This is a genomic window from Streptomyces sp. NPDC042364, from assembly GCF_056437585.1.
The window spans coordinates 576,716-632,801 of sequence record NZ_JBWKAJ010000001.1; the positions used below are offsets into that span (position 1 = coordinate 576,716).

Here is a 56,086-nt window from a genome sequence, read left to right on the forward strand (position 1 = left end):
TCGTCCTCCAGCAGCTGGACGACCTCGTCGTACGAGATCCCGAGCTTCTCGACCGCGTCCAGCTCGGCACGGGACTGCTCGTACGTCCCGGCGACCGCGTCGCCGCGGATCTCGCCGCTCTCGGCGGTGGCCTCCAACGTGGCCTCCGGCATGGTGTTCACCGTGTTCGGCGCCACCAGCTCGTCGACGTACAGGGTGGGCTTGTACGCCGGGTCCTTGACACCGGTCGAGGCCCACAGCGGACGCTGCTTGTTCGCGCCCGCGCTCTCCAGGGCCGCCCAGCGCTCGCTCCCGAAGACCTCCTCGTACGCCTCGTAGGCGAGGCGCGCGTTGGCGACACCGGCCTTGCCGCGCGCGGCCTTGGCCTCGGGCGTGCCCAGCGCGTCCAGGCGCTTGTCGATCTCGGTGTCCACCCGGGACACGAAGAACGACGCCACCGAGTGGATCTTCGACAGGTCGAGGCCGCGCTCCCTGGCCTTCTCCAGACCGGCCAGGTAGGCGTCCATCACCTGGCGGTAGCGCTCCAGCGAGAAGATCAGCGTGACGTTGACGCTGATGCCGAGGCCGATGACCTCGGTGATGGCCGGCAGGCCGCCCATCGTCGCCGGGATCTTGATCAGGGTGTTGGGGCGGTCCACCAGCCAGGCGAGCTGCTTGGCCTCGGCGACCGTCGCCTTGGTGTTGTGCGCCAGCCGCGGGTCGACCTCGATGGAGACCCGGCCGTCCTGGCCGCCCGTCGCGTCGAAGACCGGGCGCAGGATGTCGGCGGCGTCACGGACGTCCGCCGTCGTGATCATGCGGATGGCCTCCTCGACGGTCACCTTGCGGGCCGCGAGGTCCGACAGCTGCTGGTCGTAGCCGTCACCCTGGGAGATCGCCTTCTGGAAGATCGAAGGGTTGGTGGTGACGCCCACGACGTGCTGCTGATCGATCAGCTCGGCGAGGTTGCCGGACGTGATGCGCTTGCGCGACAGGTCGTCCAGCCAGATCGCCACGCCTTCCTCGGAGAGGCGCTTGAGTGCGTCTGTCATGGAATTACATCTCCTACGTGTCGTATGTGAGCGTCAGCGCTGGGCGGCCGCGATCGATTCCTGCGCGGCGGCGGCCACGTTCTCCGCGGTGAAGCCGAACTCCTTGAAGAGCACCTTGCCGTCGGCCGAAGCGCCGAAGTGCTCCAGCGAGACGATGCGGCCGGCGTCCCCGACGTACTTGTGCCAGGTCAGACCGATACCGGCCTCGACCGCGACACGCGCCTTGACGGACGGCGGCAGGACGCTGTCCCGGTACCCCTGGTCCTGCTCCTCGAACCACTCGACGGAGGGCATCGACACCACACGGGTGGGCACGCCCTGCGCCTGCAGCCGCTCACGGGCCTCGACGGCGATGTGCACCTCGGAGCCGGTGGCGATCAGGATCACCTGGGCGTCACCACCCTCGGCCTCGAACAGGACGTAACCGCCCTTGGCCACACCCTCGTTGGGCTCGTACGTCGGCACGCCCTGGCGGGTCAGCGCGAGGCCGTGCGGGGCGCCCTTGCCCCATTCCTTGGTCCAGCGCTTGAGGATCTCGCGCCAGGCGATCGCCGTCTCGTTGGCGTCGGCCGGCCGCACGATGTTCAGACCGGGGATGGCGCGCAGCGAGGCGAGGTGCTCGACCGGCTGGTGCGTCGGGCCGTCCTCACCGAGACCGATGGAGTCGTGCGTCCACACGTACGTCACCGGCAGGTGCATGAGGGCCGACAGCCGCACCGCGTTGCGCATGTAGTCGGAGAACACCAGGAAGGTGCCGCCGAAGATGCGCGTGTTGCCGTGCAGCGCGATGCCGTTCATCTCCGCGGCCATGGCGTGCTCACGGATGCCGAAGTGGATCGTCCGGCCGTACGGGTTCGCCTCGGGCAGCGGGTTGTCCCCGGGCAGGAACGACGACGTCTTGTCGATCGTGGTGTTGTTCGAACCGGCGAGGTCGGCGGAGCCGCCCCACAGCTCGGGGACCACCGCGCCGAGTGCCTGGAGGACCTTGCCGGACGCGGCACGGGTGGCCACCCCCTTGCCCGCCTCGAACACCGGCAGGTGGGACTCCCAGCCCTCGGGCAGCTCGCCGGCCGCGACGCGCTCGTACTCGGCGGCGCGGTCGGGGTTGTTGTCCCGCCACTGCTGGAAGGACTTCTCCCACACGGCACGGGCCGCCTGGCCACGCTCGCCCAGGGCACGCGTGTGCGCGATGACCTCGTCGGAGACCTCGAAGTCCTTCTCCGGGTCGAAGCCGAGCACCCGCTTGGTGGCCGCGACCTCGTCCGCGCCGAGCGCCGAGCCGTGCGCGGCCTCGGTGTTCTGCGCGTTCGGGGCGGGCCAGGCGATGATGGAGCGCATCGCGATGAACGACGGCTTGTCGGTGACGGCCTTGGCGGCCTCGATCGCCTCGAACAGCGCGGCCGGGTCGAGGTCGCCGTTCTCCTTGGGCTCCACCCGCTGCACATGCCAGCCGTACGCCTCGTACCGCTTGACCGTGTCCTCGGAGACGGCCGTCTCGGTGTCGCCCTCGATCGAGATGTGGTTGTCGTCCCACAGCATGATCAGGTTGCCGAGCTTCTGGTGGCCGGCCAGCGACGACGCCTCGGCGGAGATGCCCTCCTGAAGGCACCCGTCACCGGCGATCACGAAGATGTGGTGGTCGAACGGCGACTCGCCGACGGCGGCCTCAGGGTCGAACAGACCGCGCTCGTAGCGGGCGGCCATGGCCATGCCGACGGCGTTGGCGACACCCTGGCCGAGCGGCCCGGTCGTCGTCTCCACACCCTTGGTGTGCCCGTACTCGGGGTGGCCCGGCGTCTTCGAGCCCCAGGTGCGGAAGGACTCCAGGTCCTCCAGCTCCAGACCGAAGCCGCCCAGGTACAGCTGGATGTACAGCGTCAGGGAGGAGTGGCCGGCGGACAGGACGAACCGGTCACGGCCCACCCAGTCGGGGTCGGCGGGGTCGTGGCGCATCACCTTCTGGAAGAGGGTGTACGCGGCGGGCGCGAGGCTCATCGCCGTACCCGGATGGCCGTTGCCGACCTTCTGTACGGCGTCGGCGGCCAGGACGCGTGCGGTGTCGACGGCCCGCTGGTCCAACTCGGTCCACGCGAGGTCTGTAGTGGTCGGCTTGGTGCTCACCCTGGGTCAGGGCTCCTCTCACATGTCCGGTGCCGGCGTTCTCGGGGCGCCGGCCGCAGTCGAGCCTACCCCCGTAACAACGCGCATTTTTTCGAGTCATTCCAGACTGCCGGGACCGTCCCGGATCCGCCTCCCGACCTGTCGTTCCGCATGATGAGACCAGCAGGTTCGGTCGGTCGACATCTGAATACGCAGCCGCTCATCCGACTGCTCAACCGAAGTGTGTTCGGGTCTCCCGGACGCGCCGTCCAACACGACCCGACCCCGTTGAAAGGCTGGCTCTGGGCAACGTCTACAGTGGCGTGGTACGCGCGAGCCGTTACGGGGAGTTCACATCCGTGGTGCTCGCTGGGAGTCTCTGTCAGGGGTGTGCGTGACGGCCGTCGAATCCCGTCCACCGGGAGTGCTTGGCGCGAGCAGCGCGAGCAGCAGCCGGGGCCAGCGGCCGATCGGGGCCCGCGTCAAAGCGTTCGTGGCCCTCACCAAGCCGAGGATCATCGAGCTTCTGCTGATCACCACCGTGCCGGTGATGTTCCTCGCGGAACAGGGTGTGCCGGACCTGTGGCTGGTGCTCGCCACCTGTATCGGCGGCTACCTCTCGGCGGGCGGCGCCAACGCGCTCAACATGTACATCGACCGCGACATCGACGCCCTCATGGAGCGCACCTCGCAGCGCCCCCTCGTGACCGGCATGGTCACGCCGCGTGAGGGCCTGGTCTTCGGCCTCACCCTCGCCGTGGTCTCCACCCTCTGGTTCGGCGTCCTCGTCAACTGGCTGTCCGCCTGGCTGTCGCTCGGAGCGCTCCTCTTCTACGTCGTCGTCTACACGATGATCCTCAAACGGCGTACGGCGCAGAACATCGTGTGGGGCGGCATCGCCGGCTGTATGCCGGTCCTCATCGGCTGGTCCGCCGTGACGAACTCGATGTCCTGGGCCGCGGTGATCCTCTTCCTGGTGATCTTCTTCTGGACGCCGCCGCACTACTGGCCGCTGTCCATGAAGGTGAAGGACGACTACGCCCGGGTCGGCGTTCCGATGCTCCCGGTCATCGCCTCGAACAAGGTCGTCGCCCGCCAGATCGTCCTCTACAGCTGGGTGATGGTCGCCGTCTCCCTGCTCCTGACCCCCCTCGGCTACACCGGCTGGTTCTACACGACGGTCGCCCTGGTGACCGGCGGCTGGTGGCTCTGGGAGGCCCACGCCCTCCAGAACAGGGCGAAGAGCGGTGTCACCGGCGCCAAGCTCAAGGAAATGCGCCTGTTCCACTGGTCGATCACCTATGTCTCCCTGCTCTTCGTGGCCGTGGCGGTGGACCCCTTCCTCCGCTGAGGCCCGGGCTGCAGGGGTTGTGAGGGGCGCGGGGCCGTATCGATCCGCGGCTCCGCCACGCGGGCAACCGCGGACAAGCAGCACGCGCCCACTCGCCTCGACGCACAACGGCGAGTGGCCAACCCCACTGCCCCCACCGTCGCAGGACCGACCTACCCATCGGTAGCATCCAGCCATGGCAGACACGAAGCAGCTCGACGAGGCCAAGGACACCAAGGCCGCAGCCAAGGCGGAGCGCCAGGCGGACAGGATCGCCAAGCAGATCGGCGCCTTCGCGAAGGCGCACGGAGGCGCCGAGGCCCAGGTCGCCTACATCGGCGAGCGCGGCTCCCGCATCGTCCTCGTGGGCGAGGACGGCGGCTGGGGCGACCTCGTCGCCCCCACCCACGCCATCGCCCGGGAAGCCGTGCGCAAGGCCGGCGTCACGGTGCACGAGGACTTCGACGGCGAGTTCGCGGCCAAGGTGCGCACCGGCCCGTACGAGTGGTCGCGGATGGCCGGAATCCAGGTCGGGGGACCGGCCAACCGCAACACCTGACCCCGCCTCACCCGTTAGGACCTGTGGGAGCACACACGTCCAGCGACGGGGAGTCCGGATGATCGAAACGCCGTCCCTCGTGGACCAGTACTGCCACGGCGTACTGAGAACGGAGCTGGGCCTCGGCACCTTCGAGGCCCACCTCGCCCGCGGCGAGGGACCACCGGCGCCCGGCACCACCTTCTTCGACACCCAGACCGGCTTCGCCGTGCGCCGCTGGTGCCCGCCCCTGCTGGGCCTGGAACCGCACTGCACACCGGCCGGCTATCTCGCCCGCCGCCGTGAACTGGGCGTCCTCGAGACGGGCCGCCGACTGCTGCGGGGCAGCGGCATCACCACCTACCTCGTCGACACGGGGCTGCCCGGTGACCTCACGGGGCCGGGCGAGATGGCCTCCACGGGCGACGCGGACGCCCACGAGATCGTGCGCCTCGAACTCCTGGCCGAACAGGTCGCCGACACCTCGGGCACCGTGGAGTCGTTCCTCGCCAATCTCGCCGAGTCGGTGCACGTGGCCGCCGCGCACGCCGTGGCCTTCGTGTCGGTGGCGGGCATACGGCACGGTCTGGCGCTGGCACCCGAGCCGCCCGGCCCCGGCGAGGTGCGCGGGGCCGCCGGACGCTGGCTCGCGCAGCGGCCCGTCGGCGGCACCCTCACCGACCAGGTGCTCCTGCGCCATCTGCTGTGGATCGCCATCGCCTCCGGCCGCCCCCTCCAGCTCCACGCCGGCCTGGGGGCGGCGGGCCCGCGCATCGACCGCACGGACCCCGCCCTGCTCACCGACTTCGCCCGCGCCACGGCCGGCCTCGGCACCGACCTGGTCCTGCTGCACGGCTACCCGTACCACCGCCACGCCGCCCACCTCGCCGGTGTCTTCCCGCACGTCTACGCCGACCTGGGCGCCGAACTGGTCCGCACCGGCACGCGTGCGGCCGCCGTGCTCGCGGAGGTCCTCGAACTCGCCCCGTTCGGCAAGCTCCTGTTCTCCAGCGGCGCCCACGGCCTGCCCGAGCTGCATGTCGTCGGGGCCTGCCTCTTCCGTGAGGCGCTGGCCCGGGTGCTGGGGACCTGGGTGGCGGAGGGCGCCTGGTCGCCGACGGACGCCCAGCGGGTGGCGGCACTGATCGCGGCGGGCAACGCGCGACGTGTGTACGGGCTGGAGTGAGCCGGACAGACTGAGCCGCATGACACGCGGCACCCCGGCCCCCACCGGCACCGGCACCGGCACCGACGCCTCGCCGGACACCTCCGCCTTACCGGACACCGCCATGGCGGCCGGTGCCGCCGTACCGGCCGGCCCCACCGGCGCGACCGCCGCCCTCGTCCGCCGCCTCGTCGACGGGCTGCGGGGCGGCCCGGAGCCGCTCGCCGTCTGGGCCCACGGCTCCCTCGGCGGGGGCGACTACCAGGAGGGCCGTAGCGATCTGGACCTGATCGCCGTCCTGGACGGTCCGATCACGGCCGGGACGGTCTGGCGGGTGGCCCGGCTGCACGCCGGGCTGCGCCACCATCCCCTCGCCGCCCTGCTCCACTGCACCTATCTGACCCCCGGCACGGCGGACGACACCGCGCGCAGGCACCTCACCTGGGCACATGGGCAGCTGTTCCGGCGGACGGTCACCCCGGTCACCCGCCGTGAACTGCACACCTTCGGTGTGGTCCTCCACGGCGTACCGCCCCAGGACCTGCTGCCGCCGGTCTCCGACGTCGAGCTGGGCGCCTTCGTCGTACGCGACCAGCGGGACTTCTGGCGCCCGGCGGTCGACAAGGCCCACCTGTGGGACCGGGACGTCTGGGTCGACCTCGGTCTGCTCACCCACGCCCGGGCCGCCGCCACCCTGCGGGACGGCCGGCTGATCTCCAAGCGGGAGGCGCTGGAGCTGCTGCCGGGGCTGGGCGCGCCCGTACAGGTGGTCGAGGACATCCGGCGGCGCCGATACCGGGAGCCGACCCTTGAGGTGCCGCGCAGGGGCGAGCTGACCAGGGCGTTCCTCGGACCCGCCATCGACGGCCTCGTGCAGACGTACGACCGGCTCAGCCGCGGGCGGTGACCGGCCGCTCCACCTCCGCCGGGCGCGGGACGTCCGCCCCGTCCGCCGGCCGCTCCCGCAGGGACAGCAGGACCCGCAGGGTGGCGATCCACACCAGGCAGGAGCCGAGCATATGGGCGCCGACCAGGACCTCCGGGAGATCGGTGAAGTACTGGACGTAGCCGATGACGCCCTGCGCCAGGAGGACCAGGAACAGCTCCCGGGTACGGCGCAGCGGGTCGCGGGGCGCGTCGACCGCCTTGAGGACGAACCACAGGGCGAAGGTCAGCGTCACCACGATCCAGGCGAGCACGGCGTGCAGCTTGGTGACGGTCTCCCAGTCCAGCGGGATGCGCTCTACCTCGCTGGAGTCACCCGCGTGCGGACCCGCGCCGGTGACGACGGTGCCGACCGCGATCAGCAGCACCGTGACGCCCACCAGGATCCACACCAGCTGCTGCACCGCCTTGCCGGCCGGCGGACGCGGGGCTGCGTCGCCCTCACCGGTGCGGTGCCACATCACGGCCGCGACGGCGATGAGCGCGGTCGACAGCAGGAAGTGCGCGGCCACGGTGTACGGGTTGAGGCCGACCAGCACGACGATGCCGCCGAGGACGGCATTGCCCATGACCACCCAGAACTGCGTCCAGCCCAGCCGGGTCAGGTCGCGCCGGTACGGCTTCCGGGAGCGCGCGGCGATGATCGCCCAGCCGACCGCCGCGCACAGCACGTAGGTCAGCATGCGGTTGCCGAACTCGATGACACCGTGGACGCCCATCTCGCGCGTCGCGGTGAGCGAGTCGTCGGTGCACTTGGGCCAGGTCGGGCAGCCGAGGCCCGAACCGGTGAGTCGCACGGCACCGCCGGTCACCACGATGACCACCGCCATGACGAGGGCGGCCAGGGCCGCGCGCCGGACCGTCCGGGGATCGGGGGTCCAGCGTTCGGCGATGAAGGCGAGCGGGTTGCGCGCAGCGGAGACGAGGTCGTCGCGGGTCACTTTCGGCACGCGCACCATGGTAGGCCGCCGCTTGTGCACGCGTTCACGAGGGGTCGAGCCCTCCTGGTCCACCGCTGTGACCTGCCGTTACTCCCAGCGGAAGAACCGGGCGGCCGCGCCGAGGCCGAGCACCGCCCACACCGCGAGGATCCCGAGGTCCGCCCACGGCATCCCCGCGCCGTGCTGGAGGACGTCGCGCAGCCCGTCCGAGAGCGCCGCGATCGGCAGCAGCCCGAGCACGCTCTGCGCCGCGTCCGGGAACTTGTCGAGCGGCACCACCACACCGCCGCCCACGAGCAGCAGCAGGAAGACCAGGTTCGCCGCGGCGAGCGTCGCCTCCGCCTTCAGCGTGCCCGCCATCAGCAGGCCGAGGCCCGAGAAGGCCGCGGTGCCGAGGACCAGGAGCAGTAGGACGGCGAACGGGTTGCCGTGCGGGGACCAGCCCATAGCGAAGGCGATCACCGTGAGCAGGACGACCTGGAGGGCCTCCGTGACCAGCACGGACAGCGTCTTCGCGGTCATCAGGCCCCAGCGGGGGAGCGGGGAGGCCGCGAGCCGCTTCAGGACGCCGTAGCGGCGCTCGAACCCGGTGGCGATGGCCTGTCCGGTGAACGCCGTCGACATCACGGCGAGAGCCAGGACACCGGGTGCCAGGAAGTCGACGGCCTCGCCCTCGCCGGTGTCGACGATGTCCACCGACCCGAACAGAACCAGCAGCAGGGCGGGGATCACGACCGTCAGGAGCAACTGCTCGCCGTTGCGCAGCAGCATCTTCGTCTCCAGCACCGCCTGCGCCGCGATCATGCGCGGGAGCGGTGCGGCGCCGGGCCTCGGGGCGTAGGTACCGGTGGTGGTCACGAACGCAGCTCCTTGCCGGTCAGTTCCAGGAAGACGTCTTCGAGGGTGTGCCGCTCCACCGAGATCCGGTCCGGCATCACTCCGTGCTGGGCGCACCAGGAGGTGACGGTCGCGAGGAGCTGCGGGTCGACCTTGCCGGTCACCCGGTAGACCCCCGGGGACAGTTCGGCGGCGGTGGAGTCGGCGGGCAGCGCCTTCAGCAGCGAGCCGACGTCGAGACCGGGGCGGCCGGTGAAGCGGAGGGTGTTCTCGGCGCCGCCGCGGCACAGCTCCTCGGGGGTGCCCTGGGCGATGACCCGGCCGGCGTCGATGATCGCGACATCGTCGGCGAGCTGCTCGGCCTCGTCCATGTAGTGCGTGGTCAGGATGACCGAGACCCCGTCGGCGCGCAGATCCCGTACCAGGTCCCAGGTGGCCCGGCGGGCCTGCGGGTCCAGGCCGGCGGTCGGCTCGTCGAGGAAGACCAGCTCGGGGCGGCCGACCACGGCCATCGCGAGGGCGAGCCGCTGCTGCTGCCCGCCGGACAACCGCCGGTAGGCGGTGCGGCCGCAGCTGCCCAGTCCGAGTCGCTCGATGAGGGCGTCCACGTCGAGCGGGTGCGCGTGCAGCCTGGCCACGTGCCGCAGCATCTCGTCGGCGCGCGCCCCCGAATAGACGCCGCCGGACTGCAGCATGACGCCGATCCGCGGCCGCAGCTCGGACGACTGACCGACCGGGTCGAGGCCGAGGACGCGGACCGTGCCGGAGTCCGGCCTCCGGTATCCCTCGCAGGTCTCGACCGTGGTCGTCTTGCCGGCCCCGTTCGGGCCGAGCACGGCGGTCACGCCCTCCCGGGCCACCAGGTCGAGGCCGTCCACCGCGGTCTTCGGGCCGTACCGCTTCACCAGGGCCTGGATCCGGACCACGGGCTCACTTCGCATGGCCCCGAGTCTAGGGAGGCGCTCACGGCCCGGGACCGGCGGGTGGGCGCACTCCTGGTCCGCCCCGCTTCGGGGGCGCGCCCGCTCATGGCGGCAGGGCCGCCGGGACCAGGTGTCTCCGTGGCCGTCGCCCGGCAGGGCGAGAACCGCCGTCTCGGAGGTTCTGGGCTGTTCGGGTGAAGCGGACTTGTCTCGCACATGCCGATCTTCTGACGGTGCTTCACTTGCCGTGGTCTGCCCCGGGCGACAAGTGGACCCCTTCTCCCTTCCCCTGAAAGGCAGTTGACGCATGATCGAATGCTCCTCGCTCACCCGGCTCAGAGCCGGGGCCGCACTCGTCGCCTGGGGCCTGCTGTGCGCGGCCCTGGTGGTGCTGCCCGCCCCGCGAGCGGAGGCCCAGCCCGTGGTCGGACCGCAGTTCTTCGACGACCTGGTCTACAGCACCCACCTCGATCCGCTCCTCGCCCAGCGGGGGTGGACCCTCAGGTCCGGCCAGGGCGGGCCGGGTGTGCCCGGCGCCACCTGGCGGCCGCAGAACATCACCTTCGCCACCGAGTCCGGCGCCTCCGTGATGACGATGCGCTCCGGCACCAACGGCACGGCGGCCGGCACCGAGCACACCGAGATCTACCAGCAGCGCAAGTTCCAGACCGGGACCTACGCGGCACGGGTGCGCTTCAGCGACGTACCGGTCTTCGGACCGGACGGCGACCGCATGGTGCAGACGTTCTTCACCATCTCGCCGCTGAACTACCCGATGGACCCGGCCTACAGCGAACTCGACTTCGAGTACCTGCCCAACGGCGGATGGGGCATCCCCGGCAGCGCGCTGCTCGCCTCCTCCTGGGAGACGTACGCGGAGGACCCGCCCCAGGAGGAGCATGTCACCACCGAGGAGCGGGCGAGCTTCTCCGGCTGGCACGACCTCGTCATCACGGTCGACGGCACGGCCGTCACCTATTACATCGACGGCCGGCTCTTCGCCACGCACACGGAGCCCTACCTGCCCGAGTCGATGATGAGCATCCGCTTCAACCACTGGCTGATCAACCTGACGGGGATCAACAGCAGGAAGACACGGGCGTACGAGGAGAAGGTCGACTACGTGTACTTCGCCCAGGACCAGGTGCTGAGCCCGTCGGAGGTGGCGGCCGTCGTCGACGACTACCGGTCGCGCGGGGTGACCTTCGAGGACTCCGTCTGACGGGATCACGTACGACGGGGCGGTCTCAGGAGGAGCCCGCCCCGTTCCCGCCGCTGATCGGCAGCCGGGCGGTGAAGGTGGTGCCCCGGCCCTCCTCGGAGTGCACCTCCATCTCGCCGCCGTGGTTCGCCACGATGGTGTGGACGATGGTCAGCCCCAGCCCCGTGCCCGGAATGGCCGCGTCGGTGGCGTTCGAGGCGCGGAAGAACCGCTGGAACAGCCTCTCCTGCTCGGCCGCGGGAATGCCGATGCCGGTGTCGCTGACCGTGAGGACCGCCTCTCCGTCGCGGGCCTCGGCGCGTACGGTGACCTTCCCGCCCTCCGGGGTGAACTTCACGGCGTTGGACAGCAGGTTCATCAGGACCCGGTCCAACTGGTCGCCGTCCGCCTCCAGCACCAGGGGACGGGAGGCGCAGCGTGTCTCCAGGGCCACCGAGGCGGCCTCGGCGGCCGGGCGGATCGCGTCGGCCGCCGACGCCACCAGGCCGTGCAGGTCCACCGGCTTCTTCATGGAGCCGAAGGTCCCCGACTCGATGCGGGAGAGGGTGAGGAGATCCTCGATGAGTGCCCGCAGGCGGTTGGCGTTGCGGTCCACGACGTCCAGCATCCGCAGCTGCGGCGGGGTGAGGGGCCCGGTCTCCTCGTCCTTCAGCAGCTCGATGTACCCCACGATGCTGGTCAGCGGGGTACGCAGCTCATGGGAGACGGTGGACAGGAAGTCGCTCTTGGCCTTGTCCAGGGCACGCAGCTTCTCGACCAGACTGGTCTCCTTCTCGTACAGCAGGGAGGTGTGCAGCGCACGGCCCACACCGCTGGCCATGGACTCGGCGATCTCCACCTCCACCGGACGCCAGGCGCGGTCGCCGCCGGTACGGGCCACACACACGGCGCCGATCGGTTCCTCGCCGACCCCGATCGGTGTGACCACCGCCGACTCCAGGCCCAGCGTCGCCGCGGCTCTGCGGTTCTCGGCAGGCATACCGACCTGCCCGAAGGACCCCGGGGCACCTGTCATCGGCGTGGTGCCGGACAGATACCGGGGCAGGTCGGCGGCCAGCCAGACCGTTCCCCGCCGGTAGTGGTCGCGGACCACGTCCGCCGGGAGCGGGGGTATGGCCCGGGCCTCCGCGTCGGGGAGCAGACCACGCTCGGCGGACCACACCCGGGCCAGGGGGAAGGCGGCGCCGCCGTCCTCGACGAGCATGATGAAGACGTAGTCCGCGCCGATGACCTCGCCCATACCGCCGCACGCGGTGTCGAGGACGTAGTTCACGTCGAGGCGGTCCCTGATCCGGATGCCGAGCTCGCGCGCCGCCTGCGAGAGGCTCGCGCGTTCCCGCTCGACCCCGCGCAGCCGGTCGCTCTCATCGGCGAGCACGTTGACCGACCGGGCCACCGCCCTGATCTCCTCCGGCCCCGCTTCCCGCGCCCGCGCCGAATGGTCGCCCGCCGCCAGCCGGCCGAGCGTCTGAGCGGTGCTCCTGAGCGGCCTGGTCAGGGCGCGAGTGGTGCGCACGGACGCCAGGACGGCCACCGCCCCGCCCACCGCGAGCAGGACGCCGATGCCCACGATGCTGGCCTCCAGGATGCGGTCGGCCCGCTGCTCCAGACGGTTCATCTCCCGTGCGAGGGTCAGGTCGAGACGCCGGTTGGTGGCTTCGAAGGCGGTGAACCGCCGGGCCGCCTGAACGGTCAGCCGGTTCGCCTCGTCGCTGCCGGGAGCGGCCCTCGCCTGCCGGTCCGCTACGGCCACATAGGCCCGCAGCTCCGCTTCCTGCACCGACAGGTTCCTCCGGGCCGCACTGGTGGTGTCCCGGCGGGCCGCTGCGATGACGGCGAAGGACTGCTCACGGGCGCGTTCATAGGCCGCGAACTCCGCCTCGTCGCCCGTGAGGAGGTAGGTGCGCACGGCGCGGTGCATGCGGCTCGCCTGTTCGCGCACGCGCAGGTTCTCCCGCACCTCCGGCTCCAGTTCGGTGAGGACCCGGCTGTGCAGTCCGTCCGCCATGGACGTGGTGACCAGCGCTCCCGCCCCGACGACCAGCAGGAGTGCGATCAGCAGTGCGAAGGTCGCCGTGAGCCGGCGTCCCACCCGGACGCCGCGCCGGTGCGGGGCCGTCCTCATGTCCGCTCCTCGCCTTCCGGGGTCCGTTCGGAGCCGAAGCCGCTGCGTGCCATCGAGCCCCACTCCTGCGGGGCGCGGTTCAGCGCGTCCCACATGCCCCGCAGCCGCCACCAGGCCGTGAACTGGCGATAGCCGACGTTCTCGACGGCGACACCGACGAAAGCGCCCCACACGTCACGCCACCGCGAGAACCGGTGGTACGCGTACTCCTCCACCGCGACCGACACCAGGCTGACGACCATGGCGTAGACATACGCGGCGAGCAGGAAGCGCCACAGGAAGGTCACGTCGACCGCGCCGAGCAGGACACCGAGGGGCACCAGCACCAGCCCGGCCAGCTCCACCAGTGGGGCCGCCAGCTCGAAGAGCACGTAGAACGGCATGGCCATCGTCCCGATGCGGCCGTACCGCGGGTTGCCGATCATGCGGCGGTGCTTGAGCAGGATCTCCGTCAGCCCGCGCTGCCACCGCCGCCGCTGGCGCCCCAGGACCCGCAGCCGGGAGGGTGCCTCGCTCCAGGAGATCGGCTCCGTGACGAAGACGATGCGGTAGTCGCCGTTGCCACGGCCCTGTTCCCTCATGTGCCGGTGGAGGCGGACGACCAGCTCCGCGTCCTCGCCGATGCAGTCCGGGTCCATCCCGCCCACCGCCACCACCGCGTCCCGCCGGAACAGGCCGAAGGCACCGGCGATGATCAGCAGTCCGCCGACCTTGGACCATCCGGTCCGGCCCAGGAAGAAGCCGCGCAGATACTCGACGACCTGCGCCCGGCCGAGCGGGTCGGCGGGGACGTGCGCCTCGACGACGCGTCCCGCCTTCACGGTGCAGCCGTTGGCGATACCCACCACACCCCCGGTGGCGATCACCCGCAGCGGATCGTCGCTGAACGGCTTGGCCACCGCGAGCAGCGCCTGGGAGTCGAGGATGGAGTCCGCGTCCACCATGCACACCAGCGGGTAGCGGGCCAGGTTGATCCCGACGTTGAGCGCGTCGGCCTTGCCGCCGTTCTCCTTGCGGGCCACCACCAGCGGCACCGGGCCGCCCCTGGGCAGATGCAGTGAGACGACCGAGCCCCGGGTGGGGACGTCGTCAGGAACGACATGGTCCACCTCGGCGAGGTCGAAGGCCTCGGCGAGGGCCTCAAGGGTGCCGTCGGTGGAGCCGTCGTCGACGACGATGACCTCGAACGCCGGATAGTGCAGCAGCAGCATGGCCCGTACGGCCTCCGTGATGCCCGCCGCCTCGTTGTACGCGGGCATGATCACCGAGACGGGCGGGGTGAAGGGGCTGCCCGCTGCGTCCTCGTAGCCCGCGAAAGGCGACCGGCGCATTCTCCTGGCGATCTCCCCGAGGGCGACGAGGTTGAGCAGCAGATGCCCGGTGTTGATGGCCACGAAGTACAGGATGATGGCGGTGTCGCACACCGTGATCACGTGGTGCAGGGCACCCAGCGGTCCCTCCCAGAAGCCGTCGGCCGCGACGATCACAGGCTCACCTCCACCAGGACGTCATGGCGCGTGCCGCCGACGGAGGCCTCCGCGAGCACGGCCCTGGCCTGGGCGGCCGCCCGCGTGCCGGGGCGGTCGCGGACGGCGCCGCGCAGCGCCGCCTCGCCCGTCGGGCCGAGCCGCAGCAGGGCACGCGCCGCGGTGCCGGCCGCGTGCGGGTCGGGATCGCCGAGCAGCGTGGCCAGGGGGTCCGTCGCGGCCTCCGCGCCCAGACTGCCCAGGGCACCGGCCGCCACGATGCGCAGGGCGGCCGGCCGGCCGGGGCGGATGGCCGCCAGCAGCGGCTCCAGGCCGTCGGGCATGCCCAGCCTGCCCAGCGCGCGCGCCGCCCGGATGCGGACCTCGGTGGCGGGGTCCTCGCGCAGGGCCCGGACGATGTCGGGGGTGCGGGCGATCGCACCGGTCACCCCGAGCACCTCCACGGCCACGGCCCGCACAAGGGGCACCGGATCCCGGAGCCCGGCCGCGACCTGCTGCCACGCGTCGGCCCCGAGAGAGGTCAGCGCCGCGGTGATGATCTTGGGTGACACGGCACGCGGCCCGTACAGGCTGCCCAGCAGATGCGGGACGGCCGCCGGATCATCCGTCCGGCCCAGCGCCCGTGCCGCGGCCAGCCGCACCTCCCGGTCCCGGTCGTCGAGCAGACGGCACAGCGACGGGGTGGCCGGACGGTGGCGCAGCTGCCCGAGCACCTGTGCGGCGCGCCCCCGCCGGACCGCACTGCGGCTGCCCAGGTCGGCGACGGCCGCCGCGGCCGAGCCGCGCATCTCGTAGAGCAGGACCAGTGCCGTGCGGGCCCTGCCGGACACCTTGCCCAGCATGGCCGCCACGGTCGGCTCCAGCGCCGCCCAGGTGCGCCGGTCGATCCGCGCCATGCGCTCCAGCAGCTCGCCGTGCTCCTCCTCCGGTGCGCACAGCAGCTCCAGCAGCAGGCCGCGCACCGGTGCCGCGATCCGCTCACGTCGGCGCCTGCGGAACGTACGGGCCCCGCGGATGCCCGCGACCAGCAGACTCAGTGCCAGCCCCACGGCCAGCAGGTACAGCAGCGCGCCGGTGACGAAGTCGAGCGGGATCACCGCTCGGCCCGGGTGAGCACCGCGTTGACCCGGCTGGACAGCTCGCGCGGGCTGAAGGGCTTGACGATGTAGTCGTCGGCGCCCGCCGAGAAGCCGAGCTCGACGTCTCCCTCCTGGGAACGGGCGGTGATCAGGATGACCGGGAGCGACGCCGTCGCCTCCGCGGCGCGCAGTTCGCGGCAGACGTCCAGCCCCGACATCCCCGGCATCCGGATGTCGAGAAGCACCAGATCCGGCGGACGCTCGCGCAGTACGCGCAGCGCGGCCATGCCGTCCTCCACGGCCGTCACCTGGTGGCCGCTCTGCGTCAGCTTGAACGCGACGAGATCCCGGATGTCGGCGTCGTCGTCGGCTACCAGCACACGGGCCATTACTCCTCCTGCGATGCGGAACTGCGGTGGGAGGCGACGAGGCGTGCCACCGCCGCCTGCCGGAAGGGCTTCGCCAGCAGTCCGTCCGTCGGGAGCTCGACCAGGTCCTGCGGGTCGAGCACGGAGGTGACGACGAGGCGGCACCGCTTCGTCCGCTCGTCCGCTCGCATTCTGCGGATGACCTCCCGCCCGTCGATGCCGGGCAGCAGGATGTCGACGATCGCCATGTCCGGGGGATCGGCGAACGCCAGGTCGAGCCCCTTCTCACCCGAAGCCGCGGTCGACACCCGGCAGCCGAGGGCGCCCAGATGCCGCGTCAACAGGGCACTGACGTCCTGGTCGTCGTCGATCACCAGGACGTGCAGGGGACCGCGCTCAACGTCCATCGCCATCCCGATCAGTAGGCGGATGCTTACAAATTAGGATCATTTGGTATCTCTCGCCACATGAGGAGCACGCGCGCCACACCGGCATCCGCAGCCACCCGGTGAACGACCGAAGATCGTTTCCGCAGGTCGGATTAGGTATGCCTAAGTGATGCAGGGCACGGCGGGGTGCGCCGGGCGCGGCTTGCCCGGCCCGGAAGAATTACGCAACAATGGCGTTGTGAAAAACGTGGGCGCGGCTCCGCAGGAGGAACTCGCGACCGGTGAGCGATCGACACGCAACCGGGTCGCGCGCTCCATCCTGGACCACGGTCCGTCCACCGTGGCCGACCTGGCCGGTCGGCTCGGCCTGACCCAGGCGGCCGTCCGCCGGCACCTCGACGCACTGGTCGCCGACGATGTCGTGCAGCCCCGTGAGCAGCGCGTCTACGGGACGCGCACGCGCGGGCGCCCGGCCAAGGTCTTCGCCCTGACGGACTGCGGCCGCGACGCCTTCGACCAGTCGTACGACAAGCTCGCCGCGGACGCGCTCCGCTGGATCGCGGACCGGGAGGGCGGGGAGCAGGCCGTCGCCGCCTTCGCCCGCGCCCGGGTCGCCGCGCAGTCGGGCGAGTACCGCAAGGCCGTCGAGGCCGCCGCGCCCGAAGAGAAGACCGAAGCCCTGGCCAAGGCCTTGAGCGCGGACGGGTACGCTGCTACGGCACGCAGTGCCCCCCATCCCCACCAGGGTGAGCAGCTCTGCCAGCACCACTGCCCGGTAGCCCATGTGGCCGAGCAGTTCCCGCAGCTCTGCGAGGCCGAGACCGAGCTCTTCGCCGAACTGCTCGGTACGCACGTCCAGCGGCTGGCCACCATCGCCCACGGCGACGGCGTCTGCACGACGTTCATCCCCAGAGTTTCCAAGTCAGCCACCAACGCATCTGCAAGCACGGCCGGGAGGAACCCCGCATGACTCTCCCCATCGAGGAGACCGCCCACCCTGAGCTCGAGGGCCTGGGTAAGTACGAATACGGCTGGGCGGACTCCGACGAGGCCGGTGCCGCGGCGAAGCGCGGTCTGAACGAGGACGTCGTCCTCGACATCTCCGGCAAGAAGTCCGAGCCGGAGTGGATGACCAAGCTGCGCCTCAAGGGCCTGAAGCTCTTCGAGAAGAAGCCCATGCCGAACTGGGGCTCGGACCTCTCCGGCATCGACTTCGACAACATCAAGTACTTCGTGCGCTCCACGGAGAAGCAGGCGGAGTCCTGGGAGGACCTGCCCGAGGACATCAAGAACACCTACGACAAGCTCGGCATCCCCGAGGCGGAGAAGCAGCGCCTCGTCGCCGGTGTCGCCGCCCAGTACGAGTCGGAGGTCGTCTACCACCAGATCCGCGAGGACCTGGAGGAGCAGGGCGTCATCTTCCTCGACACCGACACCGCCCTGAAGGAGCACCCGGAGCTCTTCAAGGAGTACTTCGGCACGGTCATCCCCGCCGGTGACAACAAGTTCGCCGCGCTGAACACCGCCGTGTGGTCCGGCGGCTCCTTCATCTACGTGCCGAAGGGCGTGCACGTCGAGATCCCGCTCCAGGCCTACTTCCGCATCAACACGGAGAACATGGGCCAGTTCGAGCGGACCCTGATCATCGTCGACGAGGGCGCCTACGTGCACTACGTCGAGGGCTGTACGGCCCCGATCTACAAGTCGGACTCGCTGCACTCCGCGGTCGTCGAGATCATCGTCAAGAAGAACGCCCGCTGCCGCTACACGACCATCCAGAACTGGTCGAACAACGTCTACAACCTGGTCACCAAGCGCGCCGTCGCCTACGAGGGCGCCACCATGGAGTGGATCGACGGCAACATCGGCTCCAAGGTGACGATGAAGTACCCGGCCGTCTACCTGATGGGCGAGCACGCCAAGGGTGAGACGCTCTCCATCGCCTTCGCGGGCGAGGGCCAGCACCAGGACGCCGGCGCCAAGATGGTCCACATGGCCCCCAACACGTCCTCGAACATCGTCTCGAAGTCCGTGGCGCGCGGCGGTGGCCGCACCTCCTACCGCGGTCTGATCGAGATCGGCGAGGGCGCCCCGGGCTCCAAGTCGAACGTGCTGTGCGACGCGCTGCTCGTCGACACCATCTCCCGTTCGGACACGTACCCGTACGTCGACGTCCGTGAGGACGACGTGTCCATGGGCCACGAGGCGACGGTCTCCAAGGTCTCCGAGGACCAGCTCTTCTACCTGATGAGCCGCGGTCTGTCGGAGGACGAGGCCATGGCGATGATCGTGCGCGGCTTCGTCGAGCCGATCGCCAAGGAGCTGCCCATGGAGTACGCGCTGGAGCTCAACCGGCTGATCGAGCTGCAGATGGAAGGCGCGGTCGGCTGACCCCAGACCTTCCGGTCCAGCAGCAGGCGGCCCGCCTCTCCGGGGCGGGCCGAAGATCGTAAACGTAGGAAGAGAGCAGACCGACAGCCATGGCTGAGGCTCAGAACTCCCCCAAGTCCTCGACTTCGCTCGGACAGGGGGGACCCCCACCGGCGGGCTCCACCACCGCTGGCTCGATCGCGGTGGCCGCCGAGTCGACCGTCGTCTCGCGCATGAGCGCGCCCCCGTCCTTCGACGTGGCGGACTTCCCCGTGCCGCACGGCCGCGAGGAGGAGTGGCGGTTCACCCCGCTGGAGCGGCTGCGCGGGCTGCACGACGGCACCGCGGTCGCCACCGGTGACGGCCTGAAGGTCGACGTGCAGGCCCCCGAGGGCGTCACCGTCGAGACCGTCGGCCGCGACGACGCCCGCCTCGGCAAGGCCGGCACCCCGGTGGACCGCGTCGCCGCCCAGGCCTACTCGGCGTTCGAGAAGGCCGGTGTGATCACCGTCCCCAAGGAGACGGTCCTCACCGAGCCGATCCGGATCGCCGTGCACGGCGAGGGCGGCACCGCCTTCGCCCACCAGGTCATCGAGCTGGGTGCCTTCGCCGAGGCCGTCGTCGTCATCGACCACACCGGTGACGCCGTGCTCGCCGCCAACGTCGACTACGTTCTCGGTGACGGCGCCAAGCTGACCGTCGTCTCCGTCCAGGACTGGGACGACAAGGCCGTGCACATCGCCCAGCACAACGCCCTCGTCGGCCGGGACGCCTCCCTCAAGTCGGTCGTCGTCACCTTCGGCGGCGACGTCGTCCGCCTCCACCCGCGCGTCACCTACGCCGGCCCCGGCGGCGAGGCCGAGCTGTTCGGCCTGTACTTCACCGACGCCGGCCAGCACCAGGAGCACCGCCTGCTGGTCACGCACAACGTGCCGCACTGCAAGTCCAACGTGGTCTACAAGGGCGCCCTCCAGGGCGACAACGCCCACGCGGTGTGGATCGGCGACGTGCTCATCGAGGCAGCGGCCGAGGGCACCGACACCTATGAGATGAACCGCAACCTCGTCCTCACGGACGGCGCCCGCGTCGACTCCGTGCCGAACCTGGAGATCGAGACCGGCGAGATCGTCGGCGCCGGCCACGCCTCGGCGACCGGCCGCTTCGACGACGAGCAGCTCTTCTACCTGATGGCCCGCGGCATCCCCGCGGAGGAGGCCCGCCGCCTCGTCGTCCGCGGCTTCTTCGCGGAGCTGGTCCAGCAGATCGGTGTCGACGACATCGAGGAGCGCCTGCTGGAGAAGCTCGACGAGGAGCTGGAGACCGTGTCTGGATCGGGCCGATGACCACCTTCGTACGCGCCTGCGGGCTGAGCGAGCTGGAGGAGGACACCCCGAAAAGGGTGGAACTCGACGGCACGCCGGTCTCGGTCGTGCGGACCGAGGGAGAGGTGTTCGCCATCCACGACATCTGCTCCCACGCGAACGTCTCGCTCTCCGAGGGCGAGGTGGAGGACTGTCAGATCGAGTGCTGGCTGCACGGCTCCGCGTTCGACCTCCGCACCGGCAAGCCGTCCGGCCTTCCCGCGACGCGCCCCGTCCCCGTATACCCCGTAAAGATCGAAGGGGACGACGTGCTCGTCTCCCTCACCCAGGAGTCCTGAGGCACCCATGGCAACGCTTGAAATCCGAGACCTGCACGTCACCGTCGAGGCCGACAACGCCACGAAGGAGATCCTCAAGGGCGTCGACCTCACCGTGAAGCAGGGCGAGACGCACGCCATCATGGGCCCCAACGGCTCCGGCAAGTCGACCCTCGCCTACTCGCTCGCGGGTCACCCGAAGTACACGATCACCGGCGGCACCGTGCTGCTCGACGGCGAGGACGTCCTGGAGATGTCCGTCGACGAGCGCGCCCGCGCGGGCCTGTTCCTGGCGATGCAGTACCCGGTCGAGGTCCCCGGCGTCTCGGTCTCCAACTTCCTGCGGACCTCCGCCACCGCCATCCGCGGCGAGGCCCCCAAGCTGCGCACCTGGGTCAAGGAGGTCAAGGAGGCCATGCAGCGCCTCAACATGGACCCCTCCTTCGCCGAGCGCAACGTCAACGAGGGCTTCTCCGGCGGTGAGAAGAAGCGCCACGAGATCCTCCAGCTCGAACTGCTCAGGCCGAAGATCGCGATCCTCGACGAGACGGACTCCGGTCTGGACGTCGACGCGCTCCGGGTCGTCTCCGAGGGCGTCAACCGCGTCCGTGAGACCGGCGAGGTCGGCACCCTGCTGATCACGCACTACACGCGCATCCTGCGCTACATCAAGCCCGACCACGTCCACGTCTTCGCCGGCGGCAGGATCGTCGAGTCCGGTGGCCCCGAGCTCGCCGACAAGCTGGAGAACGAGGGCTACGAGGCATACACGAAGGGTGGCGCATCCGCGTGACACAGCTGCCGGGCCTCCTCGACACCGAGGCGCTCCGCAAGGACTTCCCCATCCTGGACCGTCAGGTCCACGACGGGCGGAAGCTCGTGTACCTGGACAACGCGGCGACCTCGCAGAAGCCGCGCCAGGTGCTGGACGCCCTGAGCGAGTACTACGAGCGCTACAACGCCAACGTCCACCGCGGTGTGCATGTGCTCGCCGAGGAGGCCACGGCGCTGTACGAGGGCGCGCGCGACAAGGTCGCCGCGTTCATCAACGCGCCCAGCCGCGACGAGGTCATCTTCACCAAGAACGCCTCCGAGTCGCTGAACCTCGTGGCGAACATGCTCGGCTGGGCCGACGAGCCCTACCGGGTGGACTCCGAGACCGAGATCGTCATCACGGAGATGGAGCACCACTCCAACATCGTGCCGTGGCAGCTGCTCGCGCAGCGCACGGGCGCGAAGCTGAAGTGGTTCGGCCTCACCGACGACGGCCGGCTCGACCTGTCGAACATCGACGAGGTCATCACCGAGAAGACGAAGATCGTCTCCTTCGTGCTGGTGTCCAACATCCTGGGCACGGTCAACCCGGTCGAGGCGATAGTGCGCCGGGCGCAGGAGGTCGGCGCGCTGGTCTGCATCGACGCCTCGCAGGCCGCGCCGCACATGCCGCTGGACGTCCAGGCCCTCCAGGCCGACTTCGTGGCCTTCACCGGCCACAAGATGTGCGCTCCCACCGGAATCGGCGTGCTCTGGGGCCGCCAGGAGCTGCTGGAGGACCTGCCCCCGTTCCTCGGCGGCGGCGAGATGATCGAGACGGTGTCGATGCACTCGTCGACGTACGCCCCGGCCCCGCACAAGTTCGAGGCGGGCACCCCGCCGATCGCGCAGGCGGTCGGTCTGGGCGCGGCGATCGACTACCTGAGCTCGATCGGCATGGACAAGATCCTCGCCCATGAGCACGCCCTCACCGAGTACGCGGTGAAGCGGCTCACGGAGGTCCCTGACCTGCGCATCATCGGCCCGGCCACGGCCGAGGACCGGGGCGCGGCGATCTCCTTCACGCTCGGCGACATCCACCCCCACGACGTGGGCCAGGTCCTCGACGAGCAGGGCATCGCGGTCCGGGTCGGCCACCACTGCGCCCGTCCCGTCTGCCTGCGGTACGGAATTCCCGCGACCACGCGAGCGTCGTTCTATCTGTACTCCACGCCGGCGGAGATCGACGCGCTGGTCGACGGCCTGGAGCACGTACGGAACTTCTTCGGCTGATGGGACGAGCGATCGCATGAAGCTGGACTCGATGTACCAGGAAGTCATCCTGGACCACTACAAGAACCCGCACGGGCGGGGCTTGCGGGATGGCGACGCCGAGGTGCACCACGTGAACCCCACGTGCGGCGACGAGATCACCCTGCGCGTGAAGTACGACGGTACGACCATCGAGGACGTCTCGTACGAGGGCCAGGGCTGCTCGATCAGCCAGGCCAGCGCCTCCGTGCTGAACGAGCTGCTCGTCGGCAAGGAGCTGACGGACGCGCGGCGGATCCAGGAGACCTTCCTGGAGCTGATGCAGTCCAAGGGGAAGATCGAGCCGGACGACGCGATGGAGGAGGTCCTGGAGGACGCGGTCGCGTTCGCCGGGGTCTCCAAGTACCCGGCCCGGGTCAAGTGCGCCCTCCTCAGCTGGATGGCGTGGAAGGACGCGACGGCCCAGGCGCTGGGCGCCGACGCCGAAAGGAAGACGGCATGAGCGACACCGTGGAGATGAAGCCGGCCTCCGAGGAGGAGATCCGCGAGGCCCTGTACGACGTCGTCGACCCCGAGCTGGGCATCGACGTCGTCAACCTGGGCCTGATCTACGGCATCCACATCGACGACGCGAACATCGCGACGATCGACATGACCCTGACCTCGGCGGCCTGTCCGCTGACGGATGTCATCGAGGACCAGGCCAAGTCCGCCACGGACGGCCTCGTCAACGAGCTGCGCATCAACTGGGTCTGGATGCCCCCGTGGGGCCCGGACAAGATCACGGACGACGGCCGCGAGCAGCTTCGGGCGCTCGGGTTCAACGTCTGAGACCGACCGCATGAGTGTGGCCCCCGGCGATTCCGCCGGGGGCCACACTCGTGTCCGGGTGCCGTGCCGTCAGTCGAGGCCCTTCACCAGGCGGAAGAAGAAGTCCTGCCGATTGCCGGTGTTGTAGCCGTACGGGTCCAGAACCAGCTCGAAGTTCCGGTGACGCAGCACGCGGTCGGGGTAGTTCACCGACCGGAGCATCATGGCGTCCGAGTTCGGCGACCGCACCGCACAGAAGGTCGCGTCCTGCTTGAAGAGGTTCGAGCCGTCGTCGCCGCCGACGCGGAGCCGGAAGTTCTGGTGCCTGACGTAGCGGCCGTCCGCCATGCGGAAGGAGTAGCAGTCGGACCTGGCGAGGCCGGAGACCACCTTGAAGGTGGAGTCCTCGCGGGTCTCGCTTCCGCTGTACGAACCCACCTGGTCCAGGCGGATCACCCCGCCGCTCAGGTGCCAGTACCGGTCCGGGTAGTTGACGGCCTGTACGGACTTCCTGCTGACGGACGTCGACGGCGGCTTCTTCCCGGGCGACGTCGTCTCCGAGGGCTTGGCGGTCGGCTTCGCGCCGCCCTGCTGCTTGTCGGACGAGCCGGAGTCCCCGGACTTGGAGGAGCCCTTGTCCTTGCCCTTCGAGCCGTGCTTGGCCGCCTGCGGCTCGGACAGTCCGCTCTTCCCGTCGGGGGCCGAGGTCGGCGACGCCGGGGGAAGGGAGAGCGGAGCGACCGGGTCGTCGGCCAGGGTCGTGCGGTCCGTACGGGTCTGTGACGTGTCGTCAGGACCGGAGTCCTGCAGCACGATCGCGGTCACACACGACGACACGACGGCCAGGGCGAGCGCTCCGGCCAGCCAGAGGCGGCGGGTGCCCGGTATTCGGGTGTCGTCGGGGGCGACACCGGTCTCCCACACCTTCGCGGATCTCAGCACCGGGAGGTTGGGGGTGTTCTGGTCCGGATCAGGTCCGGGCTTCGTTGGCGGCATGCGCGGTTCCCTCGGCGTCGCACAGGCGGACGCGAATTCGTCATGCGGGTCAGGGGAGATGGTGCGTGTCACCGGTGTGTGCAAACCCTTGCGGTCGTCACACAATCGGGAGATTGACCGTTGAAACAGTAGTGGACCAAGTGGTGTGCGGGGAGCCCTTTCGGAGAGCGCTTCCATAACGGAACGGCCCCGAAACGGCGGCCTCTTGGGGAGACATTCCGTGCGGGTGCCCCCGTTCGTGGACGGACGGGGGCACCCGCACGGAGCGCCGGAACCCGGTCCGCCCCTCGATGTGTACGACCGTACGCATGATGTGTACGCTAGTACACATGGGATATCTGCTGCTCGGCATCGCCATAGCCGCCGAGGTCGTGGCCACCACGGCCATGAAGTACAGCGAGGGCTTCAGCAAGCTGGGCCCGTCACTGGTCACGGGGATCGGCTATCTGGTCTCCTTCGGGCTCCTGGCCCAGGCGCTCAAGTCGATGTCGATCGGCACGGCCTACGCCATCTGGTCCGGCGTCGGTACCGCCAGCGTCGCGGCCCTCGGCCTGGTGCTCTTCGGCGAGGGGCTGGGGCTCGCCAAGGCCGCCGGGATCGCGCTGATCATCGCGGGGGTCGTCGTGCTCAACCTGGGGGGAGCCCACTGATGGCCCGGCGTCACGACCCCGAGCGGCGGCAGCGGATCATCGACGCGGCGATCCGGGTCGTCGGGGAGAAGGGCATCGCCGGGCTGAGCCACCGGAGCGTGGCCGCCGAGGCGGACGTACCGCTCGGCTCGACGACGTACCACTTCAAGACCCTGGACGACCTCATGGTGGCCGCGCTCCGGCAGGCCAACGAGGGATTCGCGCGCGCGGTCCTCGCCCGCGGCGCCCTCCGGGACCCGGAGAGCGACCTGGCCTCCGAACTCGCCTCGCTCGGCGGCGAGTGGTTCGCCGGCGACCGTACGGGCCTTGAGGTCGAGTACGAGCTGTATCTGGCCGCCCTGCGCCGCCCGGCGCTGCGCCCGGTCGCCGCCGAATGGGCCGAGGGCTTCGCCGACTGCCTCGCCCGGCGCACCGATCCGGTGACCGCGCGGGCGCTGGTCGCCCTGATCGACGGGATCTGCCTCCAGGTCCTGCTGACGGGGACACCGTACGACGAGGGGTACGCGCGGGAGGTGCTGGCGCGGGTGATCGGCTGAGGCGGACGGTTCCCCGGGGTCCGCCCAGCTGATGGGCGCCGAGGTCAAGCCGCCGCGTGGGGTGGCGGGTCTGTACCGAGCGCCGGCCACCCTGCCGGGCCTGACCGCCGTGGACCACCTGGCCGGGGACGGCCCCGGGCGGCCCGCCTCACGGGGGTGGACGGACCGCCCGCCGGCGGCTGTGCGCCGGCGGGGCGACCGGCCGTTTCGTCGACGGGGCGGCCCTGCTGCTTCGTCTGCCGGCTGTTGGTCGGCGGGGTGCCCGGTTCCCCGGCACCCTGGGTGCCCGGCTCCTGAGACGGCCGTGCAGTGGGTTGGCCTGGGCCGCCCCCGGGCGGTTAGGTTTCCCTCATGACCGACACGACTGCTCCTCGCACCACCGGCGCCGTGGCCGCCGGCCTCGCTACGATCGCCGCCGACGGCACCGTTCTCGACACCTGGTACCCCGCGCCCGAGCTCGCCGCCGAGCCGGGCCCGTCCGGCACCGAGCGTCTCGACGCCGAGCGGGCGGCCCAGCTGCTGGGCGGCGGCGCGACGGCCGCGATCGGCCAGGACACCCGCCGGGGCGTCGAGGTCGTCGCGGTCCGCACGGTCATCTCCTCGCTCGACGAGAAGCCGGTCGACACCCACGACGCGTACCTGCGCCTCCACCTGCTCTCGCACCGCCTGGTGAAGCCGCACGGCCAGAGCCTGGACGGCATCTTCGGCCTCCTCGCCAACGTCGCCTGGACCTCGCTCGGCCCCGTCGCCGTCGACGAGCTGGAGAAGGTGCGGCTCAACGCGCGCGCCGAGGGCCTGCACCTCCAGGTCACCTCCGTCGACAAGTTCCCGCGGATGACGGACTACGTGGCCCCCAAGGGCGTCCGTATCGCCGACGCCGACCGGGTCCGGCTGGGCGCGCACCTCGCCGAGGGCACCACGGTCATGCACGAGGGCTTCGTCAACTTCAACGCGGGCACCCTCGGCACGTCGATGGTCGAGGGCCGCATCTCCGCCGGTGTCGTCGTCGGCGACGGCTCGGACATCGGCGGCGGCGCCTCCACGATGGGCACGCTGTCCGGCGGCGGCAACGTCATCATCTCCATCGGCGAGCGCTGCCTGGTCGGTGCCGAGGCGGGCGTCGGCATCGCCCTCGGCGACGAATGCGTGGTCGAGGCCGGTCTGTACGTCACCGCGGGCACCCGCGTCACGATGCCCGACGGCCAGGTCGTCAAGGCCCGCGAACTCTCCGGCGCCTCGAACATCCTCTTCCGCCGCAACTCGGTCACCGGCACGGTCGAGGCCCGCCCGAACAACGCGGTCTGGGGCGGCCTGAACGAGATCCTGCACAGCCACAACTGACCCCCGGGCGACCCGTACGGGTTGATCGGCGTGACCTCCGGGCGGGGCCGGCAGATGAACTGGTGGGACGCACAGTCCTATCAGAGGCCGAACCGACGAGATGAGGGGCCGCACAGGATGAAGATCGACCGGGCGAGGACCGTGGCACGAGTGGTGACCGCAGCGGTGGGCGCGGCCGTGGTGTGCTGGCTGCCGGCCGGCGCCGCGCACGCCGACGAGACCAACACCGCCTCGCACAACGGCCCGCGAATCGGGCTCGTCAACGTCGGCCAGGTCGACGACCCGATGGAGGACGTGCTGGAGCACACCCTGCTGTTCGGCGACGGGTACCGCTGGGGATAGACCTGGCCCGCGACCAGGAGTCCGGGGCCCGCACCGCGTTCGCGCGCGGTGCGGGCCCCGGCCCGTGTCCGGGGAACTTTTTTCGGCGCTCCGGCATAGCGGCGGGCACCTCCGCGCGTCACACAGAGCACAGGGGCGGGACACAGGGCCCGCCGGGGAAGAGAAGGTGACGATGGATGCCGCAGGTCAGGAGAGTTTCCGGGTGTTCGTGGCCGGGCGGTCGTCGGCGCTGCTGAAGACCGCCGTACTGCTCAGCGGCGGTGACCGGCACGCGGCCGAGGACCTGCTGCAGAACGCGCTCATCAAGGCGGCCGGCCGCTGGCAGCGGATCGACGAACCCGAGGCGTACGTACGGCGGGTCCTGTACCGGCAGCAGATCAGCCGCTGGCGGCTGAAATGGCGGCGCAAGGAGGTCACCGTCGCCGAGCTGCCCGAGAGCGGCGCCGCCGACGGGGCGGCCGGTGTGGAACTGCGCCTGGTGATGCGCGGCGCGCTGGCCCGGCTGACCGCACGGCAGCGGACCATGCTCGTGCTGCGCTACTTCGAGGACCTGCCCGAGGCCGATGTGGCCCGCATCCTCGGCTGTTCCGTCGGGACCGTCCGGTCCACCACCCACCGTTCCCTCGCCCGGCTGCGGGAACTCGCGCCCGAACTGGCCGGTCTCGGCCCCGCCGCGGCCGAGCAACAGCCGTCCCGTGACTTCTCGCCCGTGGAGGTGCGTCCGTGAACGTCGACGAACTGGTGCGCGACTCCCTGCGGGAGCAGGCCGCCGAACAACCGCCCCTGGAGCCGGGCTTCGCCGAACGCGTGCTGAACGTACGACGCCGGCGCCGGACCCGCAGGCTCGCCTCCGTCGCCGCGGCGACCGCGGCCGTCGTCGCCGTCGCGGTCGCCGTGCCGCTGCTGGAGTCAGGCAAGGACGAGGTGCGCCTGGCCAGCGAGATGAACAAGAGCGACATCATCGCCCACCCCGACCAGTCGCCGCCGCGCGACCTGATCGCCGCCGGGGACGTGGCGCTGGCCGCGTACTACACGTTCTCCACGGTCAAGACGTCCAAGGACACCGCGGTCAGGCAGCGCACGTACCGGATCCTCGACCAGAAGACCGGAAAGTACGCGGAGGACGACCGCTGGTCCATGGTCTCGGTCGCCCCCGGCATGCGGACCGCCGCCGTCCTGGAGCGGGACCTGCCGACGCGGCGGATCGGGCTGCTCGACCTGGCCACCGGCGAGGTGGACCGCTGGATCCCGGTCGAACGGGGCGTCGCGGGCGTCGAGTTCTCGTCCGACGGCGACAAGCTCGTCGCCACCACTTACAGCAAGAACCCCGACCTGCTCACCCGTGTCGACTACGACTCCGACGGCGACGGCGAGAAGAACGACTACGACGTGGACCACACGTCCCACCGGACCGGGTTCTACGTCGTGGACGTCGACTCCGGGAAGGCCGACTGGAGCGAGGTCACCGAGGACCGGGAGGGGCTCCTCAACGCCCACCAGGACTTCGCCTTCAGCGGCGACGCCACGTCGGTGTACTCCGGGCTGACCACCGAACCGCATCAGCAGTACTACGACCTCAAGGGCGACAAGGTCCCCGCCCCGCCGGACGAGGTGTACCTGCACTGGATGGTGGGCGCGCGGCTGTCCCCGGACGGAAAGCTCGCGGCCGGTGGTTTCGCGGGCGGCGCCAGGACGACAGCGTCGTGGATCATCGACCCCCGCACCGGCAAGCCCCTCCACAAGGTGCCCGGCCAGCAACTCCTCACCTGGGTCGACAACAAGCGGCTCATCGCCTGGGACACCGCACCCGGCGACAACGAGTTCCACAACGCCCTGGTGCTCGTCACCATCGGCAGCGACAAGACGCTCCCGCTCAGCGGCACCCGCAAGGGCAACGACGGCGCCGCCGGACGCTGGAAGCCGGTCTTCGCCACCCGCTGACCACCGGCCGCCGGGGCGGGCAGGCCACTGGAGCGTGTCGGCCGCGCCTGGCCGCCCGGGGCACGCCCCATCCGCCGACCGGGCATGGGCGTGCGCTCAGGCGGCGACCAGCCCTTCGTACGCCTCCAGCAGCCCGTCGGCCACCTCTCGGCCGGCGGGCCGCAGCGGTGCCCGGACCGGGCCCGCGGGCAGGCCGAGCCGCCCGAGCAGCGCCTTCGCCGTGACGGTGCCGGGCAGGCCCGAGGCCATCAGCGCCTCCGTGAGCGGGACGGCCGCCCGCTGCAACCGCGCCGCCTCGGCGGTGTCGCCCGCGTCGAACGCGTCGACGATCGACCGGAAGTGACGGGGCGCGGCGTTGGCGACCGTGCCGATGTAGCCCGCGCCGCCGAGCGCGTACAGCGCCAGCACGTACTCGTCGCAGCCCGTGTAGTACGCCAGATCCGTCTCCGCCAGCACCTTCTGGGTGCCGAGCAGGTCGTACGCGCAGTCCTTCACCGCCACGATCCGGGGGTGGGCCGCGAGCCGGATCATGGTCGCCGGTTCGATCCGGGTGCCGGTGCGGCCGGGGATGTCGTACAGGGCGAGCGGGAGGCCGCAGCGGTCGGCGAGTTCACGGAAGTGGGCCTCGACGGCGTCCTGCGGGGGCCTGCTGTAGTACGGGGTGACCGCCAGCAGGCCGTCCGCGCCCGCCTGCTCGGCGGCCAGGGCCAGCTCCACGGTGTGCCGGGTGTCGTAGGTGCCCACGCCCGCCACGATCGTGGCCCGGTTCCCGACCGCCGCCCGGACGGCGCGGATCAGCTCCGCCTTCTCGGTGTCCGTCGTGGTCGGCGCCTCACCCGTCGTACCGGACAGGACCAGCCCGTCGCAGCCCTCGGCCACCAGCCGGCCGGCGAGCCGCTGAGCCCCGTCGAGGTCGAGCGCTCCGCTCGCGGTGAACGGGGTGATCATCGCGCAGAGGGCGCGGCCGAAGGGCGCGTGGCGGTGCGTGGTGGTGGTCATGGAGGTAGTCTCGGCTCCCACATTGTGAAGCTCCACTTAATTCTTCTACGAGGTATGGGGGAGTTTTACTACGCGAAAGAGGTGGTCCGCCGCAGGTGCGACGAGCCGTTCGGGGCCGGGTGCCCCGCCCGGCCCCACGCGTCCGGCCGGCCTCACATTGCCGTGGGGCTCGGTTGCCTAGCGCGGGCCGGTTCGGGTACTCGGTGCCTCCCGAGATGTGAGGAGGCGGAACTGTGACCGGGACCCTCGAAACCAGGCCGGACCATGCCGCGCGTTCCGGGGTGCGCGGGCAGGATCACCACTCCGTGGGCGAGCTGGTGGGACAGGCCACCGCACAGCTCTCCCTGCTCGTGCGCCAGGAGCTGGCCCTCGCGAAGGAGGAGCTGGCGGAGAAGGGGCGCCGCGCGGGGCGCGGCGGCGGGCTGCTGGGCGCGGCCGGAGCCGTCGCCTACGTCGGGTTCATGACGATGGCCGGGGCCGCCGTCGCGGCGCTCTCCCTGGTCATGGACGTGTGGGCCGCCGCGCTCATCGTGATGGGCGTGCTGTTCGTGATCGCGGCCGTCCTGGCCGCCGTCGGACGCGCCCAGCTCAAGCGGGCCACCCCGCCCAAGCCGGAGCGGGCGCTCGACAGCGTCAAGGCGGATGTCGACGAGATCAAGGGAAGGGCACGGCGATGATGATGGCCATGGGTGCGTCCGGCGGTGCGAAGTCAGGGGCCAAGGAGGCCGTCGGGGCGAAGGGCCCTGACGAACTCCGCCGGCAGATCGAGCTGACCCGGACCCGGCTCGGCGACACGGTCGAGGAACTGGCGGCGAAGGCCGACGTGAAGGCGCGAGCCCGTGAACGCGTGCAGTCCGTACGGCAGCGGGTGCCCCGGGAAGCGGTGATCGTGGGAGGGGCGGGCGTGGCCGTCGTGGCCACCGGGGTCTTCGTCTGGCGTCACTACTACCACTAAGAGTTCCGAACAAGAGTGGAGTCCGATCGGCTCGCGGCGTCTGGTGCGTGCGATCGCAAGGCGCCGGAAGCTCCTTGTAGCGGGGCTACCAGGGGCTTTCGGCAACGCGGCGAGCGTGCGTGCCAGGCGTCGCGAGCCGGGCTCTACTTTTGTTCGGAGCTCTAAGGGTTGTCCCGTACCCCCGGCGGGCGCGCGACGCCGGCTACGGCACCACGCCGCGTTGTCAAGGCGTCCGCATGCATCCGGTGTGCGGACGCTCCTCCGCCTCGCGATGCACCGCATCCGATGCCGCGCGGTCAACAGGGGAGCACAGGGCAACCCCTTGGCCGTGTCCGACGATTCGCGTCCACGGCCCAGCGATCCACTGCGGTGTTCGCGACCGAGCGGTGCCGGGCGGGGCCGGTGGCGGCCGACCGGGTCGCCTCAGTTGATCGGCTCGACGTCGTCCGACGTCGTCGTACGGGCCCTCGCCTCCCGCAGGGCCCGTAGCCGCGGCGGCCAGGCGCGGGTGTCGCGGGGTTCCACGTACGGCTCCTCCGAGGGAGGCCGGCCCTGGACGATGGCGCGCTCGCGGGAGAGTTCGGCGTCGAACTCCAGGCCGAGGAGAATCGCGAGGTTGGTGAGCCAGAGCCAGACCAGGAAGGCGACGGCGCCGGCGAGGGTGCCGTAGGTCTTGTTGTAGGAGCCGAAGTTGGCCGCGTAGACCGCGAACCCGGCGGACGCGGCGAGCCAGATCAGGGTGGCGACGACACCGCCGGGGCTGACCCAGCGAAGGCCCCGCCCGCGGACGTTGGGCGCCGCCCAGTACAGCAGCGCGATCATCAGGGTCACCAGCACCAGCAGCACCGGCCACTTCGCGACGCCCCACAACGCGATGGCGGCGTCACCGAGCCCCACCATCGTGCCCGCCCGCTCGGCCAGCGGCCCCGTGAACACCACGATCAGCGCGCTCACGGCGATCATCAGCATCAGCACCAGGGTCAGCGCGATGCGCAGCGGCGTCAGCTTCCACACCGGGCGGCCCTCCGGCAGGTCGTACACCGCGTTGGAGGCGCGGATGAACGCGGCCACGTAACCGGACGCCGACCACACGGCCGCCAGCAGGCCGACGACGGCCAGCACCCCGCCGGTGCCGCCGCCGCCGTCGCTCAGCTGCACGACGGCGTCCCGCAGCACGTCCCGCGCGGGGCCCGGCGCCAGGTCGCCGATGTTGCGGAGGAGTTCGTCGATGGTGCGCCGGCCCGCGACCCCCAGCAGCGACACGGTGAGCAGCAGCGCGGGGAACAGGGACAGCACGCCGTAGTACGTCAACGCCGCCGCCCGGTCGGCGAGATCGTCGTCCAGGACCTCCTTGGCCGTGCGACGCACCACCGCCCACCAGGAACTCCTCGGCAGCCGGATGGGGCTGCCCGCCGCCCGGGCCCCGCCTCGGGCTCCTGTCCTGTCCCCGGCTTCCGCCCCGTCGCCGGTGCCGGACCCCGTCCCCGTCCCCGTTCCCGCCTCCGTGCTCGCCTGCCCGGCGTCGGACCGCTTCTCGCCCATGAGCGGCGGGTCACCCGAATTCGGGCCTCGAATCGCCGACTTGACCTGAATTCCGGTTGAGGTTGAAGGGTGGTGGGCGCCCGGACACGAGCAACGATCCTCGGAGAGCGCCATGACCCGTCGTACCCATGTGCATCCCGTCCTCGACCGCCCCGGAGTCGGAGCACCCTTCTTCAGCACCTGGCGGGTCGGATCGCCGCAGCGGCAGCGCCTGGCCGTCGAGGCGGTCGCCGACACCTGGCTGGGGCGGCCCTGGCCCACCGAGGGGCTGCTGGGCTACTTCCTCTACACCGGGGAGGACGGCTCCACCCTGCTGCACTACGCCCAGTGGGCCGACGAACAGGCCTACGAGGCCTTCGCCCGGACCCGCCGGCAGGAACGCAACGACGCGATCGACACCGCCGTGCCGGACATCGAACGGGTCCGGCTCGGGCGCTACCGCCACTACCGCAGCCTCACGGGGGGCGACCACCACACACGGGTGCCGGGGTGTGTCGTCATCGTCGACATCGAGTTCGACGGGCCGGATCCGGTGCGGCAGCGGGCCTGGGTGGACGCCGTCGAGGAGGCGCTGGCCGCCGAGCCGAACCCGCACCCCGGCGGTATCGCCGCCCACTTCCACGTCAGTACCGACGGCACCCGGGTCCTCAACTACGCGGAGTGGGAGAGCGCCCGGGACCACATCGACGCGCTCGCGGACGACGGCGACGGCGTGGGCTCGCCCACCGGGCTCTGGCGACGGGTGCAGACCTGGCCGGGGCTGAAGGGCAGCACGGTCCGCCGCTACGAGTACGCCCTCGGTCTCGTACCCGACTGATCCGGGGAGCCGCAGGTGAGGCCGAGGGCGGGAAGCTCACCGAAAGGACGAACCGTCTGGACAAAAATAGTTTTCGGTGAGACGGTGGAGCCATGTGGGACGTCACCGTGATCGAGGACCCGGAGGCCGCGGCAGTGTCGCTGGACCCCGTGCGGGCCCGGCTGCTGGCCGAGCTGGCCGCCGGACCGGCGAGCGCCACCATGCTGGCCGGGAAGGTCGGGCTGCCCCGCCAGAAGGTCAACTACCACCTCAAGACGCTGGAGCGGCACGGCCTGGTCGAGCTTGCGGGGGAACGCCGCAAGGGCAATGTCACCGAGCGGCTGATGCGGGCGACCGCCGCGTCGTACGTGATCTCGCCGCTCGCCCTCGCCGCCGTACAGCCGGACCCGGACCGCTTCCGCGACCAGCTCTCGGCGCGCTGGCTGCTCGCGCTCGGCGCCCGGCTCGTCCGCGACGTCGGGACGCTGATCACGGGCGCGGCCAAGGCGCGCAAACGGCTCGCGACCTACGCGCTCGACGGCGAGGTCACCTTCGCCTCGGCCGCCGATCGCGCCGCGTTCGTGCAGGAGCTGACGGCCGGGGTGAGCGCCCTCATCCGCAAGTACGACGCCCCCGGCGCCGAGGGCGGCCGAGCACACCGCGTCGTCGTCGCCGTCCACCCCACGATCACGCGCGCCGCCGGGACGGCGGACCGGGCGGCGGCAGAGACCGCGGCCGAACTCACCGCCGGACCACCGGGCGAACCCGCACCCGAGAGCCCCGCCCCCGAACCGCACCCGTAGTGCTCAGGAGCCACCATGTCCAAGAAATTCGAGATCGCCCGCGAGTTCGAGGTCGACGCCACACCGGAGCAGGTGTGGGAGGCCGTCACCACCGGTACCGGCGGCTGGCTGTGGCCGATGGAGGCGCCCGAGCCGCGGGTCGGCGGCAAGGGGCCCTTCGGGTCCGAGGTCACCGCCTGGGAGCCACCGCACCGCTACACCAACCGGGTGGAGGACGTCGAGGACATCTCAGAGCAGACCCTCAACCAGCTCGACTACACGATCGAGCCGCGCGACGAGGGCCGGCGCGCCTGGGTGCGGTACGTGCACAGCGGCATCTTCGTCGACGACTGGGACAACCAGTACGACGCCGCCGGCCGGCACACCGACTTCTATCTGCACACCCTGCGCCAGTACCTGACGCGCTTCGACGGCCGCCCGGTCACCGCCTTCACCACCTTCGACGGCCCCGGGGCGTCCTCGGCCGCCGGCGCCCTCACCGCCGTCGCCCGGGCGCTGGGCCTCGCGGACGACACCGCCGAGGGCACGCGCGTCCGGGCTGAGGGACCCGAGGGGAAGCCGCTGGACGCGGTGGTCGACTACCGCAACCCCTACTTCATCGGGCTGCGCACCGACGACGCCCTCATCCGCTTCTTCGGCCGCAACCACTGGGGCCACCCCGTCGGCGTCAGCGTCCACGACTTCGCGCCGGCCGCCGACGCCGAGGCCGACGAGGCGGCGTGGAAGGGCTGGCTGAACGGCGTGTTCAGCCGGCCCTGACACACCCGAAGAACCCTCGGCCGGTGTCGGGCGTGTTACGAAAGTCCCGCCTGCCCCGCCCTTCGGGCGGACGACGGGACTTTCGAAAATCACCCCACGGGACAACCCTTAAGGGCGGAACCGCAGCACCGACGGGTCGTGGTCGCTGATCTGGTCGTGGAACTCCGCGTTGATGTGCACGCTGTCGTACGTGAACTCGCAGGAGCGCCGGATCGACGGGCTCACCAGGATCTGGTCGAGGACCTGCGCGTTGCCCTGGTAGACGTACGAGTAACGCTCGTTCCTGGGCAGCGACTTGACCGCCGACCACAGCACGCCGCCGTCCTCCAGCAGCTTGGCGGTGTCGGAGAACTCGAAGTCGTTGATGTCGCCCAGGGCGATGACGTTCGCGTTCCTCTGCTTCGCCAGGATGTCCTTGACGAACGTGTTCACGGCGGTCGCCTGGAGGTGGCGCTGCGTCTCCGAGCTGCGCGCCGGCGGCTGGAACTGCGAGTGCAGCGCCTGGTCGCCGCCCTTGGACGAGAAGTGGTTCGCGATGACGAACACCGACTCGCCGCGGAAGGAGAACTCGCCGACGAGCGGCTTGCGGCTGTTGTTCCAGGCGGCGTTCGCCGGGTCGATCCGACCGGGGGAGACCGTCAGCCGGGCCTTGCCGTACGCCTTCGTCACGCCGGCGGCGGTGGTGGCGTCGCCGCCCGCGCGGTCGGTGAAGGACACCCGCTTGGGGTTGAACAGGAACACCTGGCGGATGTTGCCGCCGGGCTCGCCGCCGTCCGCGAGGTCCACCGGGTCGATGGAGCGCCAGTCGTACGCGGGGCCGCCGGCCGCCGCGATGGCGTCGATCAGCTTCTTCACCGTCTGGTCGGCGGCGACCGTACCGTCCTTCGTGGCGCCGCTGTTGTCCTGGATCTCCTCCAGGGCCACGATGTCGGGCGACTTCAGGTTGTTCACGATCGCGGCCGCGTGGGCGGCGAACGTGGTGTCGGAGGGGTCCAGGTTCTCGACGTTGTACGTCGCCACCGCCAGCTCGCCGCGCGCCTGCCTGCGGGTCGTCTCACGCTCCAGCCCGCCCTGCTTCAAGGTGCCGAGCCGGTCGGCGACGAGCGTGTATCCGCCGAACTGGTTGTAGTCCAGCGGGCCCGCCGTGGCGCCCTTCAGCACGTCACCCACGTTCGCCTTCGGGAAGTCGGCGACCGCGCCCAGCGACTGGACCTTCAGCCTGCCCGTGTTCTGCGAGGTGTACGAGCCGTAGACGGTGCCGCCGCGCCGGTTGGCGTTCTCCCGCGGTTTGACCGTGACCCACAACTCGGTGAACGAGTTGGTGGCGGTGACCACCCGGGCGTCGGCGACCTGGACGTTCATGCCCTCCAGGGACTCGTAGTAGTCCAGGGCGTAGGAGGTGGGGTCGAGGGTGAGCCCGTTGACCGAGCCGTTGGCGGCGGGGTCGCCCGCGGGGGTGTACGCGTCCGGCACGGACTCGGCGTCGACGACGGTCGCGGCGGGAACCGCGTTACCGCTGGAGACGACGGTGACGGTGGGGCGGGTGATCTGGGTCACCGACTGGTTTCCGGACGAAGTGCCGCCCGGCACGAACTCGCCGACCGTGCCCGACACCGTGACCGCGTCGCCCACGGAAACCTTCGGCGCGGAACCGGTGAAGACGAAGACGCCCTCGCTCGTGGCCGGGCTGTCGTCCGCCAGGGTGTCCTGGATCCAGAAGCCGCGCGACGAACCGTAGGTCCGTACACCGGTGACGACGCCCTCGACACCGGTGACCTGCTGGCCGACGAGCGGCGAGGTACGGGTGGTGCCCTGGATGTCGTGGATGCGTATCGTGTCCGCCGCCGCGGGCGTGGTCAGCACCACGGCGGACACCGTGGAGCAGATGGCGGCGACGGTCAGCGCGCCGATGCGCGCGGTTCTCTTGCTCGGCAAGGGGATCCCTCCGGGGACGTACATGGGCGCCGGGACGAGGGTGGACGGGGGGTGGCCTGTGACCGGTGGGGCGGTGTGACGCGCGTAGAACGCCGGAACGCCCGACAGGGCGTCCAGGGGAGGCCGGGGTCTCGCCCCCGTAGCTACCCGTGAGTTTCTACGCGCGTCAATCTCGTGCCTGGTCAGGCCACTTGTCAAGGTTTCGGCCACGTCCGACTCCTGGCGGTTACCTGAACCGGGCGGCATGGGTGGAAATCCGTCTAGGCTGAGCGGCTGCCGAGGTGGTGCGCGGACGGGCCCCGCCTCGCCACCGATGATGCTTGTTGCGCACACCACTCGCCGTCGTTCGTCCCCGAGGAGAACCCCGCCGATGTCAGACAGCTCGCCACTGCCGCCGGTGCGGCTCCGCTCCGAGGCGGAACTGGCGCGGGACGCGCTCGCCACCCCGCTGCTCTCGCGCGCCGCGCGGCTCGCCCGCTGGGCCGGGCCGCGGACGCGGGTGGGTGCCGGGGGAGAACTCGTCGAGGAACAACTGCCCGCCGCGGCCGAGGCGCTCGGGCTCACGGGCGAGGGTGCCGCCGCCGAGGACGCGGCGGCCCTGGCGAGCGAGGCATGGCGGGTGGCCGTGGACACCGGGCTCGTCGAGATCGTGGACCCGGACGAGGAGGAGGGGAGCGCGGTCACCACCGGCGACGCGCTCGCGCTCCTCACCTCCGGCGCGCCCCGCGACGTCCTCGGCGTCTGGCTCACCGCGTTGGAGGCCGCGCTGGCCGACGCGAGCGTGCCCGAACTCGACGGCCTCGTCGACGCCATGGAGTCCGGCGGCGAGATCGACTTCGGCGAACTGGACTGGGACCCCGAGGCCGAGGCGGAGTTCCTCGACGGGGTGCTCGGCAACCTCTACATCCTCACCGTCAGCGAGGACGGCCCCGGCGACGGGCCGGTGCCGCTGCCCGCCCTCGCCGCGTCGATGATCGTCCCGGACGGCATGGGCGAGCCCACCAACGACGTACTGGAGCAGGTGTCGGACGCGATGATGCGGCTCGACGACCAGTTCCGGGTACTGGAGCCGGTCGGGCTGGTCGAGTACCAGCCCGTGGACGAGGCGCTGATGACGGACGCCGACGAGACCGCGTCCGAGGAGGGCGGCGCGGCCGGGGGCGCACCTGCCGTCGACGACACCGATGTCACCCGGTACGGCCTGGTGCGGCTCACCCCGCTCGGGCTGTACGGGATGCGGGCGCGGCTCCAGGAGGCGGGGCTCGTGGCGCCCGCCGTCGGGGACCTCGCCGACAAGGGCGCGGACGCGCTGCTCGACGGCACCGCCGAATACCCGCCGGGGGCGGCCCTCGCCGAGACCGAGCAGTGGCTGGCGCGCCATGAACCCCCGGCCGCCGCACGCGAGTTGCTCGCCGCCGCCCGTGGCTCCGACCAGGCGGCGCCGCTGCGGCGGTTGCGCTGCCAGCAGGCGCTGGCCCTGGTGGGGGCCGCCGCGGAGCCCGCGCTGCGGGAGGTGCTCGACGACGCCGAACTGGGCGGGCTCGCGCGGGTGTGGCTCACCGAGCGGGGGGCCGCGGACGTGCCGGCACCGTCCGAGGAGATGGTGTTCTGGCTGACCATCGACACGGTGGCCGCTCAGCTCGCCGCCGAAGGGAACTCGGCGGAGCTGCAGGGGCTGGTGGAGGGGCTCGCGCAGCAGCACCGGGGGTTCTTCGACGCGGCGTGGCGGGTGGGGCACCCCGCCACTGCGGATGTGCTGGAGGCGATGGGGCGGATCCACCCGGACAAGCGGGTGGCGAAGGAGGCGCGCAAGGCCGCGTTCAAGGCGCGGTCGCAGAAGGGGGAGTGAGGGCTGCCGGGCGCTCCCCCGCAGCCGGCGTGCGGGTGGTGGGCGCCTGAGGGCTCGGGGGGTGTGGTGCGCCGGCGGGCGCGGGTGGCCCGGCGGGTGCGGATGGGCCGGGGCCTGTCTCGCGGTTGACCGCACCCCGGAGAGGCGGGACCGCGCCCCGCCTTCCCCCCTGCGGTTCCCGGCCGGTCCGAAAGCCGGGACCGCGGCCCGGGCTTCCTCGCAGGGCCGCAGACCCCCGCGATGGCGCGCGGAACCACGCGGACAACGCCCCCACCCGCACCCGCCCGACAGCCCCGGGCCCCCGAGCTCTCCCGCGGTGTTCAACCACCGTTCAGGCGGGGGCGGGACAGTGCGGCGCGGAGCTGGGTCCGCCACCCTCCACGGCCTCTCACCGCACGCAGGAGACAGCATGTCGCTCACCCGCAGGGACTTCGCCGGTCGATCAGCGGTCGCCGGCGCCGGTGTCGCGCTGGCCGGCACCGTGGGCGCCCTCGCCACCGCGCCGAACGCCCTCGCGGCCACGGACACCGGCACGGACGACGCGGACGTCGCCCACCAGGCCGACAGTGCGGCGCACCGGCACGGCGGAGCCGGCTACGGGCCCCTCGTCCCCGACCCCGACGGGATCCTCGCGCTGCCTGCCGGATTCACGTACAGGATCCTCACCCACAGCGGGAAGACCAGGCTGGAGTCCGGTGAGTTCACCCCCGGCAAGCACGACGGCACCGCCGCGTTCCCCGGCCCCCGGGGCACCACGCTGCTCGTCAACAACCACGAACTGAAGGGCCCCCGCACCAACTGGCCCTACCCGGTGCCGCTCACCGAGGGACTCGTGTACGACCCGGCCGCGTCCGGCGGCTGCACGGTCGTGGAAGTCCGCCCCGACGGCCGGGTCGCCGAGTGGGTCGGCATCGCGGGCACCTCCACCAACTGCGCGGGCGGCAGCACCCCGTGGGGCACCTGGCTCACCTGCGAGGAGAACTCCGACAGGGCCGGCGTCAACGGCATGACCAAGGACCACGGCTACGTCTTCGAGGTCGACCCCTGCGACCGGCGCGCCAACCGCGACCCGAAGCCCCTGAAGTTCTTCGGCCGGTACGACCACGAGGCCGTCGTCATCGACCCCAAGAGGGGCCACGCCTACCTCACCGAGGACGCCGCCGGCCCCAACGGCCTCTTCTACCGCTGGACCCCGCCGAAGGGCTTCACCCACGGTCCCCGCAGGTTCCGCGCCCTCGCCGACGACGCGGGAGTCCTCCAGGCCCCCAAGTGCTATGACTCCGGCGGCCGTTTCGTCGACGACCTCTCCCGCGCCACCAGGATCGGCACCGTCTACGGCGTCGACTGGGTCGACGTCCCCGACCGGGACGCGCGGACCGTCGCCGTGCGCAAGCAGTTCGACGAGATCACCCGCGCCCGCAAGCTCGAAGGCATGTGGTGGGGCGACGGCGGCGCCTACATCGTCTCCTCCTACGCCCGCGCGGAGAGCCCCGGCGCCGCGCACGACGGCCAGGTCTGGTTCTACGACCCCAAGCGCCGCACCCTCACCCTGAAGGTCCTGCTCGGCGTCAACCCGGACCCGTCCGCCGACGGCACCCCGGACGGCCCCGACAACATCACCGTCTCCCCGTACGGCGGCATCGTCATCGCCGAGGACGGCGAGGGCGTCCAGCACCTCTTCGGCGCCACCGACAGCGGCCGCACCTACCCCATCGCCCGCAACGACCTGAACATCGGCACCGAGGACGAGCCGGAGTACAGCGAGTTCGCCGGCGTCACGTTCTCTCCCGACGGAAAGACCCTGTACGCCAACATCCAGACGCCGGGCATTCTGCTCGCCATCACCGGGCCCTGGAAGCGTCAGAAGCGGTGAAGCGTCCGAAGCGGTGAAGCGTCAGAAGCGGTGGACGCGGCGAAGCGTCCAAGCGGTGGATGCGGCGAAGCGGTGACTAATTCATTCGCCCGCCCCGCGACCGCCCTCCTAGAGTGATGCACGTCCAGGTGCGAAGGCAGGACCTACTTCCACTCATAATGGGGCGGTCGCGGGTTCGAGTCCCGCCGCCGGCACAACACGCCGGCGTAGCTCAGGGGTTAGAGCACCTACGTCGGTTCCGCCGAATTCGATCTCTGGACACCCAAAACTTCATGCACCTCCCGGTGCGCGGGCTGCGGCTCCTTCTTCTGTAAAAAGAATCCACGCCGCCGCCACCTTGATCTCGGGAGGCGCGGCACAAGGTGGGTGCCCGGTGCGCAGGCAGCGGATACTTCGGGAACTGGTGGGGAAAACTCCTCGTGCGGGTTCGAATCCCGTCATCGGCCCACGGCCGGTGTGGCGGAAAGGCAGACGCGCCAGTTTACAGCGCCCGTCGCCGACCCCGATCTCGGACACCTTCCTCCTGCCGCGCCTCCCTCCGTACATCAGTCACGCACAACGTGCGTATGAATTCGGGGGAATTCACCATGGCGCGATTCAACAGCAAGAGCACCCGGGCGCGGCCCACCTCGCGCGTCACCTCGACGGGACGCGTACTCCGCACCCACCAGGGCGGTCGCGGCCAGGAGCGCGACGAGCGCTCCGAGCTGTTTCTGCTCTCGATCGCCAACTTCGTCGCGCAGAAGACGTTCTACGAGTCGGGTGAGGACCGGGACGACAGGTTCGCCGCGCTCGTCCGCCGCCTCGCCGTCACCGACCCGGAGTGGACGGCCGGCCTGCTCGGCTGGCTGCGCGGCGAGGGCAACCTCCGTACGGCCTCCCTCGTGGGCGCCGCCGAGTACGTGAAGGCACGGCTCGACGCGGGCGTCACCCACGGCCCGACCAACCGCCAGGTCATCGACTCGGTGCTGCGGCGCCCGGACGAGCCCGGCGAACTGCTCGCGTACTGGACCTCCCGCTACGGCCGCGCCCTCCCCAAGCCGGTGAAGCGGGGCGTCGCCGACGCCGTACGGCGCCTCTACCACCCCAAGTCGCTGCTGAAGTACGACACCGCGTCCAAGGGCTACCGCTTCGGCGACATCCTCAACCTGGTGCACGCGGCGCCGGACCCGGACAAGCCGTGGCAGGGCGATCTGTTCCAGTACGCCCTGGACCGGCGCCACCACCCGGACACGGCGGTCGTACCCAAGTCGCTGCCCGTGCTCGCGGCGCACCGGGACCTGATGGCCCTGCGGCCCGCCAAGCGCCGCAAGGTCGTGACCGGCGCGGGCGGCGCCCAGCGGCTCGCCGACGCGGGCATCACCTGGGAGGCGCTGGCGGGCTGGCTCCAGGGACCCATGGACAAGGCGGCCTGGGAGGCCGTCATCCCGTCCATGGGGGCCATGGCGCTCGTAAGGAACCTGCGGAACTTCGACGAGGCGGGAGTCTCCGACGAGGTCGCGGCCCGGGTCGCCGCGAGGATCAGCGACCCGGCCGAGGTCGCGCGGTCCCGGCAGTTCCCGTTCCGGTACCTCGCCGCGCACCGGCACGCGCCGTCGCTGCGCTGGGCGTACCCGCTGGAGCAGGCGCTCGGTCACTCGCTGGCCAACGTGCCCGCGCTGCCCGGCCGGACCCTGGTCCTGGTCGACCGCTCGGGCTCGATGTTCTACTCGCGGCTGACCGACCGCTCGTCCCTCACCTACGCGGACGCGGCGGCGATCTTCGGGACGGCGCTCGCGCTGCGGGCGGCGGACGCGGATCTCGTCGAGTTCGGCACCACCAGCCGGCGGGTGTCGTTCCGCAGGGGCGAGTCGGTGCTGAAGATCCTGGAGCGCTTCGGCGACCTGGGCGGCACCGACACCACCGAGGCGGTGCGCAAGCACTACCGCCGGCATGACCGGGTCCTGATCGTCACCGACGAGCAGGCCGGCTACAGCCACCACGGCGACCCGACCGCCCAGGTCCCGGCCGACGTGCCGGTCTACACCTGGAACCTCGCCGGGTACCGGGCGGGCCACGGCCCTTCCGGCACGGCGAACCGCCACACCTTCGGCGGCCTCTCGGACGCGGCGTTCCGGATGGTCCCGCTGCTGGAGGCGGCACGGGACGCCGACTGGCCGTGGGACCGATGACGACGGGGAAGAGGGCGTGAGGACGCCCTGAGTGTGGCCCGTGTCCCAGCAGGGACACGGGCCACACTCTTGTTCGCATCCCGAACTGACATCTAACATTTCAGTTCATGGAGGCCATACGACCGGTGAGCCGCACCCTGCTGAGGGACCGTGCCTACCTCGCCATCCGGGACGCCATCGTGGCCGGGGAGATCGAACCCGGCGCCGTGGTCCGGGACGCCGAGTTCGCGGAGCTGCTGGGGCTGTCCCGCGCCCCGGTGCGGGAGGCCTTCTCGCGGCTGGTGGACGAGGGGCTGCTGGAGAGCAAACCGCAGAGCTACACACGGGTGACGCCCGTGGTGGCCGCCGATGTGCGCGACGCCGCCGCCGTGGTCGGGGCGATGCACGAGCTGGTCACACGGGTCGCCGTACGCCGGCTGTTCGCGGCGGACGTGGAGGCGATGCGGTCGGCCAACGCGCGGTTCGCGACGGCCGTCCACGCGGGCGATGTCGACGCCGCCCTGGACGCCGACGACGAGCTCCACGACGTCCTCGTCCGGGTGAGCGGCAACCGCGCGGCCGCCGCCACCATCGCCCGCTACACCCCGCTCATCCGCCGGCTGGAGCGACGCCGCTTCGGCGAGGGCGGGAACTGCCGCTCCGCCGGGCTGCACGACCGGCTGATCGAGGCCTGCGCGGCCGGTGACACCGACGGGGCGGTCACCGTCACCGCGGAGATCTGGCGCGGCCTGGCGGCCCTCGCCGACGAACCGGAGGCCGGCCCCGCGGCCGACGCCTCCGCCGAAGCCTCCGCCGGACCCGCGGCCGGCGCCTCCGCCGAAGCCCCCGCCGGACCCGCGGCCGACGCCTCCGCCGGACCCGCGGCCGACGCCTCCGCCGAAGCCCCCGCCGGACCCGCGGCCGACGCCTCCGCCGACGTCGCCGTCGAAGCAGAAGAGCCCGCCTCCGGCGTGGACCACCGACCCTGAACCCGGGAGGACCCGTGTCCCTTGCTTCCTTCGAGCGCTACCCGCTCCTCTTCGGGCCCTCGCCGGTGCACCGGCTGGAACGCCTGACCGCCCATCTCGACGGTGCCTCCCTGTGGGCCAAGCGGGAGGACTGCAACTCCGGTATCGCCTACGGCGGCAACAAGACCCGCAAGCTGGAGTACCTCGTCGCCGACGCCCTCGCCCAGGGCTGCGACACGCTGGTCTCCATCGGCGGAGTGCAGTCCAACCACACCCGCCAGGTCGCTGCCGTCGCCGCCCGCGCCGGACTCAAGTGCGTCCTCGTGCAGGAGAGCTGGGTGGAGTGGCCCGACGCCGTGTACGACAAGGTCGGCAACATCCTGATCAGCCGGCTCGCCGGCGCCGAGGTGCGGCTCGTGCAGGCCGGGTTCGGCATCGGCTTCAAGGAGAGCTGGGAGCTGGCCCTCAGGGAGGTCGAGGAGTCGGGCGGAAAGCCGTACGCCATCCCGGCCGGCGCCTCCGACCACCCCCTCGGCGGGCTCGGCTTCGCCTCCTGGGCCTACGAGGTCGCCGAGCAGGAGCGGGAGCTGGGCGTCTTCTTCGACACGGTCGTCGTCTGCTCCGTCACCGGCTCCACCCAGGCCGGCATGGTGGCCGGCTTCGCCGCCCTGGAGGAGGCGGGCGGACGGCCGCGCCGGATCCTCGGCATCGACGCCTCCGCCAAGCCGGAGACCACCCGCGCCCAGATCGCGCGCATCGCCCACCGCACCGGGCAGCTCATCGGCGTCAAGCGCGAGCTGACCGAGGCGGACGTGGAACTGGACGAGCGCTACCACGCCGGGATCTACGGCGTCCCCGACGACGCCACCCTCGTCGCGATGCAGCTCGCCGCGCGCACCGAGGGCATGATCACCGACCCCGTCTACGAGGGGAAGTCGATGGCCGGAATGATCGACCTCGTCGAACGCGGCGAGATCGCCCGCGACTCGACCGTCCTCTACGCCCACCTGGGCGGCCAGCCCGCCCTGAACGCGTACAGCGGCGTCATCCAGTAAACGGAGATCGGCGGATCCGGGCCGGCCCCGGAGGCCGTGACCAGGCAGTATGCCGGTCATGAGTGGCCCGGATCCGCCGATCCCGGCTTCAGAGGGCTTGGGCGGACGGCTTCACCATGCCTCGGACCGTGCGGGACTTGACGAAGTCGCCCATGGCCGTCATCTCCCACTCGCCGGAGAACTGGCGGATCAGCTTGGCCATCATCACGCCCGTCTGGGGTTCGGCGTTCGTCAGGTCGAAGCGGACGAGTTCCTCGCCGGTGGCGGCGTCCAGGAGACGGCAGTAGGCCTTGGCGACCTCGGTGAACTTCTGGCCGGAGAAGGAGTTGACCGTGAAGACCAGGCCGGTGACCTCCTGGGGGAGCCGGCCGAGGTCGACGGTGATGACCTCGTCGTCGCCCCCGCCCTCGCCGGTGAGATTGTCGCCGGAGTGCCGGATGGCGCCGCCCACGATGGCCAGCTTGCCGAAGTAGCAGCTGTCGATGTGGTTGCGCTGCGGGCCGTACGCGATCACCGACGCGTCCAGGTCGATGTCCTTGCCCCGGTAGGCGGGCTCCCAGCCGAGGCCCATCTGGACCTGCGACAGCAAGGGGCGGCCGCCCTTGACCAGGGACACCGTCTGGTTCTTCTGGAGGCTGACCCGGCCCTTGTCCAGGTTGATCTTCCCGGCGCCGGGGGCGGGAGGAGCGGGCGGGGCCGGCGGAACCGGCGGGGTCTGGACGGCCGGCGGCGGGGTCACCGGGGTCTGCAGGGTCGGAGTGGGCGCGGGCGGAGCAATGGTCTGGGCCGGGGCCGGGGCGGGCTCCTCCACCGTGACGCCGAAGTCCGTGGCGATGCCGGCCAGACCGTCGGCGTACCCCTGGCCGACGGCGCGGACCTTCCACGCGCCGCCCCGCTGATAGATCTCCACGATCACCAGGGCCGTCTCCGTGCCGAGCTGCGGCGGGGTGAACGTGGCGATCACCGAGCCGCCGGCCGCGTCGCGGACGGTGGCGGTGGGTTCGATGCCCTGGAAGGTCTGGCCGGCCGCGTCCGGGCTGGCCGTGACGACGATCTTCTCAATACCCGGGGGGAGGGCCGTGGTGTCGACCGTGATCGAGTCCGGGGTCGTACCGCCGCCCGAGCGGTATGTCACGCCCGGGCCGCTCGGCTGGTTGTAGAAGATGAAGTCGTCGTCCGAGCGCACCTTGCCGTCGGCGGTGAGCAGCAGGCCCGATACGTCGAGCCGCACGGGGGCGGAGACGTCCACCGCGACGCGGGTGGCGGGCAGCGGGATGTTCGAGCCGGGGGTCATAGCTGTCATGCCGGGTGAACGATTCAGGCCGCTTTACCGTTCCCTTACCCGGGGCGTCGGGCGGCCGTTCGGGTCAGCGGCGGTTGCGGGGGTGCTCCCGGGCCGTGCGTTCGTTGCCCCGCCGGTAGTTCCCGGTCCAGCGGGCCATGACCAGCTGCGGGTCGCCCGCCGTGACCTCGGCGAGGAAGCGGTCGGCTCGCGGGCCGCGCAGCGTCGTGGCCGCGCGGCCGTGGTGGTCGATCGTCACCGTGCGGTCGGAGTGCTCGGTGTAGGTGAATCCGTGCGGGCGTGACATGTCCAGGATGTTAGGGGCGAGGGCGGTCGCGGCCCAGTGAATATCGCTCGGTGCGGTGCCCGCCCGCCCCTACGGCACCACGACGATCTTCCGCCCCACCCCCGACGCGAACTGGTCCAGCGCCTCGGGGTACCGCTCCAGCGGCAACCGGTCGCTGATGAAGAGGTCCGGGTCGAGGACCCCGTTCGCGAAGAGTTCCGCCGCGCGTTCGAAGCTGTGGAGGACCGCCATCGAGCCGGTGATGGTGATCTCCTGGTTGTAGATGCGGTAGGGGTCGATCGTGACCCGCGTCGCGTAGTCGGCCACCCCGAACTGCAGGAACGTGCCGGCCTTCGCCACCCGGTCCAGACCGTCCTGGATCGCCGCCGCGTTGCCGGTGGCGTCCACGACCACGTCCCAGCCGGCCGGACGGTCGAGCTCGTCGGCGGTCGCGGCCGAGGCGGAGACGCCCAGGCGGCGGGCGGTCTCCAGCCGGGACGGGTTGACGTCCACGACGTCCACGCTCGCCGCGCCGGTCCGCTTGGCCAGCTCCAGCATCATCAGGCCCATGGTCCCCGAGCCGTAGATCAGCACATGGGCGCCGAGGCGGGACCGGAGCACGTCGTAGCCGCGTACCGCGCACGACAGCGGCTCCACCAGCGCCGCGTCCTGCGTGCGCACATGGTCGGGCAGCTTCACGCAGTTCGCCACGGGCGCCACCGCGTACTCCGCGGCGCCGCCCGGCGTGGTGACGCCGATCGCCGCCCAGCGTGCGCAGAGGTTGTTGTGGCCGCTCCGGCAGTAGCGGCACTCGTGGCAGTACAGGGACGGGTCCACCGCCACCCGGTCGCCGACCGCCAGCTCGGTGACCCGGGTGCCCACCCCCACGACCTCGCCCGCGAACTCGTGGCCCGGCACGATCGGCAGCTCGGGGGCGAACTCGCCCTGGAGGATGTGCAGGTCGGTGCCGCACAGGCCGCACGCGGCGACCCGGACGACGACGTCGCGGGGGCCCGGTGCCGGGTCCGGGACCTCGGTGACGACGGCCTTGCCCACGGACTCGATGACGGCGGCCTTCATTTGACGGCTCCCAAGGACAGGCCCTGGACCAGTTTGTCCTGGGCGGCGAACCCCGCGGCGAGCACCGGCAGGGAGATGACGAGGGACGCGGCGCACACCTTCGCCAGGAACAGTCCCTGGCTGGTGATGAAGCCGGTCAGGAGGACGGGCGCGGTCTCGGCCACGACACCCGTCAGCACCCTCGCGAACAGCAGCTCGTTCCAGCTGAAGATGAAGCAGATCAGGGCCGTGGCGGCTATCCCGGGTGCGGCGATCGGCGCCACCACACGGGCCAGCACCGTCGGCAGGCGTGCGCCGTCGAGGTGGGCCGCCTCGATCACCGCGACCGGCACCTCCGCGAGGAAGGACTGCATCATCCACACGGCGATCGGCAGGTTCATGGAGGTGTGGAGGAGGACCAGCAGCCAGATGTTGTCGAGCAGACCCGCGTTCTTCGCGAAGAGGTAGATCGGGAGGAGGCCCGCCACCACCGGCAGCATCTTGGTGGACAGGAAGAAGAACAGCACGTCCGTCCACTTGCGTACCGGGCGGATCGACAGCGCGTACGCCGCCGGGAGGGCCAGGAGGAGGACGAGCAGGGTCGACGCCAGGGACGCCACCGTCGAGTTGATCAGGGCGGGCCAGGGGCTCGCTCCGCCGTCCGTGCCGAAGAACTCGCGGTAGCCGTCCAGGGTGAGGGCCGCCGTGAAGGACGGCGGGTTGGTCGCGGCGTCCGGCTCCGAGTGGAAGGACGTCAGCGCCATCCAGGCGATGGGCAGGAAGAAGACGAGCCCGGCGAACCAGGCCAGCAGACCTGGCCCCTTGCGTCGTACGGCGTTCATGAGCGCCCCGCCTCCTCGCGGAACAGCGACGAGACCACGCGCAGCGCGAACGTCGCGATGATGATCGAGCCGATGACGACCAGGACGCCGGCCGCCGAGGCCAGGCCGTTCTCATGGGCCTGGTAGAAGGTCTGGTAGACGGTGTAGGGCAGGTTCGCCGTGCCCAGGCCGCCGGAGGTGATGGTGAAGACGGCGTCGAAGTTCTGGACGATGTGGATCGAGCCCAGCAGTACGCCGAGTTCGAGGTAGCGGCGCAGGTGCGGCAGGGTCAGATGGCGGAAGATCTGCCAGTCGCTCGCGCCGTCGACGCGGGCCGCCTCGATCTGCTGGTGGTCGCGGGACTGCAGGCCCGCCAGGAGGATCAGCATCATGAACGGCGTCCACTGCCAGACCAGGGATGCCTCCACCGCGAGCAGCGGCGTCTCGGAGATCCAGTCCGGCTGGGGGCCGCCGACGTAGTGCAGCAGGCCGTTGAACAGGCCGTACTCGGGGTTGTAGAGGACGTGCTTCCACAGCAGGGCCGCCGCCACCGGGACCACCAGGAAGGGGGCGATGAGCAGGGTGCGGACGACGCCCCGGCCGCGGAACCTCCGGTCCAGCAGCAGGGCGAGCAGCAGGCCGAGGACCAGGCTGGCCAGGACGACGGCGACCGTCAGCAGAATCGTCGTCCACACCGAGCGGCGCAGCTCGGGGTCGGTGAGGACCTCGCCGTAGTTGGCGAGGCCGGCGAAGCTCCGGGCGTCGGGATAGAGGGAGTTCCAGTCGAGGAAGGAGATCACCAGCGTGGCCACGAACGGCAGCTGGGTCACGGCGATCATGAAGACGAGGGCGGGGAGGAGCGGGGCACGGGTCGCCCAGGCGCGCAGCCGGGCGGGGGGCCTGCCCTGGGTGCGTCGTACGGGGGCGGCCGCCGTCGGCGCTGTCGTGGTCGCGGTCATCGTCCCTCGTACTCCTCGGAGATCTGCTCGGCGAGCGCCTGCGCCTTCCTCAGGGCCGACTCCACGGACTGGTGTCCGGCGATGGCCGCGCTGATCTCCTGGGAGACCCTGGTGCCGAGATCGGTGAACTCGGGGATGCCGACGAACTGGATGCCGGGCGCGGGCCGCGGCTGCACCCCGGGATCGGTGGGCCGTGCGCTCTCGATGGCCTCGCGGGTCATCTCCTGGAAGGCGGCGGCCTCCTCGCGGTAGTCGGGGTTCGCGTACGTCGACTCCCGCTTGCCGGCGGGCACGTTCGACCAGCCGATCTCGTCGCCGACCAGCTCCTCGTACTCCTTGCCGGACGCCCAGGAGACGAACTTCCAGGCCTTGTCGGGGTTCCGGGAGGCCTTCTGGATGCCCCAGGCCCAGGTGTAGAGCCAGCCGGAGGACTCGGTCCGCTCGACCGGGGCCGGCACGTAGCCGATCCTCCCCTTCACGGGGGAGTCGTCCGCCTCCAGGGAACCGGCGGCCGAGGTGGCGTCGTACCACATGGCGACCTTGCCCTGGGTCATGTTGTTCAGGCACTCGGCGAAGCCGGACTGGGCGGCGCCGGACTCGCCGTGCTCCCGGACGAGGTCGACGTAGAACCGGGTGGCCCGCTCGAACTCGGGGGAGTCCAGGCGCGCCTTCCAGTCCTTGTCGAACCAGGTGCCGCCGAAGGTGTTCACGACCGTGGTCAGGGGGGCCATGACCTCGCCCCAGCCGGGCAGGCCGCGCAGACAGATGCCCTTCATGCCGGGCTCGGCGCCGTCCGCCTTCGCCGCGAGGCCGGCGACCTGCCGCCAGGTGGGGCGGTCCGGCATGGTGAGCCCCTGCTCGGCGAACACGTCCTTGCGGTACATGAGGAAGGACGACTCGCCGTAGAAGGGCTGCCCGTAGAGCCTGCCGTCGTCGCCGGTCAGGGACTGACGCATCGGCTTCAGGACGTCCCGCTGGTCGAACGCGGGGTCCTTCGCGACGTACGGGTCCATCTCCTCCAGCCAGCCGTTCCTGGCGTAGATCGGTATCTCGTAGTTGCTGAGGGTCGCCACGTCGTACTGGCCGGCCTGGTTGGCGAAGTCCTGGCTGATCTTGTCGCGGACGTCGTTCTCCGGCAGGACGGTGAAGTTCACCTCGATGCCGGTCCTCTTGGTGAAGTGCGCGGCCGTGAGCTTCCGCAGCTCCTGCATCTGCGGGTTGTTGACCATCAGTACGTTGATGGCGTCGCCGCCTGATCCCGCCCCGCCCGCTCCGGTCCAGCAACCGGAGAGAAGCGGGGCGAGCAGCGTCCCTGCGGCGACCGCGGCGAGTGCTGCGCGCGGTCTCCGTCGGCTCGGGGTTCGCATGGGGTCGCTCCTGGACGTTGGGGAGAGTCGGAGGGATATATGGGGGATAACGGACTCCTCGCGGCGTGGAGGGGCCGGGGAACCGGTCGGGTGGGGAGGTCAGACGCGGATGACCTGGGGGCCCAGCAGCGCGTACCGGTGGGCCTCCGCCGCGGGCAGCGATGTGCTCGTGACGATCGCGTCGAGCTCACCGACCCCGGCGAACCGGCAGAAGCTGACCGCGCCGAACTTGGTGTGGACGCCCGCGAAGACGATGCGCCGGGAGGCCCGGATGGCCTGGGCCTTGACCTCGCTGACCGCCGGGTCGGGGGTGGTGAGCCCGTGGTCGCGGGTGATGCCGTTGGCGCCGATGTAGGCCAGGTCGACGACGAAGCCGGCGAGCATCTTCGTCGTCCAGTGGTCGACGGTGGCGAGGGTGCCGGGGCGCACCCGGCCGCCGAGCAGTAGCACGGTCGTGTTGCCGGCCTCGGCCAGCGCGCCCGCGGTGGCGAGGGAGGCGGTGACCACGGTGAGCGGCCGGTCCCGGGGGAGGGCTTCGGCGATGAGCTGCGGGGTGAAGCCCTCGTCGACGAAGACCGTCTCCGCGTCCCCGAGCAGTTCGGCCGCCGCGGCGGCGATCCGGCGCTTCTCGGGGACGTGACTGGTGGCGCGGAAGGAGAGCGTCGTCTCGAATCCGGCGCTCTCCACGGGATACGCGCCGCCGTGTGTGCGCCGGACGAGCCCGTGCTCCTCCAGGGCGCGCAGATCACGCCGTACGGTCTCCTTCGCCACGCCCAGGTCGGCGGCGAGTCCGGCGACGTCGACGGAGCCCGTGCGGCGGGCTGCCCTGACGATCTCGCGCTGCCTCTCCTCCGCGCTCATGGCCGACACCCGCTCTCCCTCGCCGTCGTACTGCCCGTTCGGGCCCGTTCGGGACCCCGGTGCCAGTTCTACAGCGGGTGTGTGGCGCTGACCAGGCTTGTTGCGCGCCCGGTGATGCCCGTCCCTGCCCGTTTCGACGGCGGCTGCCCGCCGCGGACCTGGGGGCTGAGGCGCGACCGGGCAGCGAGCGTGCCCGAACAGGGCAGCGGGCGGGCCCGTTCGGTGCCCGCCCGCTGCCCCCGTCCGCCGCACGGCCCTCGTTTTCCGTACGACGGGCGACCTCGGCCCCCCCGGTGGTCGACGGCTGGCAGGCCGGCCGTCGTCCCGTCAGTGCGGCCAGATCGGAGGTTTGTTCACGAAGTGGCCGCCCAGGTAGGCGTGCGCCTCGTCACCGGGGTCGAGTTCGCCCTGCTCGGCGATGAGTTTGCCGGCGTACGGCTCGGAGTCGTCCTGCGGCTCGTAGCCCAGCCCGCGGGCGGTGGACAGGTCCCACCACAGGCGGGTGTTGGCGGAGGAGCCGTAGACGACGGTGTGGCCGACGCCCTCGGCGGTCAGGGCCGCGTGGAAGAGGCGGGCGCCGTCGGCCGGGCTCATCCAGACCGAGAGCATGCGCACGCTGGTCGGTTCGGGGAAGCAGGAGCCGATCCGCACGGAGACCGTCTCCAGACCGTGCTTGTCCCAGTAGAACTGGGCGAGGTCCTCGCCGAAGGACTTGGAGAGGCCGTAGAAGGTGTCGGGGCGTCGCGGGGTGTCGACCGGGATCAGCGGGTCCTCGCCCCGGGGGCGGGGCGTGAAGCCCACGGCGTGGTTGGAAGAGGCGAAGACGATGCGCGGGACGCCCTCCTGGCGGGCGGCCTCGTACAGGTTGTACGTGCCCTCGATATTGGCCCTGAGGATCTTCTCGAACGGGGCTTCCAGGGAGATGCCCGCGAGGTGGATGATCGCGTCGACGCCCGGTACGGCCTCCCTGAGGGCCTCCTTGTCGGCGAGGTCGGCGACGATCGCGTCCGGCTCGCCGTCGACGGGGCGCAGATCGAGGAGGCGCAACGCGTAGCCGTGGGCCGGGAGGAGCTCCCGCATCAGGGTGCCGAGACCACCGGCGGCGCCGGTGAGCAGAACGGTGCGGGGAGCGGGCATTCTCGGGTCTCCTTGCCTCGCCCTTCGTGTATATGGGCGTCCAGTATTCACATCCGTGGAAACGCTAGGGAGTGCGGGTCCGGTGAGTCAAGTGTGCCGCCGGAGTGCGGCCGGTGGTGTGAATGGGCTGGTGCGGCGCGGGTCGGTGTGCTTGACCGTCCGCGCGCGGGCGCCTTAGCGTGACGTCGTTCAAGAATATGGACACTGATCAGCGACATGGACTTGGGAGAGCCCGTGACGTCAGCCTCGCTCGCCGCTCGGCTCCGAGTCCCCACCGGGCCGCTGTTCTTTCCCGTCACGGCCTACGGCCCGGACGGCGGGATCGACCTCGACGCCTGCCGTGCGCACGTACGCCGCGGCGTCGAGGCCGGAGCCGCCGCCGTCTTCGCCTGCTGCGGCACCGGGGAGTTCCACGCGCTCACCCCCGAGGAGTTCCAGGAGTGCGTCCGGGCGGCCGTGACGGAGACCGCCGGACGGGTGCCCGTCGTGGCCGGCACCGGCTACGGGACCGCGCTGGCCGAGCGCTACGCGCGACTGGCCGCCGAGGCCGGCGCCGACGGACTGCTCGCCCTGCCGCCCTACCTCGTCGTCGCCGCCCAGGAGGGACTCCTGCGGCACTACCGCCGGCTGGCCGCCGCGACCCCGCTCCCCGTGATCGTCTACCAGCGCGACAACGCCGTCCTCACCCCTGAGACGGTCGTCGAACTGGCCCGCACCGAGGGCGTCGTCGGCCTCAAGGACGGAGTCGGCGACCTCGACCTGATGCAGCGCATCGTGAGCACGGTGCGCGGCGAGGCACCGGGCGGCTTCCTCTACTTCAACGGGCTGCCGACCGCCGAACTGACCCAGCCCGCCTACCGGGGCCTGGGCGTCACCCTGTACTCGTCGGCCGTCTTCTGCTTCGCACCGGAGATCGCCCAGGCGTTCCACCGGGCGCTCGGCGCGGGCGACGGCACGACCGTGGAGCGGCTGCTGGACGGCTTCTACCGCCCCTTCGTGGAACTCCGGGCCCGAGGACGCGGCTATGCCGTGTCACTGGTGAAGGCCGGGGTACGGCTACGGGGGCTGGACGTGGGCGAGGTACGGCCACCGCTGCACGAGCCGTCGGCGGAGCACGTCAAACAGCTGGGCCGGTTGATCGAGCGCGGATACGCGCTGCTGGAGGAGTGCCAGGAGGGCAAGTGAAGGCGTCTACGTTCCTCTACCCGTGGGACGTCAACGGGGACCCGGCCGCCGCGGAGCGCATCGCGGAACTCGGGGTGCGGCAGGTGACGCTCGCCTCCGCCTACCACTCCACGCGCGCGCTCACCCCGCGCCATCCCCGGCACCGCGTCGTCACCGCCGAGTACGCGGCCGTGCTGTACCCGCCGGGTGAGCGCTGGCGGGGGCGGACCCTGAGGCCGTACCCGGCGGGGGAGTGGGCCCCCGGCGACGCGTTCGGGGAGGCGGCCGGGGCGCTGCGCGCCGCCGGTCCGGAGGTGCACACCTGGGTGGTCCTCGCCCACAACTCCCGGCTCGGCGCGGAGCATCCGTCGACCTCCGTGGTCAACGCGTACGGCGACCGCTACCCGTGGGCGCCGTGCATCGCCCAGCCGGAGACCCGCGAGTACCTCGTCGACCTGGCGGCGGAGGCCGCGGTGCGGCCGGGTGCGCGCGGCACCGAGCTGGAGTCCCTCGGCTGGTACGGCTTCCAGCACCTGCACGCCCACGACAAGACCGGCGGTGTCGGGCTCGGGGACGCCGGGCAGTACCTGATGGCGCTCTGCTTCTGTCCGGCCTGCCGCGCCGGGTACGCAGACTCCGGGCTGGACCCCGACGCGCTGGCCGCGGCCGTGCGGGACGCGCTGGAGCCGCTGTGGCGGGGCGAGCCGGTCGACGACGGGTGGCCGGCGGTCGAGAAGCTCCTCGGCGAGGAGCGGGCGACGGGAACCCGGGTGTGGCGCGACGCCGTCGCCCGCTCCCTCCAGGAGGCCGCCGTCACGGCGGTGCGGGCCGCCGCACCCGAGGGGTTCCAGGTGCTGCTGCACGCGGACCCCGTGACGTACCACTGCGGTGCGAACGCGGGGGTCGACCCCGCGCACATCCTCGGCGTGGCGGACGGCGTCGTCGTGCCGTGCGCGGGCGGGCCGGGGCTGCTTCCCGCGTTCGCGGAGGCGGGCGTGGAGGCGGGTGCGGAGGGGGCGGTGCTGGCCGCCAACTTCGGCGTCGTGTCGGGGATGGGGGGCAGCCCGGGGACGCTGGGCGCGGACGCCGGACGGGCGGCGGAACTGGGGGCGACGGAGATCAGGCTCTACCACGCGGGCCTGGCGTCGGACCAGGACCTGGCGGCGGTTCGGGAGGCGTTGACGGCGGTGCGGTGAGTCCGTGGTGCCGGGCGCCGTCCGGGGAGGGGGTGCGGGTTCTTTCGCGGGTGCGGTGTGGTTTCTCGCGCAGTTCCCCGCGCCCCTGAAGGGTTGGGCCTGCGGCCCGCCCTCCATCCTGAAATGCACGGGGCGCAGCCCCGGTCGCTTTTCAGGGGCGCGGGGCGGTGACACCTGCGGCTCCGCCGCGTGGGCGCGACCAGCCGCCACCCACCCGCACTCGCCGACGCACCCGCACCCCCGCCTCGAAACGGCGATGAGTTCTCCCTCTCCCGTCGGTCTACCGGATAGAGGGCGCATGCCCTCGACCGACCCGAAGGAGCCCCGGATGACCGTCGACGACACCGACCCCGCCACGACCACCCTCGACCTCACCGCGCAGACCCGCGTCGTGGCCCGTCTCGCGCGGGCCGTGGGGGACGAGCAGCTCTCCGGCGCGACCCCCTGCCCCGCGTACGCCGTGCGGCACCTCCTCGGGCACCTGCTCGGCCTCTCCGTCGCCTTCCGCGACGCGGCCCGCAAGGACCTCGGGCCCACGACGGACACCGATCCCGGCGCCTCCCTCCCCGACATCGGCCCCGACTGGCGCGAGGCCCTGCCCCGGACGCTCGGCGAACTCGCGGAGGCCTGGCGGGACCCGGCCGCCTGGACCGGGGAGACCCGGGCCGGCGGCATACCGCTGCCGGGGCCCGTCGCCGGTGCCGTCGCCGTGAACGAGCTCGTGGTGCACGGCTGGGACCTCGCCCGCGCCACCGGACAGGAGTACGAGCCGGACCCGGACGCACTGGCCGCGTCCCACGCCTTCCTCACCGCGTCGGTCGACGCCCCCGGCCGGGACGGCATTTTCGGTCCCGTCGTGCCCGTACCGGACGACGCCTCCCTCCTGGACCGCGCGATCGGCCTGAGCGGACGCGACCCGAACCGGAAGGCATAGGCTGTCCTCAGACAGAACACTCGAAATCCGGCGCGCGCCCCCGCCCGCGTCCGTACGCTCCCCCACATGCCCCTGAGCCTCACCGTCCTCGGTACCTCCTCTCCGCATCCCGGACCGGGCCGGCCCGCCTCCGGCTATCTGCTGCGCGGCGGGGGCGCGGAGATATGGGTGGACGCCGGGTTCGGGACCTTCGCCGAATTGCAGCG

54 protein-coding genes and 1 pseudogene (2 of these 55 cut by a window edge) are annotated in these 56,086 nt (G+C 71.4%); 33 read left to right on the plus strand and 22 right to left on the minus strand.

Annotated features, from left to right (window positions below):
- Together tal and tkt are read right to left on the minus strand one after the other, a co-directional pair.
- On the minus strand, positions 1-1,031 hold the 5' portion of the coding sequence (gene tal / locus AC067N_RS02445) for a transaldolase (protein ID WP_478677000.1). The gene continues 88 nt to the left of window position 1, outside the view; 1,031 of the gene's 1,119 nt are visible here — the first part of the coding sequence; it begins with the start codon at positions 1,029-1,031; its stop codon lies off the left edge, out of view.
- Between the two features lie 33 nt (positions 1,032-1,064).
- Complete coding sequence (gene tkt, locus AC067N_RS02450; protein WP_478677001.1) at positions 1,065-3,152, minus strand: transketolase; 2,088 nt, start codon at positions 3,150-3,152, stop codon at positions 1,065-1,067.
- 373 nt (positions 3,153-3,525) lie between these two features.
- Here tkt and AC067N_RS02455 point away from each other — a divergent pair, with 373 nt between their 5' ends.
- The 4 genes from AC067N_RS02455 to AC067N_RS02470 all read left to right on the plus strand — a co-directional run bounded on the left by AC067N_RS02455 (position 3,526) and on the right by AC067N_RS02470 (position 7,071).
- Positions 3,526-4,482, plus strand: coding sequence for a heme o synthase (locus AC067N_RS02455; RefSeq protein WP_478677002.1), 957 nt, complete (start codon positions 3,526-3,528; stop codon positions 4,480-4,482).
- A 175-nt stretch (positions 4,483-4,657) separates the two neighbouring features.
- Positions 4,658-5,020, plus strand: a complete 363-nt coding sequence (locus tag AC067N_RS02460; protein ID WP_478677003.1) for a hypothetical protein — start codon at positions 4,658-4,660, stop codon at positions 5,018-5,020.
- Between the two features lie 58 nt (positions 5,021-5,078).
- Entirely contained in the window at positions 5,079-6,185 is a 1,107-nt protein-coding gene (locus AC067N_RS02465; RefSeq protein WP_478677004.1) for an amidohydrolase family protein, read from the plus strand.
- Between the two features lie 103 nt (positions 6,186-6,288).
- The gene (locus AC067N_RS02470) at positions 6,289-7,071 is read left to right on the plus strand and encodes a nucleotidyltransferase (protein WP_478677185.1); all 783 of its coding nucleotides are present in this window, start codon (positions 6,289-6,291) and stop codon (positions 7,069-7,071) included.
- Here AC067N_RS02470 and AC067N_RS02475 read toward each other — a convergent pair.
- From AC067N_RS02475 to AC067N_RS02485, 3 genes are all read right to left on the minus strand, one after another.
- Positions 7,055-8,068: a COX15/CtaA family protein gene (locus AC067N_RS02475; RefSeq protein ID WP_478677005.1), complete on the minus strand. Its 1,014-nt coding sequence runs from the start codon at positions 8,066-8,068 to the stop codon at positions 7,055-7,057. The two genes, AC067N_RS02470 and AC067N_RS02475, sit on opposite strands and share 17 nt — an antisense overlap.
- Positions 8,069-8,137: 69 nt before the next feature.
- The gene (locus AC067N_RS02480) at positions 8,138-8,854 is read right to left on the minus strand and encodes an ABC transporter permease (protein ID WP_478677186.1); all 717 of its coding nucleotides are present in this window, start codon (positions 8,852-8,854) and stop codon (positions 8,138-8,140) included.
- 50 nt (positions 8,855-8,904) lie between these two features.
- On the minus strand, positions 8,905-9,828 hold the full coding sequence (locus AC067N_RS02485; RefSeq protein WP_478677006.1) for an ABC transporter ATP-binding protein: 924 nt from the start codon (positions 9,826-9,828) through the stop codon (positions 8,905-8,907).
- Between the two features lie 289 nt (positions 9,829-10,117).
- On the opposite strand from AC067N_RS02485, the gene AC067N_RS02490 reads away from it, so the two are divergent.
- Positions 10,118-11,032, plus strand: a complete 915-nt coding sequence (locus AC067N_RS02490; protein WP_478677007.1) for a glycoside hydrolase family 16 protein — start codon at positions 10,118-10,120, stop codon at positions 11,030-11,032.
- Between the two features lie 25 nt (positions 11,033-11,057).
- Here the strand turns inward: AC067N_RS02490 and AC067N_RS02495 are convergent, their stop codons facing one another.
- The 5 genes from AC067N_RS02495 to AC067N_RS02515 are packed head-to-tail and all read right to left on the minus strand — an operon-like array spanning position 11,058 to position 16,504.
- The gene (locus tag AC067N_RS02495; RefSeq protein ID WP_478677008.1) at positions 11,058-13,157 is read right to left on the minus strand and encodes an ATP-binding protein; all 2,100 of its coding nucleotides are present in this window, start codon (positions 13,155-13,157) and stop codon (positions 11,058-11,060) included.
- Positions 13,154-14,644 carry a glycosyltransferase family 2 protein gene (locus AC067N_RS02500; RefSeq protein WP_478677009.1) on the minus strand — a complete coding sequence of 497 codons (1,491 nt, stop codon included), beginning with the start codon at positions 14,642-14,644 and terminating at the stop codon, positions 13,154-13,156. The genes AC067N_RS02495 and AC067N_RS02500 overlap by 4 nt, the downstream gene beginning before the upstream one ends.
- Complete coding sequence (locus AC067N_RS02505) at positions 14,641-15,741, minus strand: HEAT repeat domain-containing protein (RefSeq protein ID WP_478677010.1); 1,101 nt, start codon at positions 15,739-15,741, stop codon at positions 14,641-14,643. Before AC067N_RS02505 ends, AC067N_RS02500 begins: the two co-directional genes overlap by 4 nt.
- On the minus strand, positions 15,738-16,112 hold the full coding sequence (locus tag AC067N_RS02510) for a response regulator transcription factor (protein WP_478677011.1): 375 nt from the start codon (positions 16,110-16,112) through the stop codon (positions 15,738-15,740). Before AC067N_RS02510 ends, AC067N_RS02505 begins: the two co-directional genes overlap by 4 nt.
- Positions 16,112-16,504 carry a response regulator gene (locus AC067N_RS02515; protein ID WP_478677012.1) on the minus strand — a complete coding sequence of 131 codons (393 nt, stop codon included), beginning with the start codon at positions 16,502-16,504 and terminating at the stop codon, positions 16,112-16,114. Before AC067N_RS02515 ends, AC067N_RS02510 begins: the two co-directional genes overlap by 1 nt.
- A gap of 214 nt (positions 16,505-16,718) precedes the next feature.
- Between AC067N_RS02515 and AC067N_RS02520 the strand changes: the two genes are divergently transcribed.
- The 8 genes from AC067N_RS02520 (at position 16,719) to AC067N_RS02555 (ending at position 23,345) form a co-directional block, all read left to right on the plus strand.
- Complete coding sequence (locus AC067N_RS02520) at positions 16,719-17,450, plus strand: helix-turn-helix transcriptional regulator (protein WP_478677013.1); 732 nt, start codon at positions 16,719-16,721, stop codon at positions 17,448-17,450.
- Positions 17,447-18,871 carry a Fe-S cluster assembly protein SufB gene (gene sufB / locus AC067N_RS02525; protein ID WP_055537499.1) on the plus strand — a complete coding sequence of 475 codons (1,425 nt, stop codon included), beginning with the start codon at positions 17,447-17,449 and terminating at the stop codon, positions 18,869-18,871. Before AC067N_RS02520 ends, sufB begins: the two co-directional genes overlap by 4 nt.
- An 89-nt stretch (positions 18,872-18,960) precedes the next feature.
- On the plus strand, positions 18,961-20,193 hold the full coding sequence (gene sufD, locus AC067N_RS02530; protein WP_478677014.1) for a Fe-S cluster assembly protein SufD: 1,233 nt from the start codon (positions 18,961-18,963) through the stop codon (positions 20,191-20,193).
- Positions 20,190-20,510 carry a non-heme iron oxygenase ferredoxin subunit gene (locus AC067N_RS02535; protein WP_055514965.1) on the plus strand — a complete coding sequence of 107 codons (321 nt, stop codon included), beginning with the start codon at positions 20,190-20,192 and terminating at the stop codon, positions 20,508-20,510. Before sufD ends, AC067N_RS02535 begins: the two co-directional genes overlap by 4 nt.
- A gap of 7 nt (positions 20,511-20,517) precedes the next feature.
- On the plus strand, positions 20,518-21,282 hold the full coding sequence (gene sufC, locus AC067N_RS02540; protein ID WP_478677015.1) for a Fe-S cluster assembly ATPase SufC: 765 nt from the start codon (positions 20,518-20,520) through the stop codon (positions 21,280-21,282).
- The gene (locus AC067N_RS02545) at positions 21,279-22,535 is read left to right on the plus strand and encodes a cysteine desulfurase (RefSeq protein WP_478677016.1); all 1,257 of its coding nucleotides are present in this window, start codon (positions 21,279-21,281) and stop codon (positions 22,533-22,535) included. Before sufC ends, AC067N_RS02545 begins: the two co-directional genes overlap by 4 nt.
- 16 nt (positions 22,536-22,551) lie before the next feature.
- Complete coding sequence (gene sufU / locus AC067N_RS02550) at positions 22,552-23,016, plus strand: Fe-S cluster assembly sulfur transfer protein SufU (protein ID WP_055514972.1); 465 nt, start codon at positions 22,552-22,554, stop codon at positions 23,014-23,016.
- Positions 23,013-23,345, plus strand: coding sequence for a metal-sulfur cluster assembly factor (locus AC067N_RS02555; RefSeq protein WP_055514975.1), 333 nt, complete (start codon positions 23,013-23,015; stop codon positions 23,343-23,345). Before sufU ends, AC067N_RS02555 begins: the two co-directional genes overlap by 4 nt.
- 69 nt (positions 23,346-23,414) lie before the next feature.
- Here the strand turns inward: AC067N_RS02555 and AC067N_RS02560 are convergent, their stop codons facing one another.
- Complete coding sequence (locus AC067N_RS02560) at positions 23,415-24,320, minus strand: AbfB domain-containing protein (protein WP_478677017.1); 906 nt, start codon at positions 24,318-24,320, stop codon at positions 23,415-23,417.
- A gap of 329 nt (positions 24,321-24,649) precedes the next feature.
- Here AC067N_RS02560 and AC067N_RS02565 point away from each other — a divergent pair, with 329 nt between their 5' ends.
- The 6 genes from AC067N_RS02565 (at position 24,650) to AC067N_RS02590 (ending at position 29,130) form a co-directional block, all read left to right on the plus strand.
- Positions 24,650-24,970, plus strand: coding sequence for a DMT family transporter (locus AC067N_RS02565; protein WP_478677018.1), 321 nt, complete (start codon positions 24,650-24,652; stop codon positions 24,968-24,970).
- The gene (locus AC067N_RS02570; RefSeq protein WP_478677019.1) at positions 24,970-25,506 is read left to right on the plus strand and encodes a TetR/AcrR family transcriptional regulator; all 537 of its coding nucleotides are present in this window, start codon (positions 24,970-24,972) and stop codon (positions 25,504-25,506) included. The genes AC067N_RS02565 and AC067N_RS02570 overlap by 1 nt, the downstream gene beginning before the upstream one ends.
- 351 nt (positions 25,507-25,857) lie before the next feature.
- On the plus strand, positions 25,858-26,847 hold the full coding sequence (dapD, locus tag AC067N_RS02575; protein WP_478677020.1) for a 2,3,4,5-tetrahydropyridine-2,6-dicarboxylate N-succinyltransferase: 990 nt from the start codon (positions 25,858-25,860) through the stop codon (positions 26,845-26,847).
- Positions 26,848-26,964: 117 nt separating this feature from the next.
- Positions 26,965-27,189: a hypothetical protein gene (locus AC067N_RS02580; protein WP_478677021.1), complete on the plus strand. Its 225-nt coding sequence runs from the start codon at positions 26,965-26,967 to the stop codon at positions 27,187-27,189.
- Between the two features lie 172 nt (positions 27,190-27,361).
- Entirely contained in the window at positions 27,362-27,916 is a 555-nt protein-coding gene (locus tag AC067N_RS02585; protein ID WP_478677022.1) for a SigE family RNA polymerase sigma factor, read from the plus strand.
- Positions 27,913-29,130, plus strand: coding sequence for a WD40 repeat domain-containing protein (locus AC067N_RS02590; protein ID WP_478677023.1), 1,218 nt, complete (start codon positions 27,913-27,915; stop codon positions 29,128-29,130). The genes AC067N_RS02585 and AC067N_RS02590 overlap by 4 nt, the downstream gene beginning before the upstream one ends.
- Before the next feature lie 96 nt (positions 29,131-29,226).
- Here the strand turns inward: AC067N_RS02590 and dapA are convergent, their stop codons facing one another.
- Complete coding sequence (dapA, locus tag AC067N_RS02595) at positions 29,227-30,129, minus strand: 4-hydroxy-tetrahydrodipicolinate synthase (RefSeq protein WP_478677024.1); 903 nt, start codon at positions 30,127-30,129, stop codon at positions 29,227-29,229.
- A 233-nt stretch (positions 30,130-30,362) separates the two neighbouring features.
- On the opposite strand from dapA, the gene AC067N_RS02600 reads away from it, so the two are divergent.
- Both AC067N_RS02600 and AC067N_RS02605 read left to right on the plus strand, forming a co-directional pair.
- Entirely contained in the window at positions 30,363-30,806 is a 444-nt protein-coding gene (locus AC067N_RS02600) for a phage holin family protein (RefSeq protein ID WP_478677025.1), read from the plus strand.
- Positions 30,807-30,814: 8 nt separating this feature from the next.
- The gene (locus AC067N_RS02605) at positions 30,815-31,084 is read left to right on the plus strand and encodes a DUF3618 domain-containing protein (protein WP_478677026.1); all 270 of its coding nucleotides are present in this window, start codon (positions 30,815-30,817) and stop codon (positions 31,082-31,084) included.
- Between the two features lie 423 nt (positions 31,085-31,507).
- Here AC067N_RS02605 and AC067N_RS02610 read toward each other — a convergent pair whose 3' ends face one another.
- Positions 31,508-32,626, minus strand: coding sequence for a YihY/virulence factor BrkB family protein (locus AC067N_RS02610; protein ID WP_478677027.1), 1,119 nt, complete (start codon positions 32,624-32,626; stop codon positions 31,508-31,510).
- Between the two features lie 112 nt (positions 32,627-32,738).
- On the opposite strand from AC067N_RS02610, the gene AC067N_RS02615 reads away from it, so the two are divergent.
- The 3 genes from AC067N_RS02615 to AC067N_RS02625 all read left to right on the plus strand — a co-directional run bounded on the left by AC067N_RS02615 (position 32,739) and on the right by AC067N_RS02625 (position 34,984).
- Positions 32,739-33,443, plus strand: coding sequence for an antibiotic biosynthesis monooxygenase (locus AC067N_RS02615; RefSeq protein WP_478677028.1), 705 nt, complete (start codon positions 32,739-32,741; stop codon positions 33,441-33,443).
- 92 nt (positions 33,444-33,535) lie between these two features.
- Positions 33,536-34,225 (plus strand): ArsR/SmtB family transcription factor, encoded by a 690-nt coding sequence (locus AC067N_RS02620; protein WP_478677029.1) that lies wholly within the window; start codon positions 33,536-33,538, stop codon positions 34,223-34,225.
- A 15-nt stretch (positions 34,226-34,240) separates the two neighbouring features.
- Positions 34,241-34,984 carry an SRPBCC family protein gene (locus AC067N_RS02625; RefSeq protein ID WP_478677030.1) on the plus strand — a complete coding sequence of 248 codons (744 nt, stop codon included), beginning with the start codon at positions 34,241-34,243 and terminating at the stop codon, positions 34,982-34,984.
- 108 nt (positions 34,985-35,092) lie between these two features.
- On the opposite strand, the gene AC067N_RS02630 is transcribed toward AC067N_RS02625, so the two are convergent.
- Entirely contained in the window at positions 35,093-36,919 is a 1,827-nt protein-coding gene (locus AC067N_RS02630; protein WP_478677031.1) for an endonuclease/exonuclease/phosphatase family protein, read from the minus strand.
- 370 nt (positions 36,920-37,289) lie between these two features.
- On the opposite strand from AC067N_RS02630, the gene AC067N_RS02635 reads away from it, so the two are divergent.
- The 5 genes and pseudogenes from AC067N_RS02635 (at position 37,290) to AC067N_RS02655 (ending at position 44,814) form a co-directional block, all read left to right on the plus strand.
- A complete protein-coding gene (locus AC067N_RS02635; protein ID WP_478677032.1) occupies positions 37,290-38,768 on the plus strand; it encodes a hypothetical protein in 1,479 nt (492 codons plus the stop codon).
- 409 nt (positions 38,769-39,177) lie between these two features.
- Entirely contained in the window at positions 39,178-40,641 is a 1,464-nt protein-coding gene (locus tag AC067N_RS02640; protein ID WP_478677033.1) for an alkaline phosphatase PhoX, read from the plus strand.
- Positions 40,642-41,228: 587 nt separating this feature from the next.
- Positions 41,229-42,812 carry a TROVE domain-containing protein gene (locus AC067N_RS02645; RefSeq protein WP_478677034.1) on the plus strand — a complete coding sequence of 528 codons (1,584 nt, stop codon included), beginning with the start codon at positions 41,229-41,231 and terminating at the stop codon, positions 42,810-42,812.
- A 107-nt stretch (positions 42,813-42,919) separates the two neighbouring features.
- Positions 42,920-43,558 (plus strand): annotated as a pseudogene (locus AC067N_RS02650) (GntR family transcriptional regulator); the annotation flags it as partial.
- 236 nt (positions 43,559-43,794) lie between these two features.
- Positions 43,795-44,814 carry a 1-aminocyclopropane-1-carboxylate deaminase gene (locus AC067N_RS02655; RefSeq protein ID WP_478677035.1) on the plus strand — a complete coding sequence of 340 codons (1,020 nt, stop codon included), beginning with the start codon at positions 43,795-43,797 and terminating at the stop codon, positions 44,812-44,814.
- 88 nt (positions 44,815-44,902) lie between these two features.
- On the opposite strand, the gene AC067N_RS02660 is transcribed toward AC067N_RS02655, so the two are convergent.
- The 8 genes from AC067N_RS02660 to AC067N_RS02695 all read right to left on the minus strand — a co-directional run bounded on the left by AC067N_RS02660 (position 44,903) and on the right by AC067N_RS02695 (position 52,586).
- Positions 44,903-46,108, minus strand: a complete 1,206-nt coding sequence (locus tag AC067N_RS02660) for a TerD family protein (protein WP_478677187.1) — start codon at positions 46,106-46,108, stop codon at positions 44,903-44,905.
- Positions 46,109-46,181: 73 nt separating this feature from the next.
- Positions 46,182-46,403, minus strand: coding sequence for a hypothetical protein (locus AC067N_RS02665; protein WP_478677036.1), 222 nt, complete (start codon positions 46,401-46,403; stop codon positions 46,182-46,184).
- A gap of 69 nt (positions 46,404-46,472) precedes the next feature.
- Positions 46,473-47,462 (minus strand): zinc-dependent alcohol dehydrogenase family protein, encoded by a 990-nt coding sequence (locus tag AC067N_RS02670; protein ID WP_478677037.1) that lies wholly within the window; start codon positions 47,460-47,462, stop codon positions 46,473-46,475.
- Positions 47,459-48,283, minus strand: a complete 825-nt coding sequence (locus tag AC067N_RS02675) for a carbohydrate ABC transporter permease (protein WP_478677038.1) — start codon at positions 48,281-48,283, stop codon at positions 47,459-47,461. The genes AC067N_RS02670 and AC067N_RS02675 overlap by 4 nt, the downstream gene beginning before the upstream one ends.
- Positions 48,280-49,221 (minus strand): carbohydrate ABC transporter permease, encoded by a 942-nt coding sequence (locus tag AC067N_RS02680; protein WP_478677039.1) that lies wholly within the window; start codon positions 49,219-49,221, stop codon positions 48,280-48,282. Before AC067N_RS02680 ends, AC067N_RS02675 begins: the two co-directional genes overlap by 4 nt.
- Positions 49,218-50,588, minus strand: coding sequence for an ABC transporter substrate-binding protein (locus AC067N_RS02685; RefSeq protein WP_478677040.1), 1,371 nt, complete (start codon positions 50,586-50,588; stop codon positions 49,218-49,220). Before AC067N_RS02685 ends, AC067N_RS02680 begins: the two co-directional genes overlap by 4 nt.
- Positions 50,589-50,687: 99 nt before the next feature.
- Positions 50,688-51,458 (minus strand): DeoR/GlpR family DNA-binding transcription regulator, encoded by a 771-nt coding sequence (locus AC067N_RS02690; protein WP_478677041.1) that lies wholly within the window; start codon positions 51,456-51,458, stop codon positions 50,688-50,690.
- Positions 51,459-51,776: 318 nt separating this feature from the next.
- A complete protein-coding gene (locus AC067N_RS02695) occupies positions 51,777-52,586 on the minus strand; it encodes an NAD-dependent epimerase/dehydratase family protein (RefSeq protein ID WP_478677042.1) in 810 nt (269 codons plus the stop codon).
- Positions 52,587-52,802: 216 nt separating this feature from the next.
- On the opposite strand from AC067N_RS02695, the gene AC067N_RS02700 reads away from it, so the two are divergent.
- The 4 genes from AC067N_RS02700 to AC067N_RS02715 all read left to right on the plus strand — a co-directional run.
- Positions 52,803-53,771: a 5-dehydro-4-deoxyglucarate dehydratase gene (locus AC067N_RS02700; RefSeq protein WP_478677043.1), complete on the plus strand. Its 969-nt coding sequence runs from the start codon at positions 52,803-52,805 to the stop codon at positions 53,769-53,771.
- A complete protein-coding gene (locus AC067N_RS02705; protein ID WP_478677044.1) occupies positions 53,768-54,946 on the plus strand; it encodes a hypothetical protein in 1,179 nt (392 codons plus the stop codon). Before AC067N_RS02700 ends, AC067N_RS02705 begins: the two co-directional genes overlap by 4 nt.
- A gap of 328 nt (positions 54,947-55,274) precedes the next feature.
- Positions 55,275-55,880: a TIGR03086 family metal-binding protein gene (locus tag AC067N_RS02710; protein WP_478677045.1), complete on the plus strand. Its 606-nt coding sequence runs from the start codon at positions 55,275-55,277 to the stop codon at positions 55,878-55,880.
- Between the two features lie 66 nt (positions 55,881-55,946).
- On the plus strand, positions 55,947-56,086 hold the start of the coding sequence (locus AC067N_RS02715) for an MBL fold metallo-hydrolase (protein WP_478677046.1). Its footprint extends 610 nt past the window's final position; the window shows 140 of its 750 coding nt (coding positions 1-140); it begins with the start codon at positions 55,947-55,949; its stop codon lies off the right edge, out of view.

Coding starts and splice junctions, on each gene's coding strand:
- AC067N_RS02460 (WP_478677003.1), top strand. CDS start 4,658: ATGGCAGACACGAAGCAGCTCGACGAGGCCAAGGACACCAAGGCCGCA.
- AC067N_RS02465 (WP_478677004.1), top strand. CDS start 5,079: ATGATCGAAACGCCGTCCCTCGTGGACCAGTACTGCCACGGCGTACTG.
- AC067N_RS02470 (WP_478677185.1), top strand. CDS start 6,289: ATGGCGGCCGGTGCCGCCGTACCGGCCGGCCCCACCGGCGCGACCGCC.
- AC067N_RS02475 (WP_478677005.1), bottom strand. CDS start 8,068: ATGGTGCGCGTGCCGAAAGTGACCCGCGACGACCTCGTCTCCGCTGCG.
- AC067N_RS02480 (WP_478677186.1), bottom strand. CDS start 8,854: ATGATCGCGGCGCAGGCGGTGCTGGAGACGAAGATGCTGCTGCGCAAC.
- AC067N_RS02485 (WP_478677006.1), bottom strand. CDS start 9,828: ATGCGAAGTGAGCCCGTGGTCCGGATCCAGGCCCTGGTGAAGCGGTAC.
- AC067N_RS02490 (WP_478677007.1), top strand. CDS start 10,118: ATGATCGAATGCTCCTCGCTCACCCGGCTCAGAGCCGGGGCCGCACTC.
- AC067N_RS02495 (WP_478677008.1), bottom strand. CDS start 13,157: ATGAGGACGGCCCCGCACCGGCGCGGCGTCCGGGTGGGACGCCGGCTC.
- AC067N_RS02510 (WP_478677011.1), bottom strand. CDS start 16,112: ATGGCCCGTGTGCTGGTAGCCGACGACGACGCCGACATCCGGGATCTC.
- AC067N_RS02515 (WP_478677012.1), bottom strand. CDS start 16,504: ATGGCGATGGACGTTGAGCGCGGTCCCCTGCACGTCCTGGTGATCGAC.
- sufB (WP_055537499.1), top strand. CDS start 17,447: ATGACTCTCCCCATCGAGGAGACCGCCCACCCTGAGCTCGAGGGCCTG.
- sufD (WP_478677014.1), top strand. CDS start 18,961: ATGGCTGAGGCTCAGAACTCCCCCAAGTCCTCGACTTCGCTCGGACAG.
- AC067N_RS02535 (WP_055514965.1), top strand. CDS start 20,190: ATGACCACCTTCGTACGCGCCTGCGGGCTGAGCGAGCTGGAGGAGGAC.
- sufC (WP_478677015.1), top strand. CDS start 20,518: ATGGCAACGCTTGAAATCCGAGACCTGCACGTCACCGTCGAGGCCGAC.
- sufU (WP_055514972.1), top strand. CDS start 22,552: ATGAAGCTGGACTCGATGTACCAGGAAGTCATCCTGGACCACTACAAG.
- AC067N_RS02555 (WP_055514975.1), top strand. CDS start 23,013: ATGAGCGACACCGTGGAGATGAAGCCGGCCTCCGAGGAGGAGATCCGC.
- AC067N_RS02560 (WP_478677017.1), bottom strand. CDS start 24,320: ATGCCGCCAACGAAGCCCGGACCTGATCCGGACCAGAACACCCCCAAC.
- AC067N_RS02565 (WP_478677018.1), top strand. CDS start 24,650: ATGGGATATCTGCTGCTCGGCATCGCCATAGCCGCCGAGGTCGTGGCC.
- AC067N_RS02570 (WP_478677019.1), top strand. CDS start 24,970: ATGGCCCGGCGTCACGACCCCGAGCGGCGGCAGCGGATCATCGACGCG.
- dapD (WP_478677020.1), top strand. CDS start 25,858: ATGACCGACACGACTGCTCCTCGCACCACCGGCGCCGTGGCCGCCGGC.
- AC067N_RS02580 (WP_478677021.1), top strand. CDS start 26,965: ATGAAGATCGACCGGGCGAGGACCGTGGCACGAGTGGTGACCGCAGCG.
- AC067N_RS02585 (WP_478677022.1), top strand. CDS start 27,362: ATGGATGCCGCAGGTCAGGAGAGTTTCCGGGTGTTCGTGGCCGGGCGG.
- dapA (WP_478677024.1), bottom strand. CDS start 30,129: ATGACCACCACCACGCACCGCCACGCGCCCTTCGGCCGCGCCCTCTGC.
- AC067N_RS02605 (WP_478677026.1), top strand. CDS start 30,815: ATGGGTGCGTCCGGCGGTGCGAAGTCAGGGGCCAAGGAGGCCGTCGGG.
- AC067N_RS02610 (WP_478677027.1), bottom strand. CDS start 32,626: ATGGGCGAGAAGCGGTCCGACGCCGGGCAGGCGAGCACGGAGGCGGGA.
- AC067N_RS02615 (WP_478677028.1), top strand. CDS start 32,739: ATGACCCGTCGTACCCATGTGCATCCCGTCCTCGACCGCCCCGGAGTC.
- AC067N_RS02620 (WP_478677029.1), top strand. CDS start 33,536: ATGTGGGACGTCACCGTGATCGAGGACCCGGAGGCCGCGGCAGTGTCG.
- AC067N_RS02625 (WP_478677030.1), top strand. CDS start 34,241: ATGTCCAAGAAATTCGAGATCGCCCGCGAGTTCGAGGTCGACGCCACA.
- AC067N_RS02635 (WP_478677032.1), top strand. CDS start 37,290: ATGTCAGACAGCTCGCCACTGCCGCCGGTGCGGCTCCGCTCCGAGGCG.
- AC067N_RS02640 (WP_478677033.1), top strand. CDS start 39,178: ATGTCGCTCACCCGCAGGGACTTCGCCGGTCGATCAGCGGTCGCCGGC.
- AC067N_RS02645 (WP_478677034.1), top strand. CDS start 41,229: ATGGCGCGATTCAACAGCAAGAGCACCCGGGCGCGGCCCACCTCGCGC.
- AC067N_RS02660 (WP_478677187.1), bottom strand. CDS start 46,108: ATGACCCCCGGCTCGAACATCCCGCTGCCCGCCACCCGCGTCGCGGTG.
- AC067N_RS02665 (WP_478677036.1), bottom strand. CDS start 46,403: ATGTCACGCCCGCACGGATTCACCTACACCGAGCACTCCGACCGCACG.
- AC067N_RS02670 (WP_478677037.1), bottom strand. CDS start 47,462: ATGAAGGCCGCCGTCATCGAGTCCGTGGGCAAGGCCGTCGTCACCGAG.
- AC067N_RS02675 (WP_478677038.1), bottom strand. CDS start 48,283: ATGAACGCCGTACGACGCAAGGGGCCAGGTCTGCTGGCCTGGTTCGCC.
- AC067N_RS02680 (WP_478677039.1), bottom strand. CDS start 49,221: ATGACCGCGACCACGACAGCGCCGACGGCGGCCGCCCCCGTACGACGC.
- AC067N_RS02685 (WP_478677040.1), bottom strand. CDS start 50,588: ATGCGAACCCCGAGCCGACGGAGACCGCGCGCAGCACTCGCCGCGGTC.
- AC067N_RS02695 (WP_478677042.1), bottom strand. CDS start 52,586: ATGCCCGCTCCCCGCACCGTTCTGCTCACCGGCGCCGCCGGTGGTCTC.
- AC067N_RS02700 (WP_478677043.1), top strand. CDS start 52,803: ATGGACTTGGGAGAGCCCGTGACGTCAGCCTCGCTCGCCGCTCGGCTC.
- AC067N_RS02710 (WP_478677045.1), top strand. CDS start 55,275: ATGACCGTCGACGACACCGACCCCGCCACGACCACCCTCGACCTCACC.